The following is a 57,671-nucleotide window of genomic DNA, read 5'->3' on the forward strand; positions in this document are numbered from 1 at the left end:
CACCTGGCGCATCTACGAAGACTGCGGGCGCCAGGAGCGGTAGCTCCGCCCCCGTCCACGCTTGCTCAGCACCAGCTGCCACAGCTGCCCCTTGCGGCTGCGGAAATATCCCGCGCAGCTGCACAGGTAGTAGCGCCACATGCGCCGGAAGCGCTCGTCGTATCGAGAGCCAAGCCGGGGCCAGGCGGCATCGAAATTGTGCAGCCAGGCCATCAGGGTACGGTCGTAGTCCGGCCCGAAATTATGCCAGTCTTCCAGCAAAAACCGGTCCTCAAGCGCCGCGGTCATTTCCGCAGCGGATGGCAGCTTGCCATTCGGAAAAATGTACTTCTGGATCCAGGGCTCGGTTCTGGCCGTGGTGACATGGCTGCCGATGGTGTGCAGCAGAACCAGGCCCTGGTCGCGAAGCAGCCGGGACAGGGTCTCGAAATAGGTGCGGTAGTTGCGCGGACCCACGTGCTCGAACATGCCCACGGAGGCGATCTTGTCGAAATTGCCCTGCAGTTCGCGGTAGTCCGCCAGCCGGATCTCCACCGGCAGGTCCCGGCAGCGGGTCTGCGCCAGCGCCTGCTGTTCCCTGGAAACCGTGATGCCGACAACGTCGGCGCCGTAGTGGCGCGCGGCCCAGGCAGCCAGGCTGCCCCAGCCGCAGCCGACATCCAGCAGGCGCTCGCCCGGCGCCAGTTCCAGCTTTCGGCAGATCATGTCGAGCTTGTGGGCCTGAGCCTGCTCCAGGTCACTGGCGTGCTCCCAGTAGCCGCAGGAGTAGGTCATCTGTGAATCCAGCATGGCGCTAAACACGTCGTTGCCGATGTCGTAGTGTTGCTCCGCCACCTGAAAGGCGCGCTGCGGTGCCTGCAGGTTGACCAGCCGGGACCTGAGAATGGCCAACGCCAGTGTCCAGCGGGCCTGGCCCCGCACCTGGCGTTCCAAATCCGCCCGCAGCAGGCGGTGGCAGAATTCGTCCGGGCGCGGGCAGTCCCACTGCGCGTCCATGTAGGCTTCGCCCAGCCCCAGCGACCAGTCCGAGAGCAGGCGCTGGTAGACGGCGGGATCGTGAATTCGGATATCGTGGGGGGCGGTGCCGTTGACCCGGATGCCGGCTCCGGCCAGCAGGGCCTGAACCTGCGCTGCACCGGGTGGCTCACGGGTGGTGGCGGTTGCCATCTGATTCACTGTCGTACCCTCCTGCGCGGCATTGCTGCCACGCTGTTGGTGCAAACTGGAACGGTGACAGTATAGACAATGCGGATGCGACAGGCGTGCCGCCGCTCAGCCAGGTGTGATTAGCGGCGTGCCCGGGACTTGCGCGCCGCGGGATTGCGCGGCAGCCCATTGTGCTGGGTGGCAAAGCTGGCAGTCCCCGCCGGCACCCGCTGGTGGCGCTTGGCGGGTTGCCGCGGCGGCACCAGGTGCATCTTGCCGTTGCCGATCAGGTCCGCGCGGCCCATCTTCTTCAGTGCTGTACGCAGTTCCGGCCAGTTGTCCGGATCGTGGTAGCGCAGGAAGGCCTTGTGCAGGCGGCGCTGGGAAAGTTTCTGCACAGTGGGCATGGTCTCGCTACCCCGGGTTACGCGCTTGAGCGGGTTCTTGCCGGTATGATACATGGCGGTGGCGGTGGCCATGGGCGAGGGGTAGAAGGTCTGCACCTGGTCGGCCCGGAACTTGTTGCGCTTCAGCCACAGCGCCAGGTTCATCATGTCCTCATCGCGGGTACCGGGGTGGGCGGCGATGAAGTAGGGGATCAGGTATTGCTGCTTGCCAGCTTCCTTCGAGTACTTCTCGAACAGGGTCTTGAAGCGGTCATAGCTGCCCATGCCCGGCTTCATCATCTTCGACAGCGGGCCTTCCTCGGTATGTTCGGGGGCGATTTTCAGATAGCCGCCGACGTGGTGCTTGACCAGCTCCTCCACATATTCCGGGGTTTCCACTGCCAGGTCGTAGCGCAGGCCGGAAGCGATCAGCACCTTCTTGACCCCGGTCACGGCGCGGGCGCGGCGGTACAGACTGATCAGGGGAGTCTGGTCGGTATTCAAATTCTTGCATATGCCTGGATAGACACAACTGAGCTTGCGGCAAGCTGCCTCAATGGTCTTGCTCTTGCAGGCCACTCGCCACATGTTGGCGGTGGGGCCACCCAGGTCCGAGATCACGCCGGTAAAGGCAGGGGAGGTGTCGCGGATGCGCTCCACCTCGCGGATGATGGAGTCCTCGGAGCGGTTCTGGATAATGCGGCCTTCGTGCTCGGTAATCGAGCAGAAGGTGCAGCCGCCAAAGCAGCCGCGCATGATGTTGACCGAGTGCCGGATCATCTCGTAGGCAGGAATGCGGGCATCGCCATAACTGGAATGTGGCAGGCGGGTGTAGGGCTGTTCGAACACCAGGTCCAGCTCTTCTGTCTCCAGTGGAATCGGGGGCGGGTTCAGCCACACGTCCCGGTCGCCGTGGGCCTGCACCAGGGGCCGCGCGTTGTGCGGGTTGGTTTCCTTGTGCAGGATGCGCGAGGCGTGGGCGTACAGGGCCGGATCGTCCCGCACCTGTTCGTAGGCTGGCAGGCGAATGACCGCGGGATTGTCGTCCCGTGGTCGGTCCAGCAGGGTAACAGTGACTGTCTCAGCTTCGGCGGCGCCTTCCTCGCTGGTGTTGGCACAGGCCTCGGTGCGGGTGTCGAGATAAGGATTGATGGGCGCTTCCACCGGGCCGATGACGTCCAGGTGGCTGGAATCGATGACCCGGTAGTGCTCCGGCAGCCGCTTGCAGACATAGGCGGTGCCGCGCAGGTCGCGGATCTGCTGCACCGGCTCGCCGGCGGCGAGACGGTGGGCGACGTCGACCAGGGCGCGCTCGGCGTTGCCATAGAGCAGCAGGTCGGCACAGGAATCGAGCAGGATCGAGCGGCGTACCTTGTCGCTCCAGTAATCGTAGTGGGCGATACGACGCAGGCTGGCCTCGATGCTGCCGATAATCAGCGGCACATCCTTGTACGCCTCCCGCACCCGCTGGCTATAGACGATCACCGCCCGATCCGGGCGCTTGCCGCCGACATTGCCGGGGGTGTAGGCATCGTCGTTGCGGCGTTTCTTGTCCGCCGTGTAGCGATTGATCATGGAGTCCATGTTGCCGGCGGCGACGCCGAAGAACAGGTTGGGCTTGCCCAGCACCTTGAAGGGATCGGCGCTGGTCCAGTCGGGCTGGGCGATGATGCCGACCCGGAAGCCCTGTGCCTCCAGAGTCCGGCCCACCACCGCCATGCCGAAGCTGGGATGGTCTACATAGGCATCGCCGGTGACGATGATGATGTCGCAGCTGTCCCAGCCCAGGGCATCCATTTCCGCGCGCGACATGGGCAGCTCCGGAGCCGGACCAAAGCACTCCGCCCAGTACTTGCGGTAGGAGAAGAGTGGCTGACTGTGGACTGAGGTCGACATTGCGATGGCTGCGGGAGGAGAATGAGGGTGACATTGTACGCGATTCCCCGCGCGTCTGCTGCGCGGGTCAGCGTCCTCCGACAGCGGCTACCGTATCGACCATGGCTGTGGTCAGCAACTCGAGATCGACATCATTCATGATAAAGGGCGGCATGCAGTACACCAGCTTGCCGAAGGGGCGCACCCAGACCCCGCGTTCCACGAACAGCGGCTGTATCTGCTGCATGTCCACGGGCTCTTTCAGCTCGATCACGCCGATGGCGCCCAGGCTGCGCACGTCCGCCACGCCCGGTAGCTCCCGGGCCGGAGCCAGGCCGGCTTCGAGCCCGCGGTTGATGCGCTGTACACAGCGCTGCCAGGGCTGAGACAGCAACAGCTCGATACTGGCGACCGCGGTGGCACAGGCCAGCGGATTGCCCATGAAGGTGGGGCCGTGCATGAAGGCGCCGGCCTCGCCCTCGCTGATGCCGTGGCTGATCCGGCGGTTGCAAAGCGTGGCCGCCAGGGTCATGTAGCCGCCGGTCAGGGCCTTGCCCAGGCAGAGAATGTCCGGTTCCACCTCCGCGTGCTCCAGTGCAAACAGTTTGCCGGTGCGGCCGAAGCCGGTGGCGATTTCGTCGAAGATCAGCAGCACATCGAAGGCATCGCAGAGGCCGCGCAACTGCACCAGGTAGTCCGCCGAGTAGAAACGCATGCCGCCGGCACCCTGCACCACCGGCTCCACGATCACTGCCGCCAGCTCCTGGTGGTGACTGGCCAGCAGGTCCTCCATGGCGGCCAGTGACTGCTCGTCGCAGGGCTGGCCGAAGGGCACATCCGGTGCCGGTGCAAAATGCTGCCGGGCCAGCGCGTCGCCGAACAGGTGGTGCATGCCGGTGACGGGGTCGCACAGGGACATGGCGCCGAAGGTGTCACCGTGGTAGCCGTTGCGCAGGGCCACCAGTTTTTGCTTGCCCGGCTGGCCCACGGAATACCAGTACTGGATGGCCATCTTCATCGCCACTTCCACGGCCACCGAACCCGAGTCGCTGAAGAAGACCCGCTCCAGGCTGGGCGGCGTGATCTCGATCAGGAGCTGTGCCAGGCGCACCGCCGGCGCGTGGGTCAGGCCGCCGAACATGACGTGGGACATGGCCTGCAACTGCTTGTGTACGGCCCGGTTCAGGACCGGGTGATTGTAGCCGTGGATGGCGCACCACCAGGAGGCCATGCCGTCGATCAGCTCGCGGCCGTCGGCCAGGGTCAGGCGCACGCCCTCGGCGCTGGCGACCGGGTAGACCTCGGGCGTGTCCGTTGCCGACGCGTAGGGGTGCCAGATGCTGGCCGCATCACCTGCCTGCAGCTGCGCCCAGCCGGGCTTGCGGGCGCTCACAGCAGCTCCAGCAGGCTGGGCAGCAGCCTGTCGAGGAGCAGGGGCTGCGCCTCGACGGTGGGGTGGATGCCGTCATCCTGCATCAGGCTGGCGTCGGTGGCGATACCGTCGAGAATAAACGGCAGTGCCCGGGCCCCGGTTGCCTCCGCCACAGCGGTAAAGCTGTCGCGAAATGCTGCAGTGTAGCGGGCGCCGTAGTTCGGCGGGATTTCCATCGCCAGCAGCAGCACCTCGGCGCCGGCGTCCTGGGCCAGCCGGGTCATGCTGGCAAGATTGTCGCGGATATTGGCCGGCGGGTAGCCGCGCAGGCCGTCATTGCCGCCGAGTTCGAGCAGCACAATCGCGGGCTCGTAGCGCGCCAGCAGGTCGGGCAGGCGGCGCAGGCCGCCGCCGGTGGTCTCGCCGCTGATGCTGGCATTGACCACCCGGTAATGGGGATGGCTGTCCTGCAGGTGTTCTTCCAGCAATGCTACCCAGCCCTGTTCCAGAGACATGCCATAGGCTGCGCTGATACTATCCCCGAGCACCAGCAGGGTTCGCGCTTGTCCGGCTGCCGCTGGCAGCGCCAGCAGGCCGCACAATCCGATAACGAGCGAGCTGCGTAACAGTGCGAAAAGGAATCGCTGCATGATCAAGGCTGAAAATCTCCAGAAACGTGTCCCCATGGCCGGGGGCGAGCTGGAGATACTGAAAGGGATCACACTGGAAATCAAGTCGGGGGAGTCGGTGGCGATCATCGGCGCCTCGGGTTCGGGCAAATCCACCCTGCTGGGTCTGCTGGCGGGGCTGGACGAGGCCAGTGGTGGCCGGGTGGTGATCAATGACACCAATATCAGCGCCCTCGACGAGGATCAGCGCGCACTGTTTCGTGGTCGGGAAGTGGGCTTTGTGTTCCAGTCCTTCCAGTTGCTGCCGGCCCTGACCGCGCTGGAGAATGTGATGCTGCCGCTGGAATTGCAGGGGCAGGCGGACGCCCGCAAGCAGGCCCGGCATTTCCTTGAGCGGGTCGGCCTCGGTCCGCGGATACACCACTACCCGCGGCAGATGTCCGGCGGCGAACAACAGCGGGTCGCCATCGCCCGTGCCTTTGCCAACAGCCCGGCCATCCTCTTTGCCGACGAGCCCACCGGCAACCTGGACACGACCACCGGCAGCCATATCGTCGACCTGTTGTTCGAACTCAACCGGGAGCAGGGTACGACCCTGGTGCTGGTCACGCACGATCACGCCCTGGCGGCCCGCTGTCAGCACCGGTTCCGGCTCGATGCCGGTGCCCTGGTCGAAGGCGACTAGCCCGTGTTCATGACGGCGACCCGCATGCTGGCGCGGGACTGGCGCGGCGGCGAGCTGGGGGTGCTGATCGCGGCCCTGGTGCTGGCGGTGGCGGTGGTAGCTGGCATCAGCGCCTTCACTACTCGGCTCCAAACCGCGCTGGAGCAGGAGAGTCATCGCTTCCTGGCGGCAGACCGGGTGGTGCGCAGCGGCAGCGACATGCCTGCGGATTGGCTGGCAAAGGCGGACGAGTTGGGTCTGCAGACGGCACGGGTGCTGACCTTTCCCTCCATGGTCTACGCCGGTGACGAGGATATGGTGCTGGCTTCGGTCAAGGCGGTCACTGCCGCCTATCCGCTGCGCGGCGAGCTGCGTTACAGCGAACAGCCCTTCGGCACCGTGTTGAGCGCCAGCAGCGGCCCGGAGGCGGGGACGGTGTGGCTGGATTCACGGCTGTTCCCGCTGCTGGATGTGAGCATTGGCTCCCGGATCGCGGTTGGCGAGGCCGAGTTCACCGTGGCAGCGGCAGCCCGCACGGAGCCCGACCAGGGCGGGTCCTTTCTCGGCCTGGGCCCCAGGGTGCTGATGCACTACGACGATATCGCCGCTACCGGCGTGGTGCAGCCGGGCAGTCGGGTCGAGTATCGGCAACTGTACGCCAGTGACAATGCCGCAACGCTGGACCAATTGCTGGACTGGCTGCGGCCGCAGTTGCAGCCGGGGCAGCGCCTGCTGGACGTCAGCGATGGCCAGCCGGGCCTGGGGGAGGCGCTGCAGCGGGCAGAAAGCTTCCTGCTGCTGGCGGGTAGCCTTGGTGTCGTGCTGGCGGGAGTGGCGATTGCCCTGGCGGCGCGACGCTTCAGCGAACGTCACAATGATTATGTCGCCATCATGAAGAGCCTGGGCGCGACCTCCCGGGACATTACCCGGCTCTACGGCAGCAGCCTGTTGCTGTTGGGTCTCATTGCCACCGTGCTGGGTTGCGGCCTCGGCTGGGCCCTGCAACAGAGCTTTTTCAGCCTGTTTGGCGAACAACTGCCGGTACAGCCAGGTCCCGCCGGGCTGCGCCCCTACGGCATTGGTGCTGCGACCGCCCTGGTGTGCCTGCTGTGCTTTGCCTGGCCGCCCCTGCGGCGCCTGAGCCTGGCCAGTCCGCTGCGGGTTCTGCGCCGGGACATGCCGTCGGAGCAGCGCCGCACGCTGACCGACTACGCGATCGGCCTGGCCGCGGTCAGTGGCCTGATGTGGTGGTACAGCGGCGACTGGATGCTGACCGCGGCGGTGCTGGCGGGGCTGGCGGCGACGGTGGTGCTGGGGCTGGTGCTGGCTCTCACCCTGTTGCGGGGTGGGCGCCTGGTGGGCATGAGCGCAGGCAGTGTCTGGCGCCTGGCCTTTGCCGGCCTGCAGCGGCGCGGCACCGCCAATGCCCTGCAGGTAGTGATTTTTGCCATGGCGATCATGCTGCTGCTGGTGCTGTTGCTGGTGCGAACCTCGCTTATTGACGCCTGGCAGACCCAGCTGCCCGAGGATACTCCCAACCACTTCGCCCTCAATATTGCCCCCGAGGAAGTGCAGGCAGTGGAGCAGATGCTGCGGGCCCGGGACGTGCCCGGGGCCACGCTCTCGCCGATGATTCGCGGCCGTATTCTCAGTGTCAACGGCGCAGATCTGCCGCGGCGGGAAGAGGCAGAGGAGGAGGGGCGGCGCCAGCGCGAGGCCAACTTTACCTGGTCCGACCAGCTGCCCGCGAACAATACCTTGTTACAGGGGGAGTGGTGGGCATCCCGCAGCGACGCCAGGGAGGTCTCGCTGGAACGCGAGTTTGCCGAGCGTTTTGGCGTCACTCTCGGTGACCGCATCGGTTTCCAGGTAGGGTCCGAGCCCTTCGAGGCCACGGTGACCAGCATTCGCGAAATTGACTGGCAGTCCTTCAATCCCAATTTCTGGCTGGTGTTCCCGCCGCGATTGCTGGCGCCCTATCCGGCGACTTTCATGACCAGTTTTTATCTGGAGCCGGAGCAGAAGCCGTTCTTAAACCAGTTCATTCGCCGCTTCCCCACGGTGTCGGTGATCGAGATGGACGTGGTGGTGGCGCAGGTCCGCGGCATTGTCAGCCAGGTGTCGGCGGCGGTGGAACTGGTGCTGGGCGTGATCATGGTGGCCGGTGCCCTGGTGCTGGTGGCCGGGGTCCAGGCCAGCGTCGATGCGCGCATGCACGAGAGCTCCATCCTCCGCGCTCTGGGTGCGCGCCGGCGCCTGGTGCTGGGCGGTCTGCTGATCGAGTTTGCTGCCATGGGGCTGTTCGCGGGCCTGCTGGCCACGGTCGCGGCGGAACTGTCCGTCTACATTCTGCAGGCGCAGGTGATGGGCATGCAGTACGCACCCTCGCCCTGGGTGTGGCCGGTGGGGATAGTGGTGGGCACGGTGCTGATCGCCGCACTCGGTGTATTCAGCTGCCGCAAGGTGGTGTCCAGCCCCCCGCTGGCGGTATTGCGGGAACTCTGACCCGCGCACCGGTTCGTGATCGCCCGCGGAGCGGGCTCCTACCCTGTGGGAGCGCACTCCGTGCGCGATCGCCCGCGGACAAGGTGAATGGTCGCGCAGCGGACAGAGAGGGTGGCCTGGGCCAGCGGGCTCCTGCATGAAAACCTGCCCTCAGGGAGCGGCGGCGTGGCTGCTGATACCCGTGATGAAGGTCTGCACCCCGAGCTCTACCTGCCGGGGCAGGTCGATGTGACGCTGGAACAGTTCCGGTGCATCCACCAGCAGGGTGGCTAGGCCGTGGATGCCGGCCCAGGCGGCGTTGGTGAGATAGGCGAGGTCCTGCTGCCGGAAAATGCCCTGTTCGATACCGCGGCGGAGGATGGACTGTACCTGCTGGAAGGTGTCGCGGCTCGCCTCGCGCAATTCCGGCTGGGAATCCGGGTGTACGGAAGGGCCAAACATGAGTTTGAACATCTGCGGATACCGGCCCGCGTACGCGACATAGGCATGGGCCAGGGCCTGCAGCTGCTCTCGCGGGGATTCCCCGGTCGCAGCGGCGGCCTCGCGCAGGCTGGACAGGAGGCGACGATAGCCGACGGCGGCCATGGCGGCCAGCAAGTCGCTTTTGTCGCTGAAGTGGCGGTAGGGCGCGGTCTGGGACACGCCGATCCCGCGGGCCAGTGCCCGCAGGCTCAACGCTTCCGCACCCCGGATCTCCAGTTCGTCTACCGCCGTGTCCAGCAGCTCTGCTCGCAGGTTGCCGTGGTGATAGCTTTTGTGTCCGGCCGCTTGCCTCACGCCGTGCCGCCCCTAGGGCAGCAGGTGCTGGACTGCGTCCCGCTCCTCGGCCAGTTCCTGTTCCGTCGCCTGCATTTTCCCGCGGCTGAAGTCGCCGACCTCGACGTCCTGGACGATTTCCCAGTTACCGTTGTTGCAGCGGCAGGGGAAGGAGTAAATCAGGCCTTTGGCAATGCCGTAGGAGCCGTCCGAATAGACACCCATGGACACCCAGTCGTCGCCCTCGGTACCCAGCGCCCAGGAGCGCATGTGGTCGATGGCAGCATTCGCCGCTGACGCAGCGGAGGAGGCACCGCGGGCCTTGATGATCGCTGCGCCACGTTGCTGCACGGTAGGAATGAAATCGTTTTCGTACCAGCTCTGGTCGACCAGGGCGATGGCCTTCTCGCCACTGACTTCGGCGTTGAACAGGTCCGGGTACTGGGTGGCGGAGTGGTTGCCCCAGATAGTCATTTTGGTGACGTCGTTGACGGTCTTGCCGGTCTTCCGGGCGATCTGGCTCATGGCGCGATTGTGATCCAGCCGCGTCATCGCGGTAAAATTGCGGGGGTTGATGTCCGGTGCGTTGCGCTGGGTGATCAGGGCATTGGTGTTGGCGGGATTGCCCACCACCAGCACCTTGATATTGCGACTGGCGTGGGCGTCGATGGCCTTGCCCTGCACCGAGAAGATCGCGGCGTTGGCTTCCAGCAGGTCCTTGCGCTCCATGCCCGGGCCGCGTGGGCGCGCGCCGACCAGCAGGGCGTAATCGGCATCCTTGAAAGCGACGTTCGGGTCGTCGGTGCAGATAATGTCGGACAACAGCGGAAACGCGCAGTCATCCAGCTCCATCCTGACGCCGTTGAGGGCTTCCATTGCCGGGGTGATGTCCAGCAGCTGCAGGATAACCGGCTGGTCTTCGCCCAGCATGTTGCCGGCGGCAATACGGAACAGCAGCGCATAGCCAATCTGGCCGGCAGCGCCGGTAACGGTCACTCGTACGGGTGCTTTCATCGGGAGAGAATCCTCAGCGGTCGGGTGGATAGGGATTGCGGGGTCGACATTGTCGAGTTAAACGGGTGAAAAAACAACCCGCTGCCTGTAAAATGCGCAGCCACACAGGTACCCGAAGCAGGCAGGTCGTGCGCGAACTTTCCCGGAAAGAAAGGCTGGAATTCAACAAGTTGCAGAAGCGCTTGCGGCGCAATGTGGGCAATGCCATCGCCGACTACAACATGATCGAGGCCGGTGACCGGATCATGGTCTGTTTGTCAGGGGGCAAGGATTCCTATGCCATGCTGGATGTGCTGATGGCGCTGCGGATCAGCGCGCCCATCGACTTCGAGCTGGTGGCCGTGAACCTCGACCAGAAACAGCCCGGGTTCCCTGAAGACGTGTTGCCCGCCTACCTGGAGCAGCTGGATATTCCCTGGTACATCCTGGAAAAGGATACCTACAGCATCGTGCGCGAGGTCATCCCCGAGGGCAAGACCACCTGTGGCCTCTGCTCGCGCCTGCGCCGCGGCAGCCTGTATGGCTTCGCCCAGGATATCGGCGCAAGCAAGATCGCGCTGGGCCACCACCGCGACGATATTGTCGAAACCCTGTTCCTGAACATGTTCTTCGGCGGCAGCCTGAAGGCGATGCCGCCGAAGCTGCTCTCCGACGACGGGCGCAACGTGGTGATCCGACCGATGGCCTTCTGCAAGGAGAAGGATCTGGTGGCCTACGCTGATTACAAAGCCTTCCCTATCATCCCCTGCAACCTCTGCGGCTCCCAGGAGAACCTGCAGCGGGTGCAGATCAAGCAGATGCTCAAGGACTGGGAGCGCCAGTATCCGGGGCGCACAGAAACCATATTTCGCAGCATCTGCAATGTCGCCCCCTCGCAGCTGGCCGACACCGCGCTGTTTGACTTCAGCAAGCTGCGCGTCGAGGTCGACCAGGACCTGCACTTGCCCGCTATCCGCGTAGTCAATCTCTAGTGGATCACGCGGCAAGTGCGGGCGAGACCCCTGGCGGGGCGCTGCTGGAAGCCGAGAGTCTGGGCCTGGAGCGAGGTGGACGCCAGCTGTTCAGTGATATCGACCTGCAACTGGGCCCCGGTGAGCTGGTGCAAATCGAGGGTGCCAACGGCGCCGGCAAGACCAGCCTGCTGCGCATTCTGGCGGGGCTTTCCCGCTACGGGTACAGCGGTCGTGTCAGCCGCCATGCCCAGCAGCTGTTCCTCGGACACCACAGCGCGGTCAAGGGCCTTCTGACCCCGCGCGAGAACCTCGCCTGGCACATAGCCGGCGAGGCCGAATTCAGCGCCGGGGAAATTGACCAGGCGCTGGCGGCGGTAGGCCTTTACGGCTACGAGGACGTGCCCAGCCACGCACTGTCGGCCGGGCAGCAGCGGCGCGTCAACCTGGCCCGCCTCTATCTCTCCCGGGCTCCGCTGTGGCTGCTGGATGAGCCCTTCACGGCAATAGACCGCGGCGGTGTCGCCGAACTGGAGGCGCGCCTGGCCCTGCATCTGGCTGCCGGTGGTTCAGTGTTGTTGACCTCCCACCAGCAGGTGGCGGTGCCTTACCCGCTGCTGCGGCTGGACCTGGCCACGGGCCTGTTGCAATGAGGGCCGCCGGCAGCGCCGCGTTCTGTGGCCGCCTGCTGCGGCGGCAGCTGGTCCTGGGCCTGCGTCGGCCGGTGGAGATCGGCAACCCGCTTCTGTTTTTTGCCATGGTTATTGTCCTGTTTCCGCTGGGCCTGGGACCGGCACCGGACACCCTGGCTGCCTTTGCCCCCGGCATTCTCTGGATCGTGGCCCTGTTGTCGAACCTGCTCACCTCCGAGGCCGTGTTTCGCGGGGACTTCGAAGATGGCAGTCTCGAGCAGCTGCTGTTGGCGCCACAGCCCCTGTACCTGTCCGTGCTGGCCTATGTGCTGGCGCACTGGCTGTTGACCGGGTTCCTGCTGGGGCTGCTGTCGCCCCTGTTCGCACTGATGCTGGGGCTGGATGTGGCCGCGATTCCGGCCCTGGCGGGCAGCCTGCTGTTGGGCACGGCGGTGCTCAGCCTGGTCGGCGGGATCGGCGGTGCGCTCACGGTCGGGCTGCAGCGCGGTGGCATGCTGATCTCCCTGCTCATCCTGCCGTTCTACATGCCGGTGCTGATCTTCGGCAGCGGGGCAGTGCAGGCAGCACTGGCGGGAGTCCCGGCCGCACCTTACCTGGCCATTCTCGGGGCCATGCTCTGCATGGCGGTGGCACTGGCGCCGCTGGCGATCGCCGCCGGTCTGCGTATCAGCGTCGACACCTGAGCGATTTCCGCCGATTCACATTGTTCGGCGCCCGGGTCGCTGTATAATTGCGCGCCTATGTGGTCACTCTTCCATAAGTTTGGTTCTCCTCCCTGGCTCTATCGCCTGTCCGGGTCCATTCTGCGTTGGCTGTTGCCCATCACCATCATCGCACTGGTGGTCGGGGCGGTGTGGGGCGTCCTGTTCACGCCACCCGATTTCCGCCAGGGCAACAGCTACCGCATTATCTACATCCACGTGCCGGCGGCGGTGGTCGCCCTGGCCGGCTACTATGTGATGGCCATTGCCGGTGCGGTCAGCCTGATCTGGCGGATGAAAATGGCGGACGTCGCCATGCGTGCCTGTGCCCCGATCGGTGCCGCCCTGACCTTTGTCGCCCTGGTGACCGGCAGCATCTGGGGCAAGCCGACCTGGGGGACCTGGTGGGTGTGGGACGCCCGCATCACGTCCATGCTGATCCTGTTCTTTCTCTATCTCGGGGTTGTCGCCCTGTATGAGGCTTACGAGAACAAGGAACTGGCAGCCAAGGCCTGTGCGGTATTGAGTCTGGTCGGCACAGTGAACATTCCCATCATTTACAAGTCTGTAGACTGGTGGTACAGCCTGCACCAGCCGGCTTCGATCAAATTTACCGGGGGCACGACCATTGATCCGAGCATGCTCTACCCGCTGCTGTTCATGATCATTGCCTTCTATGCGCTGTTTACCTGTGCACTGCTGATGAACATGCGAGCTGAGATATTGCAGCGCGAACAACGAACGGCCTGGGTCAGGCGGTTGGCGGGGGCGGGAGAGCCGGACTGATGTATTTTGAATCCCTGGCCGCAGCCCTGCAGATGGATGGCCACGGCGCCTTTGTCTGGTCCGCGTATCTGATTACACTTGGGGTCATCGTATTTATTCTGTACGCACCGCGGCGCCGGCAACGGCGCTTCCTGCGGCAGTTGGAAGGGCAAATAAGGCGCAGCGGTGGCAAGGCCCCCGACGCCGGCAAGGAGGTTTGATGCACCCCGTTCGCAAGCAGCGCCTGTATCTCGTCCTGTTCCTGGTGTTTTTCTCCAGTGCCGCCATTGGCCTGGTCACCTTTGCCCTGCGCGGCAATATCAACCTTTTCTACCCGCCAGTGGAAGTCGTCGCGGGCCTGGCCCCGGTGGGCCAGACCATCCGTGTCGGTGGCATGGTGGTGGATGGCAGCGTCCAGCGCAGCAGCGATAGCCTGGAAGTGCGTTTCCAGGTGACCGATTACGAGGCTGTGGTCCCGGTGGTCTACACCGGCATCCTGCCGGATCTGTTCGGTGAGGGGCAGGGCGCGGTTGCCTCCGGCAAGCTGGATGAAGACGGCGTCCTGCAGGCTGCGGAAGTCCTGGCCAAGCACGACGAAAACTACATGCCGCCCGAAGTGGCGGAGGCGCTGGAAGCATCGAAAGCGAGAATGGCCGAGCAGGCCGCAAAGCAGGAGTATGCGCGATGATTCCCGAGTTTGGTCACTTCGCCCTCATCCTCGCCTTTTGCCTGTCGGTGCTGCTGTGCACGGTGCCACTCTGGGGTGCCTGGCGCGGCAATGCGACAGCCATGGCCCTGGCCCCCAACCTGGCGATCGGGATTCTGGTTTTTGCGGCCATCAGTTTTGCCTGTCTCTCCTGGGCTTTCATGCAGGACGACTTCTCGGTTGAGGTCGTGGCCAACAACAGCAACAGCCTGCTGCCCTGGTATTACAAGTTCTCCGCGGTGTGGGGCAACCATGAGGGCTCGCTGCTTCTGTGGATCCTGACTCTCGCCATGTGGACCTGCGCCGTAGCTGTCTTCAGCCCGCAGTTGCCGCTGCTGATGCTGTCGCGGGTACTGGCGGTGATGGGCTTTGTCGGGGTCGGCTTCATGGCCTTCTCGCTGTTCACCTCCAACCCCTTTGCACGCCTGCTGCCCGGGACGCCGGTGGACGGGCAGGACTTGAACCCGCTGCTACAGGATTTTGGCCTGATCATCCATCCGCCCTTGTTGTACATGGGCTATGTCGGTTTTTCGGTGGCTTTCGCCTTCGCCATCGCAGCCCTCCTGGGCGGGCGTCTGGACGCGGCCTGGGCGCGCTGGTCCCGACCCTGGACCAATGTCGCCTGGGCCTTCCTGACCCTGGGGATCATGCTTGGCAGCTGGTGGGCCTACTACGAGCTTGGCTGGGGTGGCTGGTGGTTCTGGGATCCGGTCGAAAACGCGTCTTTCATGCCCTGGCTGGCGGGCACCGCACTGATCCACTCCCTGGCGGCGACGGAAAAACGCGGCCTGTTCAAGAGCTGGACCGTACTGCTGGCCATTTTCGCCTTCTCTCTCAGCCTGCTGGGTACCTTCCTGGTGCGTTCCGGGGTGCTGACCTCGGTACATGCCTTCGCCACCGATCCCGCTCGCGGCCTGTTTATCCTGGTGTTCCTCGGTATCGTGGTGGGAGGTTCCCTGATTCTCTACGCCCTGCGGGCACCGGCGGTGAGCAGCCGGGTCGGCTTTGCCTGGCTGTCGCGGGAGTCGCTGTTGCTGGTCAATAACGTGGTGTTCCTGGTGGCAACCCTGACGGTCTTGTTCGGCACCCTGTTCCCGCTGCTGATGGACGCGCTTGGGCAAGGCAAGTATTCCGTGGGTCCGCCCTACTTCAACGCCGTATTTGTGCCCCTTATGGCGCTCTTGATGCCTTTCATGGGCATCGGGCCGGTTTCCCGCTGGAAGCAGGACAGCACCAGCCGGTGGCGGGCGGAACTGCTGGTTCCGGCCATTGCTACGCTGGTCTGTGCCCTGACCCTCCCGCTGCTACACGATGGGGACTACAACCTGTGGGTGGCGCTGGCCATCCTGCTGGCGGGCTGGGTGGTATTCGGGATGCTGCGCGATCTCGCCAACCGGGTGCGCAATGCCAGCTCTATCGGCGCCGGCCTGCGCCGTCTCGCGCTCAGCTACTGGGGGATGTTTGTGGCCCACATCGGCTTCGCGGTGACCGTGATTGGAGTCGTGGTCACCAGCCAGTTCAATATCGAGCACGATCTCAAGATGACCCCCGGCACCAGTGATACTATCGCCGGTTACGAATTTCGCTTTCTGGATGTACGCGGCGTGCAGGGCCCGAACTTTGTCGCCGATGAAGCGCGCTTTATCGTCTATCGTGATGGCCGCGAGGTCGTGCGCCTGGCGCCGCAAAAACGCCGTTACCTGGCCAGTGGCGACGTCATGACCGAGGCCGCGATTGACGACGGCTTCTTCCGCGACCTGTTCGTCGCCATGGGAGAGCCGGTGGGTACAGACGGCGCCTGGGCTATCCGCCTGCACTACAAACCCTTTGTCCGCTGGATGTGGGGCGGCTCGGTGCTGATGGCTCTGGGCGGTTTTGTGACCGTCGCCGACAAGCGTTACCGGCGCCAGCGCAGTGCCGCGCGTGACGCCCTGCTGCAGGGAGGGGTCCGTGGCGCCCAGGCTTAAGCTGTTCCTGCCGCTGATCCTGTTCGTGGTGCTGGCGGCATTTCTGTTCCGCGGCCTGTCGCTGGACCCCACAGCATTGCCCTCGGCCCTGATCGACCGACCGCTGCCGGACTTTCAGCTCACCGGGCTGGCCGATGACCGGCCCCTGACCCGCGCCGATGTCATTGGCGAGGCGGCCCTGTTCAACGTCTGGGCCACCTGGTGCATTTCCTGTCGCGTTGAACACCCCTACCTGCAGCAATTGGCTGACAGCGGCGTTCCCATCTACGGCATTAATTACAAGGATGAGGACGAGGCGGCTCGCCGCTGGTTGCGGGATCTCGGCGATCCTTACCTCGTCAATATCGTCGATCGTGAAGGTACCCTGGGCGTGGACCTCGGCGTTTACGGAGCTCCTGAGACCTATCTGGTGGATGCCGAGGGTGTCATCCGTTATCGCCATGTTGGCGTCATCGACGAGCGTGTCTGGCGCGATACCCTGGAGCCCCTCTGGCGGGAAATTCTCGCCCTGGAGACAATGCCATGAACGCACTGCGTACAACTGCGCTGGCCCTGTGGATACTGCTGCTGGCCCTGCCGGCGGCAGCGGTCATCGAAACCTACGAGTTCAGTGAACCGGAGCTGGAAAAGCGCTATCGCCAGCTCAGCCAGGAACTGCGCTGTCCCAAGTGCCAGAACCAGAATATCGCCGATTCCAATGCGCCGATCTCCCAGGACCTGAGGCGGCTGCTGCATCAGCAGCTGGAAGCGGGCGCCAGCGACGGGGAGATTCTCGAGTACATGGTCGCACGCTATGGCGAGTTCGTGCGCTACCGGCCGGCCTTCAATGCCGCCACTGCGATCCTGTGGCTGGCGCCAGTGCTGTTGCTGCTGGGTGGCGCCGCGGGTTTGCTGATGCTGCTGCGCGGCCGCAAGCAGTCGCCGGCCACGCTCGACAGTAACGACCAGGCCCGGCTCACGGCCCTCCTGAAAACGGCGGAGAAAGACGCTTGACCACATTCCTGCTTGCCTGTGCCGGCCTGATCCTGCTCAGTGGCCTGTTCTACCTCTTTCCCGGCTGGGCCATGCGCCGGCCCCTGGACGATGGCGCCCAGGCCAATGTTGACTGGTACCGACTGCGCCGCCGCGAACTGGCGGAAGAGGGTGACGCCGGCCTGGAAACCGATGCCCAGCTGCGCTTGCTGGAAGACCAGCAGGAGCCGCTGGAGACTCCGCAGCCATATTCCCGGGCGTCGTTCCCGGTCTGGGTGTTGTTGCCGCTGGTGGCAGTGATGGCCGGCATCCTCTACTACCAGTTGGGTTCGGTCGCGGATGTCAGGATCGGTGGCCAGTTGGCGACGCTGGACGAAAACGCCGGCGAAGATGAAATGCTGGCACTAATGGCGGCGATTGAGAAGCGCTCCGGCCAGCGTCCGGACAATCTGCACTATCTGGCCCTGTTGGGGCGTTTCTACATGGGCCAGGGCGATTTCATCATGGCAGCGGAAACCTACAACAGGTTGGCCATGGCGGCGCCGGAGGATGCCCAGGCCCTCGCTTACGCCGCCCAGGCGCGCTACCTCGCCAGCGGCCGGAGCCTGGATCCTGAGTCGCAGGCCCGGGCCGAGCAGGCGCTGGCGATCAATCCGCACCAGCGCACGGCGCTGGGATTGCTGGGCATGGCCGCTTTTGAGCGCGAACAGTTCCGCGCCGCGATCCAGTACTGGGAGAGATTGCTGGCGATGGAAACTCCGGGTGGCGAGGGTGCGCAGATGATTGCCGGGGTGATTGCCGAGGCCCGCGAGCGTCTTGGCGAACCGGCCGTCGCCAGTGCAGGTGAGCCGGAAGTGCAGGCCGGTATCGGCGTCAGCCTGCGGGTCGCTGCGCCCGAGGGGGTCGCATTGAACCCCAGAGACACTGTCTTCGTGCTGGCGCGTTCAGCGGCCAGCGACAGCCGCATGCCGATCGCGGTACAGCGACTCCAGGCGAGCCAGTTGCCGGCGACCCTGCGCCTGGATGACAGCAACTCAATGGCCGGGCAGAAGCTGTCCGAGGCCGGCGAGGTCGTGGTGGTGGTGCAGGTCTCTCCCGATGGCACCCCCGGAGAAGAAGGCGCCAGTTGGCTGGGCCGCGCCGGACCGCTGCAGCCTTCGCTGTCCACAGAGCCGCTGGCTATTACCCTGGAGCCCCGGCAGACCTGAGCGGGCTTTCGCCAGCCACAGGCGTAGTGTTGTCCAGGGAAGTTGGATACACTAGATGTTGTGGTCATGGGTCGGCGATCAGCGCTTTTTTCAAGCGCTATTTTCGTTTAAAAACAGCGCGTTATATAAGTCAATTAAAGTGATATGCGATTAAAGTCCATCAAGCTCGCCGGCTTCAAGTCCTTTGTCGACCCGACAACGGTCAACTTCCCCAGCAACATGTCTGCCGTGGTGGGCCCCAACGGCTGTGGCAAATCCAATGTCATTGACGCCGTGCGCTGGGTCATGGGCGAGAGCTCCGCCAAGAACCTGCGCGGCGAGTCCATGACCGATGTTATCTTCAACGGTTCGGTCAATCGCCAGCCGGTCGGCCAGGCCTCCATCGAGCTGGTCTTCGACAACAGCGATGGCGGGGTTGGCGGCGAGTACGCCAGTTACGCGGAAATTTCCATCCGCCGCCTGGTGACCCGGGAAGCCCAGTCCGAATATTTCCTCAACGGCAGCCGCTGCCGCCGCCGCGACATTACCGACATTTTCCTCGGCACCGGTCTCGGGCCGCGCAGCTATGCAATTATCGAGCAGGGCATGATTTCGCGCCTGATCGAGTCCAAGCCCGAAGAACTGCGGGTGTTCATCGAGGAAGCGGCGGGTATCTCCAAGTACAAGGAGCGGCGCCGGGAAACCGAGAACCGCATGCGCCGCACCATGGAGAACCTGGAGCGGTTGACCGACCTGCGGGACGAGCTGCAGCGGCAACTGCAGCACCTGCAGCGACAGGCCCAGGCTGCGGAAAAGTACACCGAATTCAAAAGCGAGGAGCGTGCCCTGAAAGCGCAGCTGCAGGCTCTGCAGTGGCAGCAGCTGGACCGGCAGGTCACGGCCTGCGCCCAGGCCATCGCCGAGCTGGAAGTGAAGCTGGAAGCGGTGAATGCCGAGCACCAGCAGGTCGATACCGCGATCGAGCAGCGTCGCCAGGATCACAGTGAGTGCACGGATACCTTCAATCAGGTCCAGGCCAACTATTATACGCTCGGTGCGGAAGTGTCCCGTATTGAGCAGGTGATCAAGTTTCAGCAGGAGCGCGCAGGCCAGCTGAACGAGGATTTGCGCCAGGCCCTGGCCAGCCTGGAGGAATCGGGCCAGCACTTGCGCCAGGACCAGGAGAAGCAGGAGGCCTGGGAGGCGGAGCTGGAAACCCTGGCGCCGGAATTGGAGATGTTGCACGCGGTGGAGGAGGAGTCCGCCGCGGCCCTGCAGCAGGCCGAGGATGCCATGCTGCACTGGCAGCAGCAATGGGACGAATTCAACCAGCATGCCGCAGCGCCGCGGCAGCAGGCCGAAGTGCAACAGTCACGCATTCAGCACCTGGAGCAGGCCCAGCAGCGCTTGCAGCGGCGCATTTTGCAGCTGGAGGAGGAGCGGGCGGGCCTGGTCCAGGATGATGACGAACCCGGCCTGGAAGTCCTGGCGGAGGAAATCGCCCTGCTGGAAGAGCAGATGGCCGCGTTTGAGTCGCGCAGCGATGAGCTGCTGCAACAACTGGCGGCGGCCCGCGAGGAAGAGGGCAGTCTTTCCGGCCAGCTCAATGACCGCCGCTCGGGGTTGCAGCAATTGCGTGGCCGTCAGGCTTCCCTGGAAGCCCTGCAGCAGGCCGCCACCGAGGATCGGGATCAGGGTGTCAGCGCCTGGCTGGCAGCGCACCAGCTACAGGACCGGCCGCGCCTGCTGCAGCAGCTGCAGGTCGATGATGGCTGGCAGTTGGCAGTGGAGACCGTACTCGGCGACTACCTGCAGGCCGTCTGCGTGGATCAGCTGGAGGGTTATGCCAGCCTGCTGGACGATCTGCAGCAGGGGCAGCTGAGCCTGGTGGAAGAGGGCAGCGCCGCCGCCACTGGTCCGGGTTTCCTGGCCGGGCGGGTACGCGGCTCCGCCGCCGCCGTGAGCCTGTTGGCGGGGGTGCGGGTGGCCGACGACCTGCCTGCCGCCCTGGCGCTGCGGGCTGCGCTTGCGGCGGGCGAATCGGTGATCACCCCGGAGGGTATCTGGCTCGGTGCCGACTGGCTGCGGGTGAAACGGCCGGGCGAGCAGGAAGGTGGTGTGATCCAGCGCCGCCAGGAGCTGGAGCGGCTGGCCGAGACAATCGACATGACCGCGGAGCAGGTCGCCGAGCTGGAAGCCGGCCAGCTGCAGGCGCGGGAGCGGCAGCAGACGCTGGAGTCCCAGCGCCAGGACTGCCAGCGCGAGCTGCAGCAGGCTACACGGCAGCACTCGGAGGCGAGCGCGAAGCTGTCGGCGCAGCAGGCGCGGCTGGAACAGATCAGTGCGCGCCGGGAACGCCTGGGCGCGGAGATCGCCGACACCCGCGAGCAGTTCCGTCAGGAGCAGGAATCAGTCGCCGAGGCGCGGCTGTTGCTGGCCGCTGCCATCGAGCAGATGGAGCAGGATTCGCGCCAGCGCGAGGATCTGTTGACCCGCCGCGACGAAGCTCGCAGCCAGCTCGATGGTGTACGCCAGAAGGCGCGCCACGACAAGGATGTAGCCCACCAGGCTGCGATGCGCCACCAGTCCCTGCAGACCCAGTTGCGCGCAGTGCACGAGACGCTGGAGCGCACCCGCTCCCAGGTGGCGCAGCTGCAGGAGCGGCGCGAGACGCTGCAGGGCAGTCTGGCGGAGGCGGGCGATCCCCTCGGCGCCCTGCAGGAGGAGCTGGAAGCGCAACTGGCGCTGCGGCTGACATCCGAGGGCGAGCTGACCCGCGCCCGGCAGGCGGTCGCGGAAGTGGAGCACGCAATGCGCCAGGCAGAACAACAGCGTGCCGCCATCGAGCAGCGCGCCCAGAGCGTGCGCTCGGAGCTGGAGCAGCAGCGTCTGCAGCAGCAGGGCCTGCAGGTGCAGCGCGAGAACGTGCTGCGCCAGTTGCGGGAAGGCGAGCAGGATCTCGAACAGGTGCTGGCCGAGATGCCCGGGAACGCCGACGAATCCGAGTGGCAGCTTGCGCTGGAGCGGGTGGCCGCGCGCATCGCGCGTCTGGGGCCGATCAATCTCGCAGCTATTGACGAATACGCACTGCAGTCGGAGCGCAAGAACTATCTCGACGCCCAGAACGAAGACCTGGAGACCGCCCTGGAGACCCTGGCGTCCGCGATTCGCAAAATCGACAAGGAGACCCGCAGTCGCTTCCGGGAAACCTTTGACAAGGTCAACGCCGGCCTGCAGGAGCTGTTCCCGCGGGTTTTCGGTGGCGGTAACGCCTACCTGGAAATGACCGGCGATGACCTGCTCGATACCGGCATCACGATCATGGCGCGACCCCCGGGGAAGAAGAACAGCACCATTCACCTGCTTTCCGGTGGAGAGAAGGCGCTTACCGCGATCGCCCTGGTGTTCTCCATTTTCCAGCTTAATCCGGCGCCTTTCTGTATGCTGGACGAGGTGGATGCACCGCTGGACGACGCCAACGTTGGCCGCTACGCGCGCATGGTCAAGGAAATGTCCGCCAAGGTGCAGTTTATCTACATCACCCACAACAAGATCTCGATGGAGTTGGCGGATCAGCTGATGGGTGTCACCATGCACGAGCCGGGTGTATCGCGCCTGGTGACGGTGGATGTCGATGAGGCGGCGGAACTGGCGGCCAGCTAGAACAAGCGGAGGATGCGGGTGCAGCTGTGATGGACTTGACGATACGGGACTGGATGGTGATAGTCGGGGTGCTGCTTATCCTGGCGGTGCTGTTGGACGCCTGGCGCCGGGTTCGCAATGAACGCAGCTCCCCGGTGCGGGTGAAACTGGCGAACAGTGATACCGGTGCGACCGCGGTCGATGATGACATTGGCTTTCTGAAGGAGTTGCCCAACGGCGGGGCGCGGGTCGTTGAACGCAGGGACCTGCTGGACGCCACCGCCCAGAACAATGCGGACAAGGTCGAGCGGGCGGAACAGGCAGCCCGGGCCGAGCGCGCCGCGGGGCCTGTCGGGCGCGCCGTGCAGACACCGCCCCCGGCGTCCCCGCCGGCAGTGGAAACGCCCGCGGCCGGCAGCGATCCGAAGCCGGCAGTGGCGCCGAAATCGAAGCCGGCGAAGGCCGCACAAAAGCCGGCAGCGGCAGCCAGTGATGACGATGACCTGATCGCCGGTCTCAACACCCGGGAGGAGCCGGAAAACCTGGATTGGCTGGACGCGTTGGAAGCGGAAGAGCGTTCGCGTCCGACTGCCGAAGCTCCGGAACCGGGGCGCCTGCCACGGGATGTGGAGCCCGAGGTCTTCATGCTCAACGTGGTTGCGCGCAAGCCGGAGGGTTTCCGTGGCGACGATATCCTGCATATCCTGCTGGCCTGCGACCTGCGCTTTGGCGACATGAGTTTTTTCCACCGCCACGAGTTCGAGGCCGGACGCGGCGCCATCCAGTTCAGCGTCGCCAACATGATGCAGCCCGGTGTATTTGATATCGACAACATGTCGGATTTCACTACTCCCGGACTGGTGTTTTTTGTCACTCTGCCGGGGCCTGACGACATGATGAAAGCCTTTGACTATATGCTGGAAACGGCCCAGGCGGTGGCGCGCAATCTCGACGGCGACGTACTCGACGAAACCCGCAGCGCCTTGACGCGGCAGACCATGGAACACAGTCGCCAGCAGATCCGTGATCTCGAGCGGCGCCTGCTGGCCCGCTCGCGCTGAGGCGGCCGGGGTGGCAACAGTGGAAGCGGAGCTGTCGGCGGCAGACGAAGTCGCCGCTCTGCGCGAGCGGCTCGAGACCTGGAACTACCAGTACCATGTTCTGGACGAGCCCAGCGTGCCGGACGCCGAGTACGACCGCTGCCTGCTGCGCCTTCGTGAGCTGGAGGCAGAACACCCCGAGCTGCTCGACCCCGAGTCCCCAACCCGTCGCGTGGGCGCGACCCCCCTGTCCCAGTTCCGTCAGCTGCGGCACGAGCTGCCCATGCTGTCGCTGGAGAACGCCTTCGACGCCGAGGACATGCGGGATTTCAACCGTAGGCTGCTGGAGCGTCTCGGCAGGGACCCGGTGGACGAGCTGGAGTTCGCCTGTGAACCCAAGCTTGATGGCATTGCTGTCAGTCTCCTGTATCGCGACGGTCGCCTGCAGCGGGGCGCCACCCGCGGCGACGGTACCACCGGGGAGGATATCACTCACAACGTGCGTACGGTCGCGTCGGTGCCCCTGCGCCTGCGCGGTGGCGGCTATCCCCCGCTGCTGGAGGTGCGTGGCGAAATCTACCTGCCACGCACAGGTTTCGAGCAGCTCAATGCCGAGGCTCGCGCCCGCGGCGAGAAAACCTTTGTCAACCCGCGTAACGCCGCTGCCGGTAGCCTGCGCCAGCTGGACGCGCGTATCACCGCGCGCCGGCCCCTGCAGATGTGCTGCTACAGCGTCGGCCTGTATGAGGGTGGTGACTTGCCGGCCCGGCACTCGGAGGTGCTGGATCGTTTGCAGGTCTGGGGTCTGCGCATCAACAGCGAATCCCGGGTGGTTACCGGTATCGATGCCTGCGACGCCTATTACGAGGAGCTGGCTGCACGCCGCGCGGAGCTGCCCTATGACATCGACGGCATCGTGTTCAAGGTCAACGACCTCGCCCTGCAGCAGCGTCTCGGTTTTGTGTCCCGGGCGCCGCGTTGGGCCATTGCCCGCAAGTTCCCCGCCCAGGAGGAGATGACCCGGCTGCTGGCGGTGGAGTTCCAGGTTGGCCGGACTGGCGCCATTACGCCGGTGGCACGGCTGGAGCCAGTGTTTGTGGGCGGGGTCACGGTCAGCAACGCCACCTTGCACAACAGCGATGAAATCGAACGCCTGGGTCTGCGCATAGGCGATACCGTGATCGTGCGTCGGGCGGGGGACGTGATTCCGCAAGTGGTGGCCGTGGTCGCGGAGCAGCGGCCCGCCTCCGCGCGGCCGGTGGTGTTCCCGGATGCCTGCCCGGTGTGCGGTTCGGTGGTGGAACGGGCCGAGGACGAAGCCGTGCTGCGCTGCATGGGTGGGCTGATTTGCCAGGCCCAGCAGAAAGCCGCCATACGCCACTTCGTCTCGCGCCGGGCGCTGGACGTGGAGGGCCTTGGCGACAAGCTGGTGGAGCAGCTGGTCGATCGTGGCCTGGTGCGCAACGTAGCGGATATCTACACCTTGCCGCGCACGCAGTGGCTGGAGCTGGATCGGATGGGGGACAAGTCCGTGGACAGGCTGCTGCAGGCGCTGGAGAGGAGCAAGGCGACCACCCTGCAGCGTTTCATTTATGCTCTGGGCATCCGCGAAGTGGGTGAGGCCACCGCCGGCAACCTGGCGCGTCACTTTGGCAGCTGGGAAGCACTGGTGGCCGCCGATGAGGAGGCCCTGTTGGCGGTGCCGGATGTGGGCCCGGTGGTCGCCGACCACCTGCGCCAGTTTTTCGATTCTGCCGACAGCCTGGCCGTGGTGGCGGCACTGCGGTCTGCCGGTGTGCACTGGCCGGATCTGGAGCCGGTGGCAGCGGAGGCGCTGCCACTGGCGGGGCAGACCTGGGTGGTGACCGGGACCCTGGAAGCGCTGGGGCGCACTGAGGCCAAGGCTCATCTCGAGGCCCTGGGGGCGCGGGTGGCTGGCAGCGTCTCCGCCAAAACCCATACGGTGGTCGCCGGTCCCGGTGCCGGCTCCAAGCTTGGCAAAGCCACCGAGCTGGGCATTCCGGTCATCGACGAAGCGGCGCTGTTGGCGCTGCTGGCGCAGCACGGGGTGCAGCTGTGAGGTTGCTCTTCGCCCTGCTGCTCGCAGCCCTGTTGCCCGCCTGCGCCACGACCCCGCCGGCCAATGTGGACAATGCCTGCAGCATCTTTCGCGACAAGAAGGGCTGGTACGCCGATGCGGTCAAGGCGCGCGACGACTGGCACAGTCCGATTCCGGTCATGCTGGCGATCATGCATCAGGAATCGCGCTTTGAAGCCAGGGCCAAGCCGCCGCGGCGACGCTTGCTGGGCATCATTCCGGGGCCGCGGCCGTCGGACGCGTTCGGCTACAGCCAGGCACTCAACTCCACCTGGAAGAGTTATCAGCGCAGTACCGGTCGCTACCGGGCCAGTCGCAAGAACTTTGCCGATGCCATTCATTTTATCGGCTGGTACAACAACGAATCCCTGCACCGCAGTGGCATTCCCCGGGACGACGCCTACCGACTCTATCTCGCCTATCACGAGGGCCACGGCGGCTACAACCGCGGCAGCTATCGCGAAAAGGCCTGGCTGCAGGGGGTTGCCGGCAAAGTGCGCGCCCGCGCCAGCCAGTACCAGTCCCAGCTTGCTGCCTGCGAGAGTTCACTACCCCGGCGCCGCGGTTTCTTTGGCCTGTTCCAGTGAGTCCCGCAGTGGTTCAACAATCCTGTCGGCAGCGGCTAAATCCTCACAATGGCCGCTGATTGGAAGTCAATTGCGCTTCCGGGGAGATGAAAACATATCGCGTTTGTGACACACTTTTCCCCAGGTCGCACCGGTCGCGAAACCAACCCATAACGATGTAAAACAGGCATTTGCTGTGAATCCAACCGATATCAAGAACCCCGAGTACTTTCACAAGGTGGTCGATTGCCAGTACGCCTGCCCGGCCCACACGCCGGTGCCGGAGTACATCCGGCTGATTGCCGCCGGGCGCTATGACGACGCCTACATGATCAACTGGGAGTCCAATGTGTTCCCCGGGATTCTGGGGCGCACCTGCGACCGTCCCTGCGAGCCGGCCTGTCGCCGTGGTCGCATCGCCAAGGGCGAGGAGCCGGTGGCGATCTGCCGGCTGAAGCGGGTGGCGGCTGACAACAAGACCGACATCAAGGCCCGCTTGCCCGCGATCCCGGCCCAAAAGAACGGCAAGCGCCTCGCCCTGATCGGCGCCGGTCCCGCTTCCCTGACCGTGGCAAGGGATCTGATGCCACTCGGCTACAGCATCGATATCTACGACAACCAGTTCGCCGGCGGCGGCATGATGCGCAGCCAGATCCCGTCGTTCCGGTTGCCTGTTTCCGTACTGGACGAGGAAGTGGGTTACATTCTGGATACTGGCGTGGTCACCCATTTCGACACCGAAGTAACCAGCCTCAAGAGTATGCTGGAGAAGGACTACGATGCAGTCTTTGTCGGCACCGGCGCGCCCCGCGGCAAGGGCCTGAATCTGCCGGGCCTGGAGGAGGCGGGCAAGCAGGTCCACATCGGTATCGACTGGCTTGCCAGTGTGGCCTTTGAGCATACCGAGAGTATTGGCAAGCGGGTACTGGTGCTGGGTGGCGGCAATACCGCCATGGACTGCTGCCGCACCTCGCGCAGGCTCGGTGGCGAGGACGTGAGAGTGGTAGTGCGCAGCCCCTTCGCCGACATGAAAGCCTCGCCCTGGGAAAAGGAGGATGCCATGCACGAGGGCATCCCCATCCATGACAACCATGTTCCAAAGGAATTCGTTATCGAGGACGGCAAGCTCAAGGGCATGCTGTTCGAGAAAGTGGAGGCACAGTACGACGCCGACGGCAAGCGCAGCCTGGTACCCACCGGCGAGGACCTGGTGTTCATGGAGGCCGATGATGTACTGATGGCCATTGGCCAAGAGAACGCGTTTCCGTGGATCGAGCGCGACCTGGATATCGAGTTCGACAACTGGGATATGCCAGTGGTCGACCCGACAACGTTTCAATCCACCAATCCCAAAGTGTTCTTTGGCGGCGACGCCGCGTTTGGCCCCGAGAACGTGATTACGGCAGTCGCCCACGGCCACCAGGCTGCAGTCAGCATCGACCTGTTCTGTCGCGGTGAATCCGTCGCCCAGCGGCCGCCACCCTTCACCAATCTCGTGAGCCAGAAAATGGGCATTCACGAGTGGAGTTACGACAACGCGGTGGAAAGCGACAAGCGCTATGTGGTGCCCATGGCGCCGCTGGAGAAAACCCTGCGCGACCGCAAGCTTGAAGTGGAGCTGGGTTTTGACGCGGGTACCGGGTTCAAGGAGGCGGAGCGCTGCCTCAACTGTGATGTGCAGACGGTGTTCGATGCGCCGCGCTGCATTGAGTGCGATGCCTGCGTGGATATCTGTCCGACTGACTGCATTACCTTTACCGCCAATGCGGAGGAGCCGGAGCTGCGCCTGCAGCTGACTGCCCCGGCCGGCAACCTGGCCCAGGATCTGTATGTTTCCGAACACCTGCCGACGCAGCGGGTCATGGTCAAGGACGAGAACGTGTGTCTGCACTGCGGCCTTTGTGCCGAACGCTGCCCGACCACCGCCTGGGACATGCAGAAATTTCTCTACAGCGTTACCAAAGCGGGGCAATAAATCATGCAAGCGCTGCAAGCCGTCAACGAGTTCGTCATCAAGTTTGCCAACGTCAACGGCACCGGTAGCGCCAGTGCCAACAACCTGTTCGCCAAGGCCGTGTTCCGCATGGGCCTGCCGGTGTGTCCAAAGAACATTTTTCCCTCCAATATCCAGGGTCTGCCCACCTGGTACGAGGTGCGGGTCAGCGAGCGCGGCTACCTGGGTCGCCGGGGCGGGGTGGATATCATGCTGTCGGTGAATCCCCAGAGCATGCCCCAGGATATCCAGGAAGTTGAGCCGGGCGGCTATTTCATCTATGACAACACCAAGCCCCTGGACCTGCGCCTGATCCGCAGCGACGTGACCATCATGGGCATTCCCCTGACCCGGATCTGCAACGAGCAGTACCAGGATCCGCGCCAGCGCCAGCTGTTCCGCAACGTGATTTACGTCGGCGCCCTCGCGGCCCTGCTGGACATGGATTTTGCGGTCCTGACCGGTCTGGTGGAGGACCAGTTCAAGGGCAAGGACAAGCTCATCCTGCCCAATATCCAGGCGCTGGAACTGGGCTACCAGTACGCAACGGAGAACTTTGACTGCCCGATCGGCATTCGCCTGCGCAAGTCCGACAAGGTCGGTGACAATATCCTCCTCGATGGCAATACCGCGCTCGGCCTCGGTGCCATTTATGGTGGCGCCACGGTTGCCGCCTGGTATCCGATTACCCCCTCCACCTCGGTGGTAGACGCGTTTGAAAAGTATGCCAGGCGGATGCGCATCGACCCGGGCACCGGCCGCAGGAACTATGCGATCCTGCAGGCCGAAGACGAACTCGCCGCCATCGGCATGGTGGTGGGCGCAAGCTGGAACGGCGCCCGCGCCTTTACCGCCACCAGTGGCCCCGGCCTGTCGTTGATGAGCGAGTTCCTGGGCCTGGCCTATTTCGCCGAGATCCCGACGGTGCTGTTCGACGTCCAGCGGGCAGGTCCGTCCACCGGCATGCCGACCCGGACCCAGCAGTCGGACATTCTCTCCGCAGCCTATGCATCGCACGGTGATACCAAGCAGGTGCTGCTGTTTCCCTCCACCCCGAGGGAGTGTTTTGATTTTGGCGCCCTGTCCTTCGACCTCGCGGAGCGACTGCAGACCCCCATCATCCTGATGACCGACCTGGATCTGGGCATGAACGACAATATGTCGCCGCCCCTGTCCTGGGACGACAACCGCCGCTACGATCGCGGCAAGGTGCTGAGCGCCGAACAGCTGGACGAAATGGAGCGGTTCGGTCGCTATCTGGATGTCGATGGTGACGCCATTTGTTACCGTACTATTCCCGGGACCCACCCCACCAAGGGCGCCTTCTTTACCCGCGGTACCTCCCGCGACGAGTACGCGGTCTATACCGAAAAGGGCGAAGAGTACGAGAAGAACATGCACCGGCTGATGGCCAAGTGGGAAACCATAAAGCAGTGGGTGCCCGGCCCGATCGAAACGCCCTGCGAGCAGGACACCGACACCGCGATCCTGTTCTTCGGCACCAGCGAGGAGTCCGCGATGGAGGCCCGCGACTACCTGGCCGAGGACGGCATACCGCTGGCTGCCTTGCGGGTGCGCTCGTTCCCCTTCAATAGCGAAGTGGAGGAATTCATCGCCCGGCACGAGCGCGTCTTTGTCATCGAGCAGAACCGCGATGCGCAGTTGCGCACCCTGTTGATGGCGGAGTTCGAACTCGGCCCGGACAAGCTGAAATCCGTACTCTGTTTCGACGGTACCCCCATCAGTGCCCGCAACATCCGCAAGCAGATCCTGCTGCAGATGCCGGGCTATAACGTGACTCCCTTGCGTCGCGAGCGCGTTGTCGCTGGCGTGGAGACCAGATCATGAGCTACCAGCTGCCCAAGTTCAGGCACCCCGATCTGCCGGTGAATGCCCTCGGCTACACCAAGGCCGATTACGAGGGGGCGATTTCCACCCTCTGCGCCGGCTGCGGACACGACTCGATTTCCGGCGCGATAGTCCGTGCCTGCCATGAACTGGCGCTGGAGCCGCACAGGATTGCGAAGCTCTCCGGCATTGGTTGCTCCTCCAAGGCGCCGACCTATTTCCTCGGCAAGTCCCACGGCTTCAACTCGGTGCACGGGCGCATGCCCTCGGTGGTCAGTGGCGCCAGCATGGCCAACCGCGAGCTGCTCTACCTCGGCGTGTCCGGCGATGGCGACACCGCCTCCATTGGCATGGGGCAGTTCGCGCACGCGGTCCGCCGCAACCTGAACATGGTCTATATTGTCATGAACAATGGCTGCTACGGGTTGACCAAGGGTCAGGACTCCGCCACGGCCGATGAAGGTTCGGCCAGCAAGAAGGGCGACCCCAACCCCTTCTCGGCCATTGATCTGCCGGGTCTGGCGCTGCAATTGGGTGCCACCTTCGTCGCCCGCAGCTTCTCCGGGGACAAGGGCCAGCTGGTGCCCCTGATCAAGGCGGCGATTGCCCACCGCGGCTTCGCCCTGATCGACGTGGTTTCCCCCTGCGTGACCTTCAACAACAACCCGGGTTCCACCAAGAGCTACGATTTCGTGCGCGAGCACTCCGAGGCTACGGGTACGGTGGATTTCGTGCCCATGCGCGAGGAGATCACTGCCAGCTATGCCGCGGGTCGCACCCAGGAAGTCACCCTGCACGACGGCTCCGTCCTGCATCTGGAGAAGCTGGCTGAGGACCTGGATCCGTTTGACCGGATCTCGGCCATGGTGGCACTGGAGCGCCACCGGGCGGAGGGTCAGATCCTGACCGGGCTGATCTACATCGACAAGGACTCGCGGGACCTGCACGACGTGCTGGAAACTTCGCGCAGACCACTGAACAGCCTCACGGAGGAGGACCTCTGTCCCGGCAACAAGGTGCTGGCAAACATCAACGCCAGCCTGCGCTAGCCCTGGGGAGGGCCAGCACACCCTGGTGTAGGAGCCGACTCTGTCGGCGATAACATCGCCCGCAGACAAGGTGAATGGCCGCGCAGCGGCCAGAGAGGGTGGCCTGGGCCGCAAGGTGAATGGCCGCGCAGCGGCCAGAGAGGGTGGCCTGGGCCGCAAGGTGAATGGCCGCATAGCGGCCAGAGAGGGTGGCCTGGGCCAGCGGGCTCCTACAGTAAAAACCGCGTGCAAAAGCGCCGTTGTCACTTTATTGTCACAATTTCCTCATCTAATAGGCGCGTGTGGAATGCCAATGAGGGAAATGTGACCGATGAATGAACGCAAGGTGCTGATCGTCGATGATGAATTCGCCATACGCGACATGTTGCGGATGGCGCTTGAGATTGCGGAATTCCGCTGCATTGAGGCCGAGAACATCCAGGATGCCTTTACCCTGATCGTCGATGAGCGCCCCGATATCGTGTTGCTGGACTGGATGCTGCCAGGTGGTAGCGGTCTTGAACTATTGCGCCGTCTCAAGCGGACCGACACCACCCGGGACCTGCCGGTGATCATGCTCACCGCCAAGACGGCGGAGGACAATGTCATTCAGGGCCTGGATGTGGGCGCCGATGACTACATCACCAAGCCCTTCGCCCCCCGGGAACTGATCGCCCGCATCAAGGCCCTGCTGCGCCGCGCCAGTGGCGGCGACGAGATGGACCGGATCCAGGTGGGCGAGCTGGTACTCGACGGCGAGAGTAAGCGCGTATTCCTTGTCGACCAACCCGTGGATATGGGACCCACGGAGTTCAATCTGCTGCACTTTTTCATGTCGCATCCAGAGCGCGCCTATTCCCGCAATCAGCTTCTGGACCAGGTCTGGGGCGCCAATGTGTATGTCGAAGAGCGCACTGTGGATGTGCATATTCGGCGTCTGCGCAAGGCACTGCAGACCGCAGCCGCCGACTACAGCGACCTGATCCAGACCGTGCGGGGTACCGGTTACCGGTTTTCTGCCCGCGGGGTTCCTGCGCGGTGAACGCTGCCGGCGCCTGGCTGGTGGAGCTGCGTCGGCTGGTCTTGCTGTCCGTTGTCGCCCTGGGAGTCGGCGGGCTGTTGGGCCTCCCCTGGCTGGTGTTGGCGCTGGTACTGCTGGCACTGCTGGCGCGCTGGCTGTACCAGCTGCAACGCCTGCTGAGCTGGCTGGCCGATACCTCGGTTGAGCCGCCAGAGGCTCCCGCAATCTGGGGTGTCATCTACGACCGCCTGTACCAGCTGCAGCGTGCGGGCCAGGAACGGCAGGCGCAGCTGCAATCGCGGCTCGACTATCTGCAGGGTTCCCTGTCTTCCATGCATGACGGTGCGATCATGGTCAACGGTACCGGTGCCATTGAGTGGAGCAACACAGCGGCAGAGCGGTTGCTTGGGCTGCGCTATCCCGCCGACCGCGGGCAGGCCCTGCTCAATCTGGTGCGCCTGCCCGAGTTTCATCGTTATTTCCTCGCCGCGGCCTTTGACAATCCGCTGCAGGTGGCGCTCAAGGGCGAGCACGTGCAGTACCTGCAGTTTGCCGTCACTGCATTTGGCGGCGGCGACCGACTGGTGTTCGTCAGGGATGTCACCAAGGAGGCCAAGCTGGAGCAGATGCGTCGCGATTTTGTCGGCAACGTCTCGCATGAACTGCGCACGCCGTTGACGGTCATCAAGGGTTACCTGGAAACCATTCTCGCCAACGCCGGCCAGCTCGAGCCCCGCTTCCGCAGGCCCCTGGAGCAAATGCAGCAGCAGGCGGCGCGGATGGAAACGCTGCTCAAGGACCTGCTGTGGCTCTCCCGAATCGAAAGCGTGCGCACCCAGCCCCGGCGCGAGCAGGTCAATATTGGCGCCTTGCTGGAGGAACTGAAGGACGAGTTGCAGACTTCCCATCCCGGCCGCCAACTTGCTCTGCAGCTGGAGACCGCCGACAAGGTGGCGGGAGATTACCGGGAACTGCACAGCGCAGTGTCCAATCTGGTGTTGAATGCCTTCAAATACAGCCAAGATGACACTATTGTGACAGTGCGTTGGCGGCGGGAGGGGCAGCACTTGTTGCTTTCGGTGCAGGATCGGGGTATGGGTATTGATGCGGTCCACCTGCCGCGCCTGACCGAGCGTTTTTACCGGGTGGATGACAGCCGCTCTTCAGCCACTGGTGGTACCGGTCTTGGTCTGGCCATAGTCAAGCATGTGGCAGCGGCGCACCGGGCGGAGCTGCATATAGAGAGTACCCTCGGGGTGGGGAGCGTATTTACCCTGGTTTTTCCGGGGTAGCGGTTTTGGGAGGCAGTTTTCGTTCTCCTACACAAACTTGTCATAATATTGTCACATACGGCGTTTACTGTGTGCGACGTAACGTTTCAACAAACGGGAGCCCCACATGTCGATCAAGAATCTGTTCCAGACCGCCGTTGCGGTCGCAGGTATCGGTCTTGCGAGCGCAACATTTGCGGAACTCGACGCCGACCTGCGTGAGTATGAAATTGCCAGCGGTGTGTCGGGCAATTTGTCCAGCATTGGCTCCGATACGCTCGCTAACCTGATGACCCTCTGGGCGGAAGACTTCAAGCGCGCGTATCCCAATGTCAATATCCAGATTCAGGCCGCCGGTTCATCCACGGCGCCGACGGCGCTGACCGAGGGTACCGCGAATTTCGGTCCCATGAGTCGCGACATGCGCGACCAGGAAATCGAGGCTTTCGAGGCTCGTCATGGCTACAAGCCAACGGCGGTGCCAGTGGCCATTGATGCCCTCGCGGTTTACGTGCACAAGGATAACCCCATTACCGGCATGACGATCGCAGAGGTGGATGCCGTGTTCTCATCCACCCGCAAGTGTGGTGCTGCTGCGGATATCAGCAAGTGGGGCCAACTGGGCCTGGACGGCGCCTGGGAAGATCGTGACATGCAACTGTTCGGTCGCAACTCGGTTTCCGGCACCTACGGTTATTTCAAGAGTGTCGGCTTGTGCAAGGGTGACTTCAAGAACAGTGTCAATGAGCAGCCCGGATCCGCCTCGGTAGTGCAATCGGTGTCAACATCCGTCAACGGTATCGGCTACTCGGGTATCGGCTACCGGACATCCAGCGTCCGCACCGTACCGATCAGCAGAAGCGCAGAGGAGGCGCCGGTTGAGGCCAATGGGGAGAACTCCATCAATGGCAGCTATCCTCTGGCGCGCTTCCTGTATGTTTATATCAACAAGAATCCGAACCAGCCGCTGTCACCGCTGGAGCGCGAATTCATCAAGATGGTATTTTCACGCCAGGGTCAGGAAGTGGTGTTGAAAGACGGCTACATCCCGCTTCCAGCGGCGGTCGTGGAACGCTATCGCAAGCAACTCGATCTGTAAGCATTACTGCCCCTGCCGGGTAGCCGCACCCTGGGTGGCTGCCCGGTTTATGTACCCCTACACGCGAGAGTCGCACCCTTGGCCAAATTAAGCGAGCACGTTTCGCCCTTTTCTCCCCGGTGGCGTCACTTCAAGGACCGCATGGCGACCATCGCCGTGACGACCGGCGGTGCCGGGGTGCTGATTGCCATCCTGCTGATTTTCTTCTACCTGCTCTACGAAATTCTGCCCCTGTTCAGCAATGCGAGCATGGAACCGCGCGCCTCAGTTGACTCTCCCTTCGCGGAGGCGCCGCTGCACCTGGCGGTTGAGGAGCAGACAGAGCTGGGCTTTGGCGTCTTTGCCGACGGCAGTGGACGCTTTTTTGGCCTTGACAGCGGCGAGCTGGTATTGCGGGAAGAGCTTGCCCCGGAGTTCGGCGCTGTTACCGCGGTGGCGCCAGAGGGAGCCGAAGGCCGGCTGTTCGCGCTGGCCCACGCGTCCGGTAATTTCTCCATGCACAGCCACGAGTATCGGCTGACCTATCCGGGCGGCGAACGCGTTGTTACCCCCAGGCTGGAGCGTCACTACCCGGATCTTGAGTTGAATTTTGGTCCTGTGCGGGTGGTAGAGCTGGCCGTGGGCGAAACGGATGAAGGGCTGGTGGTTGCGGCCCTGAACCAGGCGGGAGAACTGCGGGTGCACCGGGTCAACCGCGACGAGAACTTTATCACAGGTGCAGTGTCCCTGACCCGGGAGGAGCTGAAGGTCCCCGCCATGGGCGGTACCACCGCCGCCATCCATATTGACGAGGATTTGCGCTGGCTGTTTCGGCTGGACAGCGCAGGTGGTTTCACCGTGCTCAACCTGCGACAGCGTGACAGCAACGGCTACTTGCAGCTGGCCAGTCAGGGCCAGCTGTTCACTGGTGGTGGGCACCTCTCCACCAGCGCCATGCTGCTGGGGGGTATTTCCCTGCTGGCGGCTTCCGACCGCGGAGAGCTGGCGCAATTCTTCATGGTGCGCGACGGGGAGGGCGGGAATTACCTGCAGCGTATTCGCGAGTTTGATACCGATGGCATCGTCGTCAGTGAACTGGTGACGGAACAGCGCCGCAAGGGCTTCCTGGCCCTCGGGCGCAAGGGTGAGCTGCAGATCTACCATACTACCGCCCACCGGCGTCTGCTGAGCCAGGACGCTCTGCCCCTGGGCGAGGGCGCGGCGGCGATTTCGCCACGGGCAGACGCACTGGTGTACGTGGACAGCAATGGTGGCCTGCGCAGTTGGCGGATCCACAACGAACACCCGGATATTTCCTGGTCTGCGCTCTGGGACAAGGTCTGGTACGAGAGCTATGATGAGCCTGAGCATGTCTGGCAATCGTCCTCTGCCGATACTGATTTCGAACCCAAGTACAGTTTTGCCCCGCTGGCATTTGGTACGCTAAAGGCCGCGTTTTACACCATGATGATCGCTGCTCCCCTGGCAATCTGTGGCGCAATTTATACGGCTTACTTCATGGCCGCCCCGCTGCGCCGCAAGATCAAGCCGCTGATCGAGTTGATGGAGGCGTTGCCCACGGTGATCCTGGGCTTCCTCGCGGGCCTCTGGCTGGCGCCGCTTATCGAGGACAAGTTGACTGCGGTGGTGACTCTCATGCTGGCCCTGCCGCTGGGCGTGCTGCTGTTTGCCTTCCTCTGGTCCCGGCTACCGATCGCCATCCGTTCCTGGGTGCCGGAGGGCTGGCATGCGGCAGTGTTGATCCCCGTGGTAATCCTTATCGGCTACCTGAGTTTTGCCGCCAACGACACTTTCGAGCTGTTGTTGTTCGACGGTGATATGCGCCGCTGGATCACCACGGAGCTGGGAATATCCTTTGACCAGCGCAATGCGCTGGTAGTGGGCATCGCGATGGGCATGGCGGTGATCCCCACCATTTTCTCCATCGCCGAGGATGCCATATTTTCTGTGCCCAAGCACTTGAGTTACGGCAGTCTCGCCCTGGGCGCCACGCCCTGGCAGACCCTGGTTGGCGTTGTTATCCCGACGGCCAGCCCGGGTATTTTCTCCGGCCTGATGATCGGCCTGGGGCGGGCGGTGGGTGAAACCATGATCGTGCTGATGGCCACCGGCAATACGCCAATCATGGACGTCAACATTTTCGAGGGCATGCGCACGCTGTCGGCCAACATTGCGGTAGAGGTGCCGGAGGCGGAAGTGAACAGCACCCATTACCGGGTCCTGTTCCTCGCGGCCTTTGTACTGTTCATGTTCACCTTTGCGGTCAATACCATCGCCGAACTGGTACGGCAGCGGCTGCGGGTCAAATACGGGTCCCTGTGATGAAGATGATCAATGAACAGGATTTGCACAGCGATCGCTCTCCGGGGGTAAAGTCCTGGCTGCGCAGCGGTGAGCCGTTGATCTGGCTCAACGGCGCTGCCGTGAGTATCAGCGTGATTGCGGTCGTGGGGTTGCTTCTATTGCTCGCCGTGCGTGGCCTCAGCCACTTCTGGCCGGCCGATGTGCTGGCAGTAACGGTGAGCTACCAAGACCAGTCGCGGGAGTTGTTGGGCGAGGTTGTGGAGGAGGTCGAAGTAGTCGGCACCCAGTTGGAGGGTGCAGGCATTGAGCTGCAGGGGCCGGGTCCGTTCTACCAGCGCACTCTACTCAAGCAGGGCAACCGCGACTTCCTCGGCACCGATTTCACCTGGTTGCTCAACGAGCAGTTTGGTGAGCGTCGCTGGCCCGAGGATGTTGTGGTGGTAGAGCGCCTGGAATGGGGTAATTTCTACGGCTATCTGCGCGGTGTCAGCCGCTTCAATGGGCCAGAGGTAACGGTGGCCGCCGATGGGCCGGAAGCTACCTGGCAGGCGCTACAGGATCTTGTCACCGAGACCGACGCGGTACGAGAGCAGATTCGCCAGATCGAGCGGGTGGATATCGGCGCGATCAACTACGAGTTGGAGCGCCTGCGCCTGCGCGAGCGCAGACTGGAGATGGACGGGGCGCTGGATGCGGCGGCCGCGGCGGACCTCGCCAGCGAGCGGGCCGAGCAGGAAGCCCGCTTTCGTGTGCTGCAGGAAGAGCTGTATGTGCTCTATGACAGCATCAAGGACCACAGCTACAGTGCCGAGCTCGCCGATGGCCGGGTGGTGACCCTGCCCATTGCCAAGGTGGTGCGCGCCTATCAGCCCAATGCCATGGGTCTTGTGGCCAAGGTGGGGATGTACTTTGAGCGACTCTGGGAATTTCTCACCACCGAGCCCCGCGAAGCCAATACCGAAGGCGGTATCTATCCCGCCATGTTTGGTACGGTGCTGATGGTGATCCTGATGTCCATCATTGTTACTCCCTTTGGTGTGGTCGCAGCAGTCTACCTGCGTGAGTACGCCAGCCAGGGCTTCGTCACCCGCACTATCCGCATCGCGGTCAACAATCTGGCCGGGGTGCCGTCCATCGTCTACGGTGTGTTTGGCCTCGGATTCTTCATTTACTTCGTCGGTGGTGAACTTGACGAGCTGTTCTTCCCGGCGGCGCTGCCACGGCCAACCTTCGGCACGCCGGGCCTGATGTGGGCCTCGTTGACTCTGGCTTTGCTCACTCTGCCGGTGGTGATTGTGGCGACGGAGGAGGGCCTGTCGCGAATTCCCAAGGCCCTGCGCGAAGGCTCGCTGGCGCTGGGAGCCACCCGCGCGGAGACCCTCTGGCGGGTGGTACTGCCCATGGCCAGCCCGGCAATGATGACGGGCCTGATTCTGGCAGTAGCGCGGGCTGCGGGGGAAGTGGCTCCGTTGATGCTGGTGGGGGTGGTGAAACTGGCCCCGACCCTGCCGCTGGACGGCAATTACCCTTATCTGCATCTGGACCAGAAGTTCATGCACCTGGGGTTCCACATCTATGATGTAGGCTTCCAGAGTCCCAACGTGGAGGCAGCGCGGCCCCTGGTCTATGCTACGGCATTTCTGCTGGTACTGATTATCGCGCTGCTGAACCTCGCCGCCGTGAGCCTGCGCAACCGCCTGCGGGAACGCTACAAGTCGCTGGAACACTAGACAGGAACCCATTATGCAAACCCATGCTCTCGACATGCAGGCGCTGAAGCGCGATCAGGCCCATCCTTCGGGCCAGGCCGGCCCCGCAGAAACCAGCCTGAGAATGGAAAACCTCAACCTGTTCTACAACAGTGTACAGGCCCTGTTCGATATCAATCTGGAAATCCCTCGCCAGCGGGTGACGGCCTTTATCGGCCCCAGCGGCTGTGGCAAATCCAGTCTGCTGCGCTGCATCAACCGCATGAACGACCTGGTGGATGGCTGCCGCGTCGATGGCAGGCTGCTGCTGGAAAACGAGGATGTCTACGATCGTCGGGTAGATGTCGCAGCCCTGCGCCGGCGTATCGGCATGGTATTCCAGAAGCCCAATCCCTTTCCCAAGAGCATTTATGAGAACGTCGCCTACGGTCTGAGGATTCAAGGTATTAACAAGAAGCGCATCCTGGATGAAGTGGTGGAAAAGTCCCTGCGCGCTGCAGCCCTGTGGGAAGAGGTCAAGGATCGGCTGCACGAGAGTGCCCTGGGCATGTCGGGGGGACAGCAGCAGCGTCTGGTGATCGCCCGCACCATTGCCGTGGAACCCGAGGTGCTGCTGCTTGATGAGCCAGCTTCGGCCCTCGACCCGATCTCCACGCTGAAGATCGAGGAGTTGATCTACGAGCTCAAATCCCGCTACACCATTGTGATCGTGACCCACAACATGCAGCAGGCAGCCCGGGTGTCGGACATGACAGCCTTCATGTATATGGGCAAGTTGATTGAATACGACGACACCGATACGCTGTTCACCAACCCGGAACAGAAGCAGACCGAGGATTACATCACCGGCCGTTACGGCTGAGGACATTGTCATGCTGAATCAGGATAGCTACAAGCAACACATCTCAGCCCAGTTCAATGCCGAACTGGATGCCGTCAAGAACCACCTGCTGGAAATGGGCGGTCTGGTCGAGCAGCAGATCGGTCGGGCGGTGGAGTCCCTCCTCAACCGCGACAGCGGGCTGGCAGCAGAAGTCGTCGCCGGCGATGAGGAAGTCAACGATATGGAAATCAGTATCGACGAGGAGTGCTTCCGCATCCTTGCACGGCGGCAGCCGGCGGCCAGCGACCTGCGCCTGGTGCTGGCGATTTCCAAGGTCACAACCGATCTCGAGCGGATTGGTGACGAAGCCAGCAAGATTGCCCGGCAGGCGGTAAAGGCTTCCGAGGAACCGGCATCGAGCGGTGGCGGCTTTGTCGAGATACGGCATATCAGCAATCATGTCGCCGAGATGCTGCGGCATGCGCTGGATGCGTTTGCGCGCCTGGATGTCGATATGGCGGTGGACACGGTGATTGCCGATCGCTCCGTGGATGCCGAGTATGCCACGGCGATGCGCAGTCTGGTGACCTTCATGATGGAGGATCCACGCACTATTGGTCCCGTGCTGGGGCAGATGTGGGCGCTGCGCAGTCTGGAACGCGTGGGTGACCACGCCTGCAATATCGCCGAAAACGTGGTCTATCTGGTCCGGGGACTGGATGTACGCCACGTGGAGCCCGATGAGCTGATGAATCAGGTTGAGGATCGACACTAGGTTATCGTGTATTCACCTGTCATAATGTTGTCATAAAAAAGAAGTAATAATGACACATAAATGTCACGCGCAAGCGCGCTGACAGTGACGGGTGAGGACTATCCATGAGTAAAACAGGAGTGGCGACGGCAGCATGGGCGGCCGTTCTGGCCAGCGCTGTGGCCGCGGGCGACGCCCGGGCCGCCGTCAGCGAAGCCGAATTTGAACAGATGAAGGCGCAGATGTCAGCGCTGATGCAGCGTGTGAGCGCGCTGGAGCAGGAAAACGCCGAGCTGCGTGAAAGCACCGCCAGCGCAGTCTCCGAGCTCAGGCTTGAGCGCGCGCCGGTCGCGACGCCCTCCCGTCCCGCGGACCACTGGTCCGACAGGATTCGCCTCAGTGGCGACTTCCGCTACCGCTATGAGGAGATCGACGTGGCAGCCCGGGATGTACGCAGTCGGCATCGTCTGCGCGCGCGCGCGGGCTTTGTCGCGCAACTGCCCAACGCGGTAGAGGTGGGCTTGCGGATCGCAGCGGGGAATGAGTCGCCGTCCTCCGGCAATACCACCCTGGGCAGCGGTGGCAGCAGCAAGGATCTGTTCCTGGATCGGGCCTATGCCACCTGGACGCCCTTCGACGGCGCCTACCTGAGCGGCGGCAAGATGAAGAACAATTTCTACCGGCCCCAGGGCTCCGGCCTGCTCTGGGACTCGGACTACACGCCGGAAGGCATAGCCCTGGGCTGGTCGGGCAGCGGCCTGTTCCTCAACGCCGCCGCCATTGCCCTGGAGAGCGACAGCAACCGCGCCAACCGCACTTTCTACTACGGCGTGCAGTCCGGGTTTACCCTTGGTCTGGGGGAAGATCTGGGGCTGACAGCCGGTGCCGGGTATCTGGATATTCCGGTGCAGGGTGAAACCGTCTTCTTTGGCGACCGCGATGATTTCTCCGGCAACAGCTTCAGCTGCGACGGCGATGGTCGCTGCACCTACAATACCGATTTCGAGGAGTTGGAGCTGTTCTCCGAACTGACCTGGCGCGGCCTGCCGCGGCCGCTGGCAGTGTACGCGCACTATGTGCAGAACCTGGACGCGGATGATCATGACACCGGCTGGATCGCCGGAACACGGCTGGGCAAGGCCGATGGCGCCGGCAGCTGGGACCTTGGCTATCAATACGAGCGGGTGGAGGCCGACGCCGTCTTGGGTCTGCTGCGCGATTCCAACGTCGCCGGTGGCGGCGCCGACATTCGCGGCCACAAGCTGTTTGGTACCTATGCCATCGACAAGCAGTGGCATCTGGGCGTGACGGTCTTCGTTGACAACGAGTCGGGTGAAAATGCCTTCGGTACCGGCCGTGACTATGACCGCGTCGTTCTGGATACACTGTTCAAGTACTGACGCGGTACTCCAGAGCGCCAGCTTCGCCTTGCCGGCCCCAGGGCGGCCAGCCGCATGGCAGCTTGCAAAGCGGTAGTGCTCAAGTAGAATACCGCGCTTCCCGCACTGTGCCGACCACAGGATTGTGCATGAGCCGCTTCTGGAGTGAACTTACCCGGCGCCTGACGCCCTACGTGCCCGGCGAACAGCCGCGGCACCGGCGCCTGGTCAAGTTGAATACCAATGAAGCTCCCTACCCGCCATCACCGCAGGTGCTGGTGGCCATTCAAGGCATCGATGGCGAGGCCCTGCGCCGCTACCCCGATCCGGAATCCAGCGCCTTGCGCGAGGCCATGGCCCAGTACCATGGACTGGATCCGCAGCAGGTGTTTCTGGGCAACGGTTCCGACGAGGTTCTCGCCCATGTCTTCCAGGGGCTGCTGCAGCAGGAGCAGCCACTGCTGTTCCCCGACATAAGTTACAGTTTTTACCCTGTCTGGTGTGAGCTCTACGGCATTGCGTTCGAGCAGATTGCCCTGCGCGACAATTTCACCATTGACGTGGCTGGCTACGCCCGTCCCAATGGCGGCATTATCCTGCCCAATCCGAATGCCCCTACCGGCATCGTGCTCGAGCTGGCGGATATCCAGCGCCTGCTGCAGGACAACCCGGACCGTGTGGTGGTCATTGACGAGGCCTACATCGACTTCGGCGGCGACTCCGCAGTCACACTGATCAACGACTACGCCAACCTGCTGGTCGTGCAGACCCTCTCCAAGTCACGCGCACTCGCCGGCCTGCGCGTCGGCATGGCCTTTGGCCAGGCGCCGCTGATCGATGGTCTGCAGCGGATCAAGAACTCCTTCAACTCCTACCCCCTGGACGCCATCGCCCAGCGCGCGGTCATTGCCTCCCTGGCCGACGAGGACTGGTTTCAGGACTGCCGCCGCAAGGTTATCGCCACCCGCGCTCGCCTGACCGAGGGGCTGGCAGCACTCGGGTTCTCAGTGCTGCCCTCGGCCGCAAACTTTGTCTTTGCCACTCCGGGACCCGGACGGGACGCGAAGGCCATCTTTCTGGCGCTGCGGGAGCAGGGCATCGTTGTACGCTACTTCGACAAGCCGCGGATTGCCGACTATCTGCGCATTACCGTGGGCACTGATGAGCAGTGCGATGCGCTGCTGGAAGCGCTGCCAGCCCTGCTGGCCTGAGGATTCCTTGGCACACAATAGCCGGACCCAGGGAGTGTGACGAATTTCATTGCCGTGCGAATGGTGCACTGAACACGGGCGGCGTGTGGCTGGAGGCTTGCCGAGACTCGCCGTGAATACATCCATGTAGGCTCGTATCGTCTGGGCGGCCCCGCGCCTCCATGCGCTCAACGGTCCCGGCAAGCCTCCAGCCACAAGCCTCCCTCATGTAGTCACGTAATTCGTAGTGCGAAAAAACGGAGTCACCGAAGTGAGAGGGCGACGTGGAGCCGGGTGACGGTTGCAGGACCGTTGACGGCAAGGATGCCGTCACCGAGCCTACATGGACGTATTTACGGCGTGTCCTGCAACCGTCACCCGGATACGCGTTGCCCGGGTTCCGTGCGGATCCCGGCAGCGGCGAACCAGAAGCACTGGCGCAATCCCTTGGAGTGAGGTTGTCAAACCCGCTGCAGAATCACGCTGCCGATACTGTAACCCGCACCAAAGGAACACAGCACCCCCAGATCACCGCTGGCGAAGTCCCCTCGATGCTTGTGGAAGGCGATCACCGAGCCCGCGGAACTGGTGTTGGCGTACTCGTCCAGAATCGTGGGCGCTTCTTCGGCAGTGGCATCCCGCCCGAGAACCTTGCGTGAAATAAGGTGGTTCATGCTCAGGTTGGCCTGGTGCAGCCACAGGCGTTTGAGGGCGCCGGGCTCGATATCCAGGCGCTGCAGCTGGTCGCTGATCTGTTTTGCCACTGCGGGGCAGACTTCCTTGAAGACCTTCCGCCCCTCCTGCACAAACAGCTTGTCTGGCTGGCCGATGCCTTCCTCGGCGGCGCGGTTGAGGAAGCCGAAGTTGTTGCGGATATTATTGGAAAACAGGGTCTGCAGCCTGGTATCAACGATGCGGTAGCGCTCGGCTGCGGAGGCGCTGTCATCGCGTTCGACGATGATCGCGGTGCAGACGTCGCCGAAGATAAAGTGGGAGTCGCGGTCGCGAAAGTTGAGGTGGCCGCTGCAGATTTCCGGGTTGAGGATGAGTACACAGCGGGCGCTGCCGGAAAGGATACTGTCGCGGGCCTGCTGAATGCCAAAGGTGGCAGAAGAGCAGGCCACGTTCATGTCGAAGCCGAACCCCTGGATACCCAGGGCGGCCTGCACTTCCACCGCAATCGCAGGATAGGGCCGCTGCAGGTTGGAGCAGGCGACGATGACCGCGTCGATATCCGCCGCGGTCTTGCCGGCCTGGGCCATCGCCTCGCGGGCGGCGGCCACGGAGATTTCACACTGGATTGAGGGGCTGCTGTCCGGACGCTCGGGGATTCGCGGCACCATGCGGTTTGGATCGAGTATACCCGCCTTGTCGATTACGTAGCGCGATTTGATCCCCGAGGCCTTTTCGATGAATTCTGCGGAGGAGGGCTGCATCGGTGCCAGGGCGCCGGCGGCTATGGCATCAGCATTGTCAGCGTTGAACTGCTCTACCCAGGTGTTGAAAGAGATGACCAGCTCTTCATTGCTGATGGACTGGGGCGGTGTATACAGCCCTGTGCCGCTGATAATGACGTCACTCATGACCTGCCTGATTCCTGTTGTTCTGCCCGTTGGGGCCCAGTGTAACGAAAAAAGGCCGCGCGAGGGCGGCCTTGTTGCCGGGGGCGGGGGCACCGCCGTGGCGCCTGTCCGCGACGTGCAGCCAGCAGCGCGGGTTCAGCTGCGCTTGTCCAGCGGCAGGAAGTCGCGCTGGGTGTGGCCGGTGTAGAGCTGGCGCGGCCTGCCGATGCGGTAGCTGCCGCTGATCATCTCGTGCCAGTGGGCGATCCAGCCAACCGTGCGGCCAACCGCGAAGATCACGGTGAACATGCTGGTGGGGATGCCGATGGCCTTGAGAATGATGCCGCTGTAGAAGTCCACGTTGGGGTAGAGCTTTCTTTCGATGAAGTAGGGGTCTTCCAGGGCAATCTGCTCGAGACGCTTGGCGATGGCCAGCAGTGGCTCGTTCTCGACGCCCAGTTCCGCAAGCACCTCGTCCGCGGCCTCTTTCATCACCTTGGCACGGGGGTCGAAATTCTTGTATACCCGGTGGCCGAAGCCCATCAGGCGGAAGGGATCGTCCTTGTCCTTGGCCCTGGCCACGAACTCGTCGATACGGGAGACGTCACCGATCTCCTCCAGCATTTCCAGTACCGCCTCGTTGGCGCCGCCGTGGGAGGGTCCCCAGAGAGCGGCAATGCCCGCGGCAATACAGGCGAAGGGGTTGGCGCCGGAGGAACCTGCCAGGCGTACCGTCGAGGTGGAGGCATTCTGCTCGTGGTCCGCATGGAGCAGGAAGATGCGGTCCATTGCCCTGGCCAGTACCGGGCTGATGTTGCTGGGCTCACAGGGATTGCCAAACATCATGTGCAGGAAGTTTTCCGAATAGCTCATGCTGTTGTCGGGGTACATGAACGGCTGGCCGATGGAAAACTTGTAGCTCATGGCTGCCAGCGTGGGCATTTTTGCAATCAGGCGGAAAGCTGCGACTTCGCGGTGGTTCTCGTCGGAGATATCCAGTGAGTCGTGATAAAACGCCGACAGTGCGCCTACTACACCGCACATCACCGCCATGGGGTGAGCGTCGCGGCGAAAACCGTTGAAGAAGGTGCGGATTTGTTCGTGCACCATGGTGTGACGCTTGACGGTGCTCACGAACTTTTGCTTTTGCCTGGCGTTGGGCAGTTCGCCGTAGAGCAGCAGGTAGCAGGTCTCAAGGTAGTCGCTGTGCTCGGCGAGCTGGTCAATCGGGTAGCCGCGGTGCAGCAGTATACCCTCTGCGCCGTCGATATAGGTTATCTGTGATTCGCAGGCAGCCGTGGAGACGAAACCGGGGTCATAGGTGAACATGCCCCTTGCGGTAAGGCCACCAACATCAATGACATCCGGGCCGAGGGTGCCGGAGTAGATCGGGAGCTCGATGGTTTCATCCAGCCCGTCTACCTTCAGGGTTGCCTTTCTTTCACTCATAGGGGGTCCTGCGATGTTGTTTCTCGGGGTGCCCAACTATAGAGTCTCGACAGCTTTTGTCAATTGATCTGGCCGTATTTGCCGCCAATTCGGGGTCTTCTGGGGTCATTGTCCCGGATCGTGCAGTCTGGAGATAGGCGATGTTCGCTGCAGTTTTTCGGCCCTCGCCTCGCCTGTGGGCAGGTTTGTAATTGATCCCGCATCCTCCTATAATTCCGCGCGCTTTCTCCGCGTTCCGAAGCGGGTGGCAACAGTGCCAGGCCTGACCTGCGGCCGGCTTCATTAATCGCCCTTGTGGCGTCTGCAACGGTGGTACCTGAACTGTGAAAGACAAGCGTCCTGTTAACCTGGACATCGGCAGCATGCGGCTCCCCATTACCGCGTGGGCATCCATTACCCATCGCGCTTCCGGTGTTTTTCTTTTCGTCGCCATGGCCTTCCTGGTCTGGGCCCTGGATATGAGCCTGCGCAGTCCGGAAAGTTTTTCCGCCCTGCAATCGGCCCTCGCCAGCCCGCTCGCCAAGTTGATCCTGTGGGTGATCGCGGCTGCGCTGATCTACCACGCCCTCGCGGGGGTCAGGCACTTGATCATGGATTTCGGTATCGGTGAGAGCCTGGAAGGGGGCGTCCTCGGTGCTCGCCTGGTGATCGCGCTTTCAATTCTCCTGACGCTGCTGGTGGGGGTGATGATATGGTAACTGCAGTCACAAGCTTCGGCCGCTCAGGGACCTCGGACTGGCTGGTACAGCGAGTCAGTGGGGTCATTTTGCTGGCTTACTTTGTCTTTCTCATCTGGGTTGTACTCACCGGCGTAGATTACGCGAGCTGGAAAGCACTCTTTGACCACACCTGGGTCAAGGTTTTCAGTCTCATGGCGCTCCTGTCTCTGGCAGCGCACGCCTGGATTGGCATGTGGGCGGTGGTCACGGACTACCTGACAGAGCGGATGATGGGCACCACCGGCAATGTATTGCGCATTTCTGCCCAGCTGGTGATTGCACTGGTACTTTTTGTTTATGTGGTCTGGGGCGTACAGATCCTCTGGGGATATTGAGACATGACAGCATTGCGAACCATTTCTTTTGACGGCGTCATCGTAGGTGGTGGTGGCGCGGGCATGCGCGCTGCCCTGCAGCTGGCCCAATCGGGTTACAAGACTGCGGTTATTTCCAAGGTCTTCCCGACCCGGTCCCACACGGTCTCCGCCCAGGGCGGCATTACCTGTGCCATTGCCAGCGCCGACCCGAACGACGACTGGCGCTGGCACATGTACGATACCGTCAAGGGGTCCGACTATATCGGCGACCAGGATGCCATCGAATACATGTGCAGCGTGGGTCCGGAAGCGGTGTTCGAGCTGGAACACATGGGCCTGCCCTTCTCGCGCACCGAGGAAGGCCGCATCTACCAGCGCCCCTTTGGCGGCCAGTCCAAGGGTCCTGACAATCCGACCCAGGCTGCCCGCACCTGTGCCGCGGCCGACCGCACCGGTCATGCCCTGCTGCACACCCTCTACCAGGGCAACCTGAAGAACAACACTGTGTTCTTCAACGAGTGGTATGCCACTGACCTGGTCAAGAACCAGGATGGTGCCGTGGTGGGTGTTATCGCCATCTGCATGGAGACCGGTGAAACGGTCTATGTGAAATCCAAGGCAACCGTGTTTGCCACCGGCGGTGCCGGGCGCATCTATGCCTCCACCACCAATGCCCACATCAACACCGGCGACGGCATCGGCATGGCCCTGCGGGCCGGCTTCCCGGTGCAGGACATCGAGATGTGGCAGTTTCACCCCACCGGTATCTACGGCGCCGGCACTCTGGTGACCGAGGGCTGCCGCGGCGAGGGTGGCTACCTGATCAACAAGGACGGCGAGCGCTTCATGGAGCGCTATGCGCCCAATGCCAAGGATCTTGCCGGTCGCGACGTGGTGGCGCGCTCCATGGTTCTGGAGATCCTCGAGGGGCGCGGTTGCGGCCCCGAGGGCGACCACGTGTTGCTCAAGCTCGATCACCTGGGCGAGGAGGTGCTGGAATCGCGCCTGCCGGGCATCTGCGAGCTGTCGCGCACCTTTGCCCACGTCGACCCGGTGAAGGAGCCAATTCCGGTGGTTCCGACCTGTCACTACATGATGGGCGGCATTCCCACCAACGTCCATGGCCAGGCCCTGACCGTGGATGCGCAGGGGAATGACCAGATCATTCCCGGCCTGTATGCCTGTGGTGAGGTCGCCTGTGTCTCCGTGCACGGCGCCAACCGTCTGGGTGGCAACTCGCTGCTGGACCTGGTGGTATTTGGTCGCGCTTCCGGGCTGTTTATCGAGAAGGCACTGAGCGAGGGTATCGACATGCGCGATGCCAGCGCTTCGGATATCGAGCAGGGCATGTCCCGGCTCAACAAGCTCAATGAGGCCACCGGCAGCGACAAGATTCCGGACCTGCGCAAGGAGTTGCAAAACGTCATGCAGAATTACTTCGGCGTGTTCCGCAAGGGCGAGTTCATGCAGGAAGGCATTCGCAAGCTGGCGGAGCTGCGCGGCCGCATTGAAACGGCGGCCCTGCCCGACAAAAGCAACACCTTCAATACCGCTCGCATCGAGGCGCTGGAATTGCACAACCTGCTGGAAGTGGCCGAGGCCACGGCCATCACCGCCGAAGCCCGCAATGAAAGCCGCGGCGCCCACGCCCGTGACGATTTCCAGGAGCGGGATGATGAAAACTGGCTGTGCCATTCCATGTACTACCCGGACGAGAAGCGGGTCGGCAAGCGCGGCGTCAATTTCAAGCCGCTGACCGTGCCGACTTTCGAGCCCAAGGCCCGTACGTATTAATCGCTGCGTAGCTACCCAGAGGTCACAATCATGTTGCAAGTAAGCATTTATCGCTACAACCCGGAAACCGACCAGAAGCCCTGGATGCAGGATTTCCAGTTCGACACCGAAGGCAAGGACCTGATGGTGCTCGACGTGCTCGAGCAGCTCAAGGCCCAGGACAGCTCGGTGACCTATCGGCGCTCCTGTCGCGAAGGCGTATGCGGTTCCGACGGCCTGAACATCAACGGCAAGAACGGGCTGGCCTGCATCACGCCCCTGTCCGAGACCGTGAGGAACAACAAACTGGTGATCCGTCCGCTGCCGGGCCTGCCGGTGATTCGCGACCTGGTCGTCGACATGAGCCTGTTCTACGCCCAGTACGAGAAGATCCAGCCCTATCTGCAGAACAATACGCCGGCGCCCGCGATCGAGCGCCTGCAGTCGCCGGAGGACCGGGCCAAGCTGGACGGTCTTTACGAGTGTATACTTTGCGCCTGTTGTTCCAGCAGCTGCCCCTCGTTCTGGTGGAATCCGGATCGCTTTGTCGGTCCCGCGGGTCTGTTGCAGGCCTATCGCTTTCTGGCGGACAGTCGCGATACCGCCACCGACGAACGCCTGTCGCGGCTGGATGACCCCTTCAGCGTGTTCCGTTGTCACGGTATCCAGAATTGTGTCAATGTGTGTCCCAAGGGCCTGAATCCGACCCGCGCGATCGGTCACATTCGCACGATGCTGCTGACCCGGGCGACCTGAACAGGCACACGGTGAAACCAGCCGGGTCACCGCCGGCGTGAAACTTCAACCCGGAAGGGCATGATGCAAGACAGTCCAATGGAGCTCCTGCGCAGGAGCTCGCATATCGCCGGCGGCAACGCCAGCTACGTGGAGGATTTGTACGAATCCTATCTCCTGGACCCCAATGGGGTTCCGGAACAGTGGCGGGATTATTTTGACAAATTGCCGCGGGTGGATTCGTCCTCGGCTTTGATCCAGGACATTCCCCACTCCACGATCCGCGACCGTTTTGCCCAGATCAGCAAGATGCGCGTGCGCACCGAAGCCACTGTGGCCCACGATTCCCAGGCCACCGAATACGAGCGCAAGCAGGTCAAGGTGGTGCAACTGGTTTCGGCCTATCGCCAGCGCGGCCACCAGAAGGCCAGCCTGGATCCCCTGAATCTGCATACCCGGGAACACATACCGGACCTGGACCTCTCCTTTCATCAGCTTTCCGCCGCGGACCTGGAGACAGTGTTCCAGACCGGCAGCATGTATATCGGCAAGACAGACGCAACCCTGGGTGAGATTGTCGAGGCCCTGGAGCGCACCTACTGCCACACCATTGGCGCCGAGTTCATGCACATCGTTGATACCGAGCAGCGGCACTGGATCATGCAGCGCATGGAGTCCGTGCGCTCGGCACCCAACTATTCCGAGGACATTCGCAAGCAGCTGCTGCGGCGTCTGATCAAGGCGGAGGGGCTGGAGAAATCGCTGGGTTCCAAGTATCCCGGCACCAAGCGTTTTGGCCTTGAGGGCAGCGAGTCACTGATCCCGATGCTGTCGGAAATGGTACAGCGCAGCGGTTCCTACGGCGCCAAGGAAATCGTCATCGGCATGGCTCACCGCGGTCGTCTCAACGTGCTGGTCAACATATTTGGCAAGAACCCGTCGGACCTGTTCGCGGAATTCGAGGGCAGGGCGGTCTACGACAAGTCCGGTGACGTCAAGTATCACCAGGGCTTTTCGTCCAATGTGATGACCGAGGGTGGGGAAGTGCATCTCGCTCTGGCTTTCAACCCCTCGCACCTGGAAATCGTGTCGCCGGTGGTGGAGGGGTCAGTGCGCGCCCGTCAGGACCGTCGCCAGGACCCGAAGGGCGATACGGTCGTGCCCATCGTGATTCACGGCGATGCCGCCTTTGCCGGTCAGGGCGTGGTGATGGAAACCTTCCAGATGTCCCAGACCCGGGGCTTCAAGACGGGAGGCACGCTGCATGTGGTGTTGAACAACCAGGTCGGGTTCACCACCAGTGACCGCCAGGACGCACGCTCTACCGAATACTGCACCGATGTCGCCAAGATGGTGCAGGCGCCGATTTTCCACGTCAACGCCGACGATCCGGAAGCGGTGCACTTCGTGACCCACCTGGCAGTGGATTTCCGCAACGCGTTTAATCGCGATGTGGTCATTGATCTCATTTGCTACCGGCGCCGCGGTCACAACGAGGCCGATGAGCCGGCAGTAACCCAGCCACTGATGTATGAGCGGATCCGCAAGCACAAGACCACCCGGGACCTGTACGCGGCCCGCCTGATAGAGCAGGGCGTGATCACAACCGAGGACGACGAGTACCTGGTGAACGCCTACCGGGAGTCCCTTGACCGCGGCGAGCCGCTGGTGAGCGGCCTGGTATCGGAGCCCAACGCCAGCCTGTTTGTGGACTGGACGCCGTATCTGGGCCACGAATGGACCCTGCACTGTGATACCCGCATGGAGTTGCACGCCCTGCAGACCCTGGCTCACGATACCAATCTGGCACCGGAGAACTTTCCGCTGCAGCGCCAGGTCGCCAAGATCCTGGAGGACCGCCGCAAGATGGCCGCGGGTGCCTTGCCACTGAACTGGGGCGCCGCCGAAACCCTGGCCTATGCCAGCCTGCTGCAGGCGGGATATCCCGTGCGCCTGACCGGCCAGGATGTAGGTCGAGGCACCTTCTCCCACCGCCATGCGGTACTGCACAACCAGAAAGACGGCAGTCGCCACATTCCCCTGCAGCACATCAGTGATGACCAGGCCCCCTTTGTCATCTATGACTCGCTGCTGTCGGAAGAGGCGGTGCTCGCCTTCGAGTATGGGTACTCGACTACCTCGCCCACGGGGCTGGTTATCTGGGAGGCCCAGTTCGGGGATTTCGCCAACGGTGCCCAGGTTGTCATCGACCAGTTCATCACCAGCGGCGAACACAAGTGGTCGCGCCTGTGTGGCCTGACCATGTTGTTGCCCCACGGTTACGAGGGCCAGGGCCCGGAGCACTCCTCCGCCCGGCTCGAGCGCTTCCTGCAGCTGTGCGCGGAGCACAATATCCAGGTCTGCGTGCCCAGCACCCCGGCCCAGGTTTTTCACATGTTGCGGCGCCAGGCCATCCGGCCGCTGCGCAAGCCGCTGGTGGTGATGTCGCCGAAGAGTCTGCTGCGGCACAAGGAGGCGGTGTCCTCGCTGGAAGATCTCGCCAACGGCCACTTCCACAACGTGCTCGACGAGACCGACGCTATCGACAAGAACGCGGTCAAGCGGGTCGTCCTCTGCAGTGGCAAAGTCTACTATGACCTGCTTGCGGTACGCCGCGAGCGGGGTATTGAGAATGTCGCACTGATCCGCCTGGAACAGCTGTACCCGTTCCCGGAGGCGGAACTGCTGCAGGTGCTGGCCAACTATCCCAATATCACCGAGGCGGCCTGGTGCCAGGAAGAGCCCCAGAACCAGGGTGCCTGGTATTCCAGTCAGCACCACATGCGACGGGTAATGTTCGCGCACAAGAAGGAGGTGTATCTGAGCTATGTGGGGCGCGATCCCTCGGCCTCGCCCGCGGCTGGCTACATGGCCCTGCACCTGGCGCAACAGGAACAGTTTATCAATGACGCCCTGTCACCCACCGGGTCCTGACAGCGCCAGCATTTTCCAAAGGAACTGAAATGGCTATTGAAATCAAGGCGCCGACTTTCCCCGAATCCGTAGCAGACGGGGAAATTGCGGCCTGGCACAAGCGGGAAGGCGAGGCGGTCTCCCGCGACGAGCTGATACTGGAGATCGAAACCGACAAGGTGGTGATGGAAGTGGTAGCGCCGGAAGACGGCGTCATCAAAAAGATTCACGCAGCAGAGGGTGACACCGTCCAGAGTGAGCAGCTGCTGGCGGTACTGGAGCCCGGCGCGGCCGCCACTGGCGACGCTGCAGACAAGTCCGCAGAGAAGCCCGCAGCCGCCGCTTCCACAGCCCCCGACAGCGCCGCCAGTGAGAAGGCCGAGGAACTCATGGGCCCCGCGGCGCGGCAGTTGGTGGAAGAGCACAAGCTCGATCCGGCGGCGATTGCCGGTACTGGCAAGGGTGGACGCGTGACCAAGGAAGACGTGCTGGCCCATCTCAGGAAGGAGCCGGCCAAGGCTGCCGCTGCGGAGCCTGCGGCGCCTGCTTCCGTTCCCGGGGATGCGGCGCAGGCGATGCCACAGGTGCCCGTAGGCCCCACGGCCGAGCGCGTTGAAAAACGGGTCCCCATGACCCGTATGCGCAGCCGCATCGCCGAGCGCCTGCTCGAGGCCACGCGTGGCACAGCCATGTTGACCACCTTCAACGAGGTCAACATGGCGCCGGTGATGGCGCTGCGTGAAAAGTACAAGGAGCAGTTCGAGAAGACCCACAACGGCACCCGTCTCGGCTTCATGGGCTTTTTCGTCAAGGCCTGCTGCGAGGCGCTCAAGCGCTTCCCCGAGGTCAATGCCTCCATCGACGGCAACGATGTTGTTTACCACGGCTACCAGGATATCGGCGTGGCCGTGTCGACACCCGGAGGCCTGGTCGTACCAGTACTGCGCGATGCGGATTTCATGAGCCTGGCAGATGTCGAGGCGGCGATTCGCGATCTCGGTCTGCGCGCCCGCGACAACAAGCTCACCATCGATGACATGACCGGCGGCACCTTCACAGTCACCAACGGCGGTGTCTTCGGTTCATTGCTGTCGACCCCCATTCTCAACCCGCCGCAGACTGGTATTCTTGGCATGCACAAGATTCAGGAACGGCCCATGGCGGTGGACGGGCAAGTGGTGGTGCTGCCGATGATGTACCTGGCCCTGTCCTATGACCATCGCCTGATTGACGGCAAGACTGCGGTGCAGTTCCTGGTGGCGGTCAAGGACCTGATTGAAGACCCGGCGCGCATCCTGCTGCAACTGTAAATACACTGGAATTGGGACAACTAATGGCTGACAAATACGATGTAGTGGTAATCGGCTCGGGCCCCGGCGGCTACGTGGCGGCCATCAAGGCGGCCCAATTGGGCCTGTCCACCGCCTGTGTGGAGCAGTGGCTGGACGACGATGGCAAGACCCGTCTCGGGGGCACATGCCTCAACGTCGGCTGTATTCCGTCGAAGGCGCTGCTCGACAGCAGTCAGAAGTTTGTCGAGGCCCGGGACCACTTCGGCCTGCACGGTATTGGTATCAAGAAACCGACCATGGATATCGCCGCCATGATGGCGCGCAAGACCAAGATCGTGGACCAGCTGACAGGTGGCATTACCGGCCTGTTCAAGCACAACGGCGTCACCAGCATCCAGGGCCGCGGCAAGGTGCTCGCGGGCTGCAAGGTCGAGGTGACGGACAAGGACGGCAAGGTCAACGTGGTGGAGGCCGGGAACATTATTATCGCTGCCGGCTCCGTTCCCATCGCGATTCCGCCGGCGCCGGTGGACAACGAGTATATTGTCGATTCCACCGGCGCCCTGGAGTTCAGTGAAGTGCCCAAGCGTCTGGGTGTCATTGGCGCCGGGGTCATCGGTCTTGAGCTAGGCAGTGTCTGGGCCCGGCTGGGCGCCGAGGTGGTCATGCTGGAGGCCCTGGATGAGCTGTTGCCGATGATGGACGCGCAGGTCGCCAGGGAGGCCGGAAAGATTTTCCGCAAGCAGGGGCTGGATATTCGTCTTAATACCCGGGTGACCGGTGCGGAAGTGAAGGGTGGCAAGGTCGAGGTGACCTTTACCGATGGCGATGGCGAGCATGTGGAAGTGTTTGACCGGCTGATCGTCTCCGTCGGCCGCCGGCCGCGAACGGAAGACTTGCTGGCCACCGACTGTGGCGTCAACCTTGACGAGCGGGGCTTTATCTACGTCAATGATTACTGTGCCACCGAAGCACCGCATGTCTACGCCGTGGGCGATGTGGTACGCGGCCCGATGCTGGCCCACAAGGGTTCGGAAGAGGGTGTCATGGTCGCCGAGCGTATCGCCGGCAAGAAGGCCCAGCTTAACTACGACTGCATTCCCTCGGTGATCTACACGCATCCAGAGGTGGCTGCTGTTGGTCGCACCGAGCAGGAGCTCAAGTCCGATGGCGTCGACTTCAAGGCCGGGGTATTCCCCTTTGCCGCCAGCGGCCGCGCCCTGGCGGCGAACGATACCGACGGCATGGTCAAGATCATCGCCGATGCCGAGACCGACCGCATTCTGGGCTGCCACATTGTTGGCCCATCGGCTGCGGATCTGGTGCAGCAGGTCGTTATCGCGATGGAATTCGGCGCCAGTTCCGAGGATCTGGCGCTTACTGTATTTGGCCACCCGACCCTGTCGGAAGCCGTACACGAAGCTGCCCTGGCAGTGCATGGCCATGCCATTCACATCGCCAATCGCAAGCCTCGCAAGTAGACTTTGCCCGGTCGCGCGCGCATAAAACCAATTCTTGCGCAGACGAGGCACTGGGGGGTGTGGGCGCTGGCGTCCACTCCAGTAGGTAACACAAAACACAGGACAGAGCATGAACCTTCATGAATATCAGGGCAAACAGCTGTTTGCCGAATACGGTTTGCCCGTATCCAAAGGCTACGCCGTCGACTCGCCGGAAGAGGCGGTCAAGGCGGCGGAAACCATCGGCGGTGATATGTGGGTGGTCAAGGCCCAGGTTCACGCCGGTGGCCGTGGCAAGGCCGGGGGCGTCAAGCTGGTCAAGACCACGGACGAGATCCGCGACTTCGCCAACAAATGGCTGGGCCAGAATCTGGTTACCTACCAGACCGACGAAAACGGCCAGCCGGTCAGCAAGATCCTGGTGGAGACCTGCACCGATATCGCCGAAGAGCTGTACCTGGGCGCCGTGGTGGATCGTGCGACCCGTCGCATTGTATTCATGGCGTCCACCGAGGGCGGCGTGGAGATCGAGAAAGTAGCCGAGGAAACCCCCGAGAAAATCCTGCGGGCGGTTGTCGATCCGCTGGTGGGCGCCCAGCCCTACCAGGGCCGTGACCTGGCGTTCAAGCTCGGCCTGGAAGGTGAGCAGATCAAGCAGTTCGTGAAAATTTTCATGGGCCTGGCGCAGCTGTTCAAGGACAAGGATCTGGCGCTGATCGAGGTCAATCCCCTGGTCATTACCGAGCAGGGTAATCTGCACTGCCTGGACGCCAAACTGGGCGTGGACGGGAACGCGCTCTATCGCCAGCCCAAACTGCGCGAAATGCACGATCCCTCGCAGGAAGATGCCCGCGAAGCCCTCGCTGCCAAGTGGGAACTCAACTATGTGGCCCTGGATGGCAACATCGGCTGCATGGTGAACGGCGCCGGCCTGGCCATGGGTACCATGGATATCGTCAAGCTGCATGGCGGTTCCCCGGCCAACTTCCTCGATGTAGGCGGTGGTGCCACCAAGGAACGCGTCTCCGAAGCATTCAAGATCATTCTTTCCGACGCCAACGTGAAAGCGGTGCTGATCAACATTTTTGGCGGCATCGTGCGCTGTGACCTGATTGCCGACGGCGTTATTGGCGCTGTGCAGGAAATCGGTGTGGAAGTGCCGGTCGTTGTGCGCCTGGAAGGCAACAATGCAGAGCTGGGGCGCAAGGTCCTGGCAGACAGTGGACTGAACATTATTGCTGCCACCAGCCTCACAGATGCTGCCCAGCAGGTCGTCAAAGCAGCCGGAGGAGTAGCCTGAAATGAGTATCCTGATCGACAAGAACACCAAGGTAATCTGCCAGGGCTTTACCGGCTCCCAGGGCACCTTCCACTCTGAGCAGGCGATCGCCTACGGTACCAAAATGGTCGGTGGCGTGACCCCGGGCAAGGGTGGCCAGGAGCATCTGGGCCTGCCCGTGTTCAATACCGTGGCTGACGCGGTCGAAAAGACCGGTGCCGAAGCGTCGGTCATTTACGTGCCGGCGCCGTTCTGCAAGGATTCCATCCTCGAAGCTGCCAACAGCGGGATCAAGCTGATCGTGTGCATCACTGAAGGTATTCCCACGCTGGACATGCTGGATGCCAAGGTCAAGTGCGACGAGCTGGGTGTGCGCCTGATCGGCCCCAACTGCCCCGGTGTCATCACCCCCGGCGAATGCAAGATCGGCATCATGCCCGGTCACATTCACCTGCCGGGCAAGGTCGGTATTGTGTCCCGCTCCGGGACTCTGACCTATGAGGCGGTCAAGCAGACCACGGATTCCGGTTTCGGCCAGTCCACCTGCGTGGGTATTGGGGGCGACCCGATCCCGGGCTCCAACTTTATCGACATCCTGGCGATGTTCGAGAAGGACCCGGCCACGGAAGCCATTGTGATGATCGGTGAGATCGGCGGCACTGCGGAAGAGGAAGCCGCTGCCTACATCAAGGCCAATGTCAGCAAGCCGGTGGTATCCTACATCGCCGGTGTCACCGCGCCCAAGGGCAAGCGCATGGGACATGCTGGCGCCATTATTTCCGGTGGCAAGGGCACGGCGGACGAGAAGTTCGCGGCGCTGGAAGATGCCGGGGTGAAAACCGTGCGCAGTCTGGCGGATATCGGCAGTGCCCTGGCAGAGGTTACCGGCTGGAAGTAATGCCGGCCACAGTCAAATAAGCCCGCCTGGTGCGGGCTTTTTTGTTTCCGGCTTTAGAGCTTCGCGATTTCTATGCGGTTCTTGCCCTGTTTTTTGGCCTCGTACATGGCCTTGTCCGCCGCCCCCAGTATTTCCCGAATCGTATGGCTGTGGTTGCGTTCGTTGCAGTGACAGATGCCCATGGACAGCGTCACCGGCCAATGCTGCTCATGCAGTTCTCGCACTATGCTGGTGCGAACCCGCTCCAGGACGAGCATGGCATCCTCCAGATTCGCGCTCGGGTGGATGGTGGCAAATTCGTCGCCACCGATTCGGGCAACAAAGTCAGTACTCCTGCAGTCCGCCCGTATCAGCCTGGCAATGTCCTGCAGGACCCTGTCTCCAAACGCGTGGCCATAGGTGTCATTTACCAGCTTGAAATCATCGAGGTCGATAAAGCAGACAGCAAATTGCCAGCCATGCTGGCTGAGCTCGGCCAGGTCCTCTTCCAGTTCAAGGGTAAATGCGCGCCGGTTGCCGAGTCCGGTCAGGTGATCAGTGAGGGCCAGCGTACGTTCCTGCTCCAGTTCCCGGCGGATTTTTTCCTCTGTCATCTTGAGCGCCGTGGTGTCGCGGACAAAGGCCATGGCATAGGTCTCGTCGTCCAGACTGAAGTGGCTGAGCATGATTTCCACGTGGAATTCCTCGCCGTTCGCTCGTACCCCCAGGAAACGGAAACCCTGGCCCATGGGCCTGTTCGCGGCTGAGCTGAAAAAGTCCCTGACATGCTGCTGGTGCTTCGCGTGTAGTGCCTGCGGCAACAAGCGGTCCAGCCTGTCGCCACGCAGTGCTTCCCGAGGGTAGCCGAACATGCGCGCCAGCGCGGTATTGACCAGCACCAGGGTACTGTCGCGATCAACTATCATGCCGGCATCCGGCACCAGTTCCAGCAGTTCTTCCACGGTTCGACGAGTCTTCACCATGGAATTATCCACTTTAGCAGCAGGCAATGGAACCACGGTCACTCATTTTCCGGGGCGTCTGGTGTCACTCCTGCACTTGGGCCTGCCACTGGAGCGGAGCAGCCGCACGGATCCGCGCAGCGTCTTCCTCCAGCAGGAAGCCGCCGGCGATGGCTTCGTCCAGGGCTTCGGCGACGGCGGCTTCGTAGCCGGCCTGGTCGACGTAGAGGGAGGCCATTTGCGCGGCGTCGAAGAGTACGGTGGTGCCGAACAGGAAGCACAGGCGGTCGCCTTCCTGGCCCTCTCCGGAGAGTATGGCT

The 57,671-nt window shown here is 62.9% G+C and carries 48 protein-coding genes (2 of these 48 cut by a window edge); 38 read left to right on the plus strand and 10 right to left on the minus strand.

Going from position 1 to position 57,671, the window contains the following annotated elements:
- Positions 1–43 carry the 3' portion of a DUF2189 domain-containing protein gene (locus RLO07_RS09325; RefSeq protein WP_462291859.1) on the plus strand. The gene continues 440 nt to the left of window position 1, outside the view, so the window shows 43 of its 483 coding nt (coding positions 441–483); the start codon falls outside the window, past its left edge; it ends in the stop codon at positions 41–43.
- On the opposite strand, the gene cfa is transcribed toward RLO07_RS09325, so the two are convergent.
- From cfa to RLO07_RS09345, 4 genes are all read right to left on the minus strand, one after another.
- Entirely contained in the window at positions 13–1,167 is a 1,155-nt protein-coding gene (gene cfa / locus RLO07_RS09330; protein ID WP_462291927.1) for a cyclopropane fatty acyl phospholipid synthase, read from the minus strand. The genes RLO07_RS09325 and cfa overlap by 31 nt on opposite strands.
- A 119-nt stretch (positions 1,168–1,286) precedes the next feature.
- On the minus strand, positions 1,287–3,428 hold the full coding sequence (locus tag RLO07_RS09335; protein ID WP_462291860.1) for a YgiQ family radical SAM protein: 2,142 nt from the start codon (positions 3,426–3,428) through the stop codon (positions 1,287–1,289).
- 67 nt (positions 3,429–3,495) lie between these two features.
- On the minus strand, positions 3,496–4,800 hold the full coding sequence (bioA, locus tag RLO07_RS09340; protein WP_462291861.1) for an adenosylmethionine--8-amino-7-oxononanoate transaminase: 1,305 nt from the start codon (positions 4,798–4,800) through the stop codon (positions 3,496–3,498).
- Positions 4,797–5,429: an arylesterase gene (locus RLO07_RS09345; RefSeq protein WP_462291862.1), complete on the minus strand. Its 633-nt coding sequence runs from the start codon at positions 5,427–5,429 to the stop codon at positions 4,797–4,799. The genes bioA and RLO07_RS09345 overlap by 4 nt, the downstream gene beginning before the upstream one ends.
- Here RLO07_RS09345 and RLO07_RS09350 point away from each other — a divergent pair.
- Together RLO07_RS09350 and RLO07_RS09355 are read left to right on the plus strand one after the other, a co-directional pair.
- On the plus strand, positions 5,428–6,093 hold the full coding sequence (locus RLO07_RS09350) for an ABC transporter ATP-binding protein (RefSeq protein WP_462291863.1): 666 nt from the start codon (positions 5,428–5,430) through the stop codon (positions 6,091–6,093). The genes RLO07_RS09345 and RLO07_RS09350 overlap by 2 nt on opposite strands.
- 9 nt (positions 6,094–6,102) lie before the next feature.
- The gene (locus RLO07_RS09355; protein WP_462291928.1) at positions 6,103–8,577 is read left to right on the plus strand and encodes an ABC transporter permease; all 2,475 of its coding nucleotides are present in this window, start codon (positions 6,103–6,105) and stop codon (positions 8,575–8,577) included.
- 150 nt (positions 8,578–8,727) lie between these two features.
- Here the strand turns inward: RLO07_RS09355 and RLO07_RS09360 are convergent, their stop codons facing one another.
- Both RLO07_RS09360 and RLO07_RS09365 read right to left on the minus strand, forming a co-directional pair.
- Entirely contained in the window at positions 8,728–9,354 is a 627-nt protein-coding gene (locus tag RLO07_RS09360) for a TetR/AcrR family transcriptional regulator (RefSeq protein WP_462291864.1), read from the minus strand.
- A gap of 12 nt (positions 9,355–9,366) precedes the next feature.
- Positions 9,367–10,347 (minus strand): malate dehydrogenase, encoded by a 981-nt coding sequence (locus tag RLO07_RS09365; protein ID WP_462291865.1) that lies wholly within the window; start codon positions 10,345–10,347, stop codon positions 9,367–9,369.
- A gap of 128 nt (positions 10,348–10,475) precedes the next feature.
- On the opposite strand from RLO07_RS09365, the gene ttcA reads away from it, so the two are divergent.
- The 26 genes from ttcA (at position 10,476) to hisC (ending at position 42,034) form a co-directional block, all read left to right on the plus strand.
- Positions 10,476–11,318 (plus strand): tRNA 2-thiocytidine(32) synthetase TtcA, encoded by an 843-nt coding sequence (ttcA, locus tag RLO07_RS09370; protein WP_462291866.1) that lies wholly within the window; start codon positions 10,476–10,478, stop codon positions 11,316–11,318.
- Positions 11,318–11,950 carry a cytochrome c biogenesis heme-transporting ATPase CcmA gene (ccmA, locus tag RLO07_RS09375; protein ID WP_462291867.1) on the plus strand — a complete coding sequence of 211 codons (633 nt, stop codon included), beginning with the start codon at positions 11,318–11,320 and terminating at the stop codon, positions 11,948–11,950. Before ttcA ends, ccmA begins: the two co-directional genes overlap by 1 nt.
- Entirely contained in the window at positions 11,947–12,633 is a 687-nt protein-coding gene (gene ccmB / locus RLO07_RS09380) for a heme exporter protein CcmB (RefSeq protein WP_462291868.1), read from the plus strand. The genes ccmA and ccmB overlap by 4 nt, the downstream gene beginning before the upstream one ends.
- Before the next feature lie 57 nt (positions 12,634–12,690).
- Positions 12,691–13,437, plus strand: a complete 747-nt coding sequence (locus RLO07_RS09385) for a heme ABC transporter permease (protein WP_462291869.1) — start codon at positions 12,691–12,693, stop codon at positions 13,435–13,437.
- The gene (ccmD, locus tag RLO07_RS09390; RefSeq protein WP_462291870.1) at positions 13,437–13,637 is read left to right on the plus strand and encodes a heme exporter protein CcmD; all 201 of its coding nucleotides are present in this window, start codon (positions 13,437–13,439) and stop codon (positions 13,635–13,637) included. The genes RLO07_RS09385 and ccmD overlap by 1 nt, the downstream gene beginning before the upstream one ends.
- Complete coding sequence (gene ccmE / locus RLO07_RS09395; RefSeq protein ID WP_462291871.1) at positions 13,637–14,104, plus strand: cytochrome c maturation protein CcmE; 468 nt, start codon at positions 13,637–13,639, stop codon at positions 14,102–14,104. The genes ccmD and ccmE overlap by 1 nt, the downstream gene beginning before the upstream one ends.
- Positions 14,101–16,089: a heme lyase CcmF/NrfE family subunit gene (locus tag RLO07_RS09400; protein WP_462291872.1), complete on the plus strand. Its 1,989-nt coding sequence runs from the start codon at positions 14,101–14,103 to the stop codon at positions 16,087–16,089. Before ccmE ends, RLO07_RS09400 begins: the two co-directional genes overlap by 4 nt.
- A complete protein-coding gene (locus tag RLO07_RS09405) occupies positions 16,073–16,615 on the plus strand; it encodes a DsbE family thiol:disulfide interchange protein (protein ID WP_462291873.1) in 543 nt (180 codons plus the stop codon). The genes RLO07_RS09400 and RLO07_RS09405 overlap by 17 nt, the downstream gene beginning before the upstream one ends.
- On the plus strand, positions 16,612–17,082 hold the full coding sequence (locus RLO07_RS09410) for a cytochrome c-type biogenesis protein (RefSeq protein WP_462291874.1): 471 nt from the start codon (positions 16,612–16,614) through the stop codon (positions 17,080–17,082). The genes RLO07_RS09405 and RLO07_RS09410 overlap by 4 nt, the downstream gene beginning before the upstream one ends.
- Positions 17,079–18,269: a c-type cytochrome biogenesis protein CcmI gene (gene ccmI, locus RLO07_RS09415; protein ID WP_462291875.1), complete on the plus strand. Its 1,191-nt coding sequence runs from the start codon at positions 17,079–17,081 to the stop codon at positions 18,267–18,269. Before RLO07_RS09410 ends, ccmI begins: the two co-directional genes overlap by 4 nt.
- 144 nt (positions 18,270–18,413) lie before the next feature.
- Positions 18,414–21,911 (plus strand): chromosome segregation protein SMC, encoded by a 3,498-nt coding sequence (gene smc, locus RLO07_RS09420; RefSeq protein ID WP_462291876.1) that lies wholly within the window; start codon positions 18,414–18,416, stop codon positions 21,909–21,911.
- A gap of 29 nt (positions 21,912–21,940) precedes the next feature.
- Positions 21,941–22,951 (plus strand): cell division protein ZipA, encoded by a 1,011-nt coding sequence (gene zipA, locus RLO07_RS09425; RefSeq protein WP_462291877.1) that lies wholly within the window; start codon positions 21,941–21,943, stop codon positions 22,949–22,951.
- Positions 22,952–22,961: 10 nt separating this feature from the next.
- Positions 22,962–25,010, plus strand: a complete 2,049-nt coding sequence (gene ligA, locus RLO07_RS09430) for an NAD-dependent DNA ligase LigA (RefSeq protein WP_462291878.1) — start codon at positions 22,962–22,964, stop codon at positions 25,008–25,010.
- Positions 25,007–25,615: a transglycosylase SLT domain-containing protein gene (locus RLO07_RS09435; RefSeq protein WP_462291879.1), complete on the plus strand. Its 609-nt coding sequence runs from the start codon at positions 25,007–25,009 to the stop codon at positions 25,613–25,615. Before ligA ends, RLO07_RS09435 begins: the two co-directional genes overlap by 4 nt.
- 175 nt (positions 25,616–25,790) lie before the next feature.
- Entirely contained in the window at positions 25,791–27,569 is a 1,779-nt protein-coding gene (locus RLO07_RS09440) for an FAD-dependent oxidoreductase (RefSeq protein ID WP_462291880.1), read from the plus strand.
- A 3-nt stretch (positions 27,570–27,572) separates the two neighbouring features.
- Positions 27,573–29,435 (plus strand): 2-oxoacid:acceptor oxidoreductase subunit alpha, encoded by a 1,863-nt coding sequence (locus RLO07_RS09445; protein WP_462291881.1) that lies wholly within the window; start codon positions 27,573–27,575, stop codon positions 29,433–29,435.
- Entirely contained in the window at positions 29,432–30,484 is a 1,053-nt protein-coding gene (locus RLO07_RS09450) for a 2-oxoacid:ferredoxin oxidoreductase subunit beta (protein ID WP_462291882.1), read from the plus strand. The genes RLO07_RS09445 and RLO07_RS09450 overlap by 4 nt, the downstream gene beginning before the upstream one ends.
- Before the next feature lie 310 nt (positions 30,485–30,794).
- Positions 30,795–31,505, plus strand: a complete 711-nt coding sequence (phoB, locus tag RLO07_RS09455) for a phosphate regulon transcriptional regulator PhoB (RefSeq protein ID WP_462291883.1) — start codon at positions 30,795–30,797, stop codon at positions 31,503–31,505.
- Positions 31,502–32,776, plus strand: coding sequence for a phosphate regulon sensor histidine kinase PhoR (gene phoR / locus RLO07_RS09460; RefSeq protein ID WP_462291884.1), 1,275 nt, complete (start codon positions 31,502–31,504; stop codon positions 32,774–32,776). Before phoB ends, phoR begins: the two co-directional genes overlap by 4 nt.
- A 106-nt stretch (positions 32,777–32,882) precedes the next feature.
- Positions 32,883–33,854 carry a PstS family phosphate ABC transporter substrate-binding protein gene (locus RLO07_RS09465; RefSeq protein ID WP_462291885.1) on the plus strand — a complete coding sequence of 324 codons (972 nt, stop codon included), beginning with the start codon at positions 32,883–32,885 and terminating at the stop codon, positions 33,852–33,854.
- A gap of 78 nt (positions 33,855–33,932) precedes the next feature.
- Entirely contained in the window at positions 33,933–36,176 is a 2,244-nt protein-coding gene (locus RLO07_RS09470) for an ABC transporter permease subunit (protein ID WP_462291886.1), read from the plus strand.
- The gene (gene pstA, locus RLO07_RS09475) at positions 36,176–37,888 is read left to right on the plus strand and encodes a phosphate ABC transporter permease PstA (protein ID WP_462291887.1); all 1,713 of its coding nucleotides are present in this window, start codon (positions 36,176–36,178) and stop codon (positions 37,886–37,888) included. Before RLO07_RS09470 ends, pstA begins: the two co-directional genes overlap by 1 nt.
- Before the next feature lie 103 nt (positions 37,889–37,991).
- Entirely contained in the window at positions 37,992–38,729 is a 738-nt protein-coding gene (pstB, locus tag RLO07_RS09480) for a phosphate ABC transporter ATP-binding protein PstB (protein ID WP_462291929.1), read from the plus strand.
- 10 nt (positions 38,730–38,739) lie between these two features.
- Positions 38,740–39,465 (plus strand): phosphate signaling complex protein PhoU, encoded by a 726-nt coding sequence (phoU, locus tag RLO07_RS09485; RefSeq protein ID WP_462291888.1) that lies wholly within the window; start codon positions 38,740–38,742, stop codon positions 39,463–39,465.
- A 104-nt stretch (positions 39,466–39,569) separates the two neighbouring features.
- The gene (locus RLO07_RS09490) at positions 39,570–40,844 is read left to right on the plus strand and encodes a putative porin (protein ID WP_462291889.1); all 1,275 of its coding nucleotides are present in this window, start codon (positions 39,570–39,572) and stop codon (positions 40,842–40,844) included.
- Positions 40,845–40,972: 128 nt separating this feature from the next.
- Complete coding sequence (gene hisC, locus RLO07_RS09495) at positions 40,973–42,034, plus strand: histidinol-phosphate transaminase (protein WP_462291890.1); 1,062 nt, start codon at positions 40,973–40,975, stop codon at positions 42,032–42,034.
- Between the two features lie 440 nt (positions 42,035–42,474).
- On the opposite strand, the gene RLO07_RS09500 is transcribed toward hisC, so the two are convergent.
- Together RLO07_RS09500 and gltA are read right to left on the minus strand one after the other, a co-directional pair.
- Complete coding sequence (locus tag RLO07_RS09500; RefSeq protein ID WP_462291891.1) at positions 42,475–43,596, minus strand: beta-ketoacyl-ACP synthase III; 1,122 nt, start codon at positions 43,594–43,596, stop codon at positions 42,475–42,477.
- Positions 43,597–43,731: 135 nt separating this feature from the next.
- Positions 43,732–45,024 (minus strand): citrate synthase, encoded by a 1,293-nt coding sequence (gene gltA / locus RLO07_RS09505; protein ID WP_462291892.1) that lies wholly within the window; start codon positions 45,022–45,024, stop codon positions 43,732–43,734.
- Positions 45,025–45,347: 323 nt separating this feature from the next.
- Between gltA and sdhC the strand changes: the two genes are divergently transcribed.
- The 9 genes from sdhC to sucD all read left to right on the plus strand — a co-directional run bounded on the left by sdhC (position 45,348) and on the right by sucD (position 56,410).
- On the plus strand, positions 45,348–45,722 hold the full coding sequence (gene sdhC / locus RLO07_RS09510) for a succinate dehydrogenase, cytochrome b556 subunit (protein ID WP_462291893.1): 375 nt from the start codon (positions 45,348–45,350) through the stop codon (positions 45,720–45,722).
- On the plus strand, positions 45,716–46,078 hold the full coding sequence (gene sdhD, locus RLO07_RS09515) for a succinate dehydrogenase, hydrophobic membrane anchor protein (protein ID WP_462291894.1): 363 nt from the start codon (positions 45,716–45,718) through the stop codon (positions 46,076–46,078). Before sdhC ends, sdhD begins: the two co-directional genes overlap by 7 nt.
- Before the next feature lie 3 nt (positions 46,079–46,081).
- Complete coding sequence (gene sdhA, locus RLO07_RS09520; RefSeq protein WP_462291895.1) at positions 46,082–47,854, plus strand: succinate dehydrogenase flavoprotein subunit; 1,773 nt, start codon at positions 46,082–46,084, stop codon at positions 47,852–47,854.
- Between the two features lie 30 nt (positions 47,855–47,884).
- A complete protein-coding gene (locus tag RLO07_RS09525) occupies positions 47,885–48,589 on the plus strand; it encodes a succinate dehydrogenase iron-sulfur subunit (RefSeq protein ID WP_462291896.1) in 705 nt (234 codons plus the stop codon).
- Between the two features lie 63 nt (positions 48,590–48,652).
- On the plus strand, positions 48,653–51,502 hold the full coding sequence (locus tag RLO07_RS09530; RefSeq protein WP_462291897.1) for a 2-oxoglutarate dehydrogenase E1 component: 2,850 nt from the start codon (positions 48,653–48,655) through the stop codon (positions 51,500–51,502).
- A gap of 29 nt (positions 51,503–51,531) precedes the next feature.
- Positions 51,532–52,791, plus strand: a complete 1,260-nt coding sequence (gene odhB / locus RLO07_RS09535) for a 2-oxoglutarate dehydrogenase complex dihydrolipoyllysine-residue succinyltransferase (RefSeq protein ID WP_462291898.1) — start codon at positions 51,532–51,534, stop codon at positions 52,789–52,791.
- A 23-nt stretch (positions 52,792–52,814) separates the two neighbouring features.
- Positions 52,815–54,254: a dihydrolipoyl dehydrogenase gene (lpdA, locus tag RLO07_RS09540; protein ID WP_462291899.1), complete on the plus strand. Its 1,440-nt coding sequence runs from the start codon at positions 52,815–52,817 to the stop codon at positions 54,252–54,254.
- A 109-nt stretch (positions 54,255–54,363) separates the two neighbouring features.
- Complete coding sequence (gene sucC / locus RLO07_RS09545; protein WP_462291900.1) at positions 54,364–55,533, plus strand: ADP-forming succinate--CoA ligase subunit beta; 1,170 nt, start codon at positions 54,364–54,366, stop codon at positions 55,531–55,533.
- A gap of 1 nt (position 55,534) precedes the next feature.
- Positions 55,535–56,410: a succinate--CoA ligase subunit alpha gene (sucD, locus tag RLO07_RS09550; RefSeq protein WP_462291901.1), complete on the plus strand. Its 876-nt coding sequence runs from the start codon at positions 55,535–55,537 to the stop codon at positions 56,408–56,410.
- A 53-nt stretch (positions 56,411–56,463) separates the two neighbouring features.
- Here sucD and RLO07_RS09555 read toward each other — a convergent pair whose 3' ends face one another.
- Both RLO07_RS09555 and RLO07_RS09560 read right to left on the minus strand, forming a co-directional pair.
- Positions 56,464–57,372, minus strand: coding sequence for a GGDEF domain-containing protein (locus tag RLO07_RS09555; protein ID WP_462291902.1), 909 nt, complete (start codon positions 57,370–57,372; stop codon positions 56,464–56,466).
- A gap of 64 nt (positions 57,373–57,436) precedes the next feature.
- On the minus strand, positions 57,437–57,671 hold the 3' portion of the coding sequence (locus RLO07_RS09560) for an alpha/beta hydrolase domain-containing protein (RefSeq protein WP_462291903.1). 1,286 nt of this gene lie beyond the right edge of the window; 235 of the gene's 1,521 nt are visible here — the last part of the coding sequence; its start codon lies off the right edge, out of view; the stop codon is at positions 57,437–57,439.

The organism is Haliea sp. (assembly GCF_040221975.1).
Classification (GTDB): Bacteria; Pseudomonadota; Gammaproteobacteria; order Pseudomonadales; family Halieaceae; genus Haliea.

Coding starts and splice junctions, on each gene's coding strand:
- RLO07_RS09400 (WP_462291872.1), top strand. CDS start 14,101: ATGATTCCCGAGTTTGGTCACTTCGCCCTCATCCTCGCCTTTTGCCTG.
- RLO07_RS09525 (WP_462291896.1), top strand. CDS start 47,885: ATGTTGCAAGTAAGCATTTATCGCTACAACCCGGAAACCGACCAGAAG.
- RLO07_RS09530 (WP_462291897.1), top strand. CDS start 48,653: ATGCAAGACAGTCCAATGGAGCTCCTGCGCAGGAGCTCGCATATCGCC.
- RLO07_RS09450 (WP_462291882.1), top strand. CDS start 29,432: ATGAGCTACCAGCTGCCCAAGTTCAGGCACCCCGATCTGCCGGTGAAT.
- phoU (WP_462291888.1), top strand. CDS start 38,740: ATGCTGAATCAGGATAGCTACAAGCAACACATCTCAGCCCAGTTCAAT.
- hisC (WP_462291890.1), top strand. CDS start 40,973: ATGAGCCGCTTCTGGAGTGAACTTACCCGGCGCCTGACGCCCTACGTG.
- pstB (WP_462291929.1), top strand. CDS start 37,992: ATGGAAAACCTCAACCTGTTCTACAACAGTGTACAGGCCCTGTTCGAT.
- phoB (WP_462291883.1), top strand. CDS start 30,795: ATGAATGAACGCAAGGTGCTGATCGTCGATGATGAATTCGCCATACGC.
- RLO07_RS09385 (WP_462291869.1), top strand. CDS start 12,691: ATGTGGTCACTCTTCCATAAGTTTGGTTCTCCTCCCTGGCTCTATCGC.
- RLO07_RS09490 (WP_462291889.1), top strand. CDS start 39,570: ATGAGTAAAACAGGAGTGGCGACGGCAGCATGGGCGGCCGTTCTGGCC.
- sucD (WP_462291901.1), top strand. CDS start 55,535: ATGAGTATCCTGATCGACAAGAACACCAAGGTAATCTGCCAGGGCTTT.
- lpdA (WP_462291899.1), top strand. CDS start 52,815: ATGGCTGACAAATACGATGTAGTGGTAATCGGCTCGGGCCCCGGCGGC.
- RLO07_RS09445 (WP_462291881.1), top strand. CDS start 27,573: ATGCAAGCGCTGCAAGCCGTCAACGAGTTCGTCATCAAGTTTGCCAAC.
- sucC (WP_462291900.1), top strand. CDS start 54,364: ATGAACCTTCATGAATATCAGGGCAAACAGCTGTTTGCCGAATACGGT.
- RLO07_RS09555 (WP_462291902.1), bottom strand. CDS start 57,372: ATGGTGAAGACTCGTCGAACCGTGGAAGAACTGCTGGAACTGGTGCCG.
- RLO07_RS09410 (WP_462291874.1), top strand. CDS start 16,612: ATGAACGCACTGCGTACAACTGCGCTGGCCCTGTGGATACTGCTGCTG.
- gltA (WP_462291892.1), bottom strand. CDS start 45,024: ATGAGTGAAAGAAAGGCAACCCTGAAGGTAGACGGGCTGGATGAAACC.
- sdhD (WP_462291894.1), top strand. CDS start 45,716: ATGGTAACTGCAGTCACAAGCTTCGGCCGCTCAGGGACCTCGGACTGG.
- RLO07_RS09335 (WP_462291860.1), bottom strand. CDS start 3,428: ATGTCGACCTCAGTCCACAGTCAGCCACTCTTCTCCTACCGCAAGTAC.
- pstA (WP_462291887.1), top strand. CDS start 36,176: ATGAAGATGATCAATGAACAGGATTTGCACAGCGATCGCTCTCCGGGG.
- cfa (WP_462291927.1), bottom strand. CDS start 1,167: ATGGCAACCGCCACCACCCGTGAGCCACCCGGTGCAGCGCAGGTTCAG.
- zipA (WP_462291877.1), top strand. CDS start 21,941: ATGGACTTGACGATACGGGACTGGATGGTGATAGTCGGGGTGCTGCTT.
- ccmB (WP_462291868.1), top strand. CDS start 11,947: ATGAGGGCCGCCGGCAGCGCCGCGTTCTGTGGCCGCCTGCTGCGGCGG.
- RLO07_RS09350 (WP_462291863.1), top strand. CDS start 5,428: ATGATCAAGGCTGAAAATCTCCAGAAACGTGTCCCCATGGCCGGGGGC.
- ccmE (WP_462291871.1), top strand. CDS start 13,637: ATGCACCCCGTTCGCAAGCAGCGCCTGTATCTCGTCCTGTTCCTGGTG.
- RLO07_RS09355 (WP_462291928.1), top strand. CDS start 6,103: ATGACGGCGACCCGCATGCTGGCGCGGGACTGGCGCGGCGGCGAGCTG.
- RLO07_RS09465 (WP_462291885.1), top strand. CDS start 32,883: ATGTCGATCAAGAATCTGTTCCAGACCGCCGTTGCGGTCGCAGGTATC.
- odhB (WP_462291898.1), top strand. CDS start 51,532: ATGGCTATTGAAATCAAGGCGCCGACTTTCCCCGAATCCGTAGCAGAC.
- RLO07_RS09500 (WP_462291891.1), bottom strand. CDS start 43,596: ATGAGTGACGTCATTATCAGCGGCACAGGGCTGTATACACCGCCCCAG.
- ccmD (WP_462291870.1), top strand. CDS start 13,437: ATGTATTTTGAATCCCTGGCCGCAGCCCTGCAGATGGATGGCCACGGC.
- RLO07_RS09365 (WP_462291865.1), bottom strand. CDS start 10,347: ATGAAAGCACCCGTACGAGTGACCGTTACCGGCGCTGCCGGCCAGATT.
- smc (WP_462291876.1), top strand. CDS start 18,414: ATGCGATTAAAGTCCATCAAGCTCGCCGGCTTCAAGTCCTTTGTCGAC.
- RLO07_RS09345 (WP_462291862.1), bottom strand. CDS start 5,429: ATGCAGCGATTCCTTTTCGCACTGTTACGCAGCTCGCTCGTTATCGGA.
- sdhA (WP_462291895.1), top strand. CDS start 46,082: ATGACAGCATTGCGAACCATTTCTTTTGACGGCGTCATCGTAGGTGGT.